This is a genomic window from Desulfovibrio desulfuricans, from assembly GCF_004801255.1.
Lineage (GTDB): Bacteria > Desulfobacterota > Desulfovibrionia > Desulfovibrionales > Desulfovibrionaceae > Desulfovibrio > Desulfovibrio desulfuricans_C.
In genome coordinates, this window is record NZ_CP036295.1 from 1121882 (window position 1) to 1178956 (window position 57075).

General features: G+C 58.8%; 49 protein-coding genes, 4 tRNA genes and 2 pseudogenes (2 of these 55 only partly in view). 22 read left to right on the plus strand and 33 right to left on the minus strand.

Going from position 1 to position 57075, the window contains the following annotated elements; translation table 11 throughout:
* The 5 genes from rpoB to DDIC_RS04705 all read right to left on the minus strand — a co-directional run.
* Window positions 1–1943: the 5' end (the start) of a DNA-directed RNA polymerase subunit beta gene (rpoB, locus tag DDIC_RS04685; RefSeq protein ID WP_136401020.1), read on the minus strand. It extends 2194 nt beyond the left edge of the window; the window shows 1943 of its 4137 coding nt (coding positions 1–1943); its start codon is at window positions 1941–1943; the stop codon falls past the left edge of the window.
* A 539-nt stretch (window positions 1944–2482) separates the two neighbouring features.
* On the minus strand, window positions 2483–3823 hold the full coding sequence (locus tag DDIC_RS04690; RefSeq protein WP_136399374.1) for a hypothetical protein: 1341 nt from the start codon (window positions 3821–3823) through the stop codon (window positions 2483–2485).
* A gap of 126 nt (window positions 3824–3949) precedes the next feature.
* Window positions 3950–6193, minus strand: coding sequence for a SpoIIE family protein phosphatase (locus tag DDIC_RS04695; RefSeq protein WP_136399375.1), 2244 nt, complete (start codon window positions 6191–6193; stop codon window positions 3950–3952).
* A gap of 75 nt (window positions 6194–6268) precedes the next feature.
* Window positions 6269–6565, minus strand: coding sequence for an STAS domain-containing protein (locus DDIC_RS04700; RefSeq protein ID WP_136399376.1), 297 nt, complete (start codon window positions 6563–6565; stop codon window positions 6269–6271).
* 197 nt (window positions 6566–6762) lie between these two features.
* Window positions 6763–7578: a MerR family transcriptional regulator gene (locus DDIC_RS04705; protein WP_136399377.1), complete on the minus strand. Its 816-nt coding sequence runs from the start codon at window positions 7576–7578 to the stop codon at window positions 6763–6765.
* A gap of 108 nt (window positions 7579–7686) precedes the next feature.
* Here DDIC_RS04705 and DDIC_RS04710 point away from each other — a divergent pair, with 108 nt between their 5' ends.
* Genes DDIC_RS04710 through DDIC_RS04720 form a run of 3 tightly spaced genes read left to right on the plus strand, consistent with a single transcriptional unit; the run spans window position 7687 to window position 12652 of the window.
* Window positions 7687–8931 carry an efflux RND transporter periplasmic adaptor subunit gene (locus DDIC_RS04710; RefSeq protein ID WP_136399378.1) on the plus strand — a complete coding sequence of 415 codons (1245 nt, stop codon included), beginning with the start codon at window positions 7687–7689 and terminating at the stop codon, window positions 8929–8931.
* Between the two features lie 3 nt (window positions 8932–8934).
* Window positions 8935–12072 (plus strand): efflux RND transporter permease subunit, encoded by a 3138-nt coding sequence (locus tag DDIC_RS04715; RefSeq protein ID WP_136399379.1) that lies wholly within the window; start codon window positions 8935–8937, stop codon window positions 12070–12072.
* 25 nt (window positions 12073–12097) lie between these two features.
* Entirely contained in the window at window positions 12098–12652 is a 555-nt protein-coding gene (locus DDIC_RS04720) for a GNAT family N-acetyltransferase (RefSeq protein WP_211088895.1), read from the plus strand.
* A 71-nt stretch (window positions 12653–12723) separates the two neighbouring features.
* Here the strand turns inward: DDIC_RS04720 and dpaL are convergent, their stop codons facing one another.
* The 3 genes from dpaL to DDIC_RS04735 all read right to left on the minus strand — a co-directional run bounded on the left by dpaL (window position 12724) and on the right by DDIC_RS04735 (window position 14414).
* Window positions 12724–13947, minus strand: a complete 1224-nt coding sequence (dpaL, locus tag DDIC_RS04725; RefSeq protein ID WP_136399380.1) for a diaminopropionate ammonia-lyase — start codon at window positions 13945–13947, stop codon at window positions 12724–12726.
* Between the two features lie 304 nt (window positions 13948–14251).
* Window positions 14252–14328: transfer RNA gene (locus DDIC_RS04730), tRNA-Glu, on the minus strand.
* An 11-nt stretch (window positions 14329–14339) separates the two neighbouring features.
* Window positions 14340–14414, minus strand: a tRNA-Gln gene (locus DDIC_RS04735).
* Between the two features lie 473 nt (window positions 14415–14887).
* Here DDIC_RS04735 and DDIC_RS04740 point away from each other — a divergent pair.
* From DDIC_RS04740 to DDIC_RS04755, 4 genes are all read left to right on the plus strand, one after another.
* Window positions 14888–16327: a putative sulfate exporter family transporter gene (locus DDIC_RS04740; RefSeq protein ID WP_136399381.1), complete on the plus strand. Its 1440-nt coding sequence runs from the start codon at window positions 14888–14890 to the stop codon at window positions 16325–16327.
* A gap of 17 nt (window positions 16328–16344) precedes the next feature.
* Complete coding sequence (locus DDIC_RS04745; protein WP_432612328.1) at window positions 16345–16512, plus strand: bacteriocin-type signal sequence; 168 nt, start codon at window positions 16345–16347, stop codon at window positions 16510–16512.
* A 226-nt stretch (window positions 16513–16738) separates the two neighbouring features.
* Window positions 16739–16969 (plus strand): hypothetical protein, encoded by a 231-nt coding sequence (locus tag DDIC_RS04750; RefSeq protein ID WP_136399383.1) that lies wholly within the window; start codon window positions 16739–16741, stop codon window positions 16967–16969.
* Complete coding sequence (locus tag DDIC_RS04755; protein WP_136399384.1) at window positions 16969–17403, plus strand: DUF523 domain-containing protein; 435 nt, start codon at window positions 16969–16971, stop codon at window positions 17401–17403. The genes DDIC_RS04750 and DDIC_RS04755 overlap by 1 nt, the downstream gene beginning before the upstream one ends.
* A 135-nt stretch (window positions 17404–17538) precedes the next feature.
* Here the strand turns inward: DDIC_RS04755 and DDIC_RS04760 are convergent, their stop codons facing one another.
* The 3 genes from DDIC_RS04760 to DDIC_RS04770 all read right to left on the minus strand — a co-directional run bounded on the left by DDIC_RS04760 (window position 17539) and on the right by DDIC_RS04770 (window position 20885).
* Window positions 17539–18006, minus strand: a complete 468-nt coding sequence (locus DDIC_RS04760; RefSeq protein WP_168732578.1) for a HyaD/HybD family hydrogenase maturation endopeptidase — start codon at window positions 18004–18006, stop codon at window positions 17539–17541.
* A 243-nt stretch (window positions 18007–18249) separates the two neighbouring features.
* A complete protein-coding gene (locus DDIC_RS04765) occupies window positions 18250–19929 on the minus strand; it encodes a nickel-dependent hydrogenase large subunit (RefSeq protein WP_136399386.1) in 1680 nt (559 codons plus the stop codon).
* Window positions 19930–19937: 8 nt separating this feature from the next.
* Window positions 19938–20885, minus strand: coding sequence for a hydrogenase small subunit (locus DDIC_RS04770; protein ID WP_136399387.1), 948 nt, complete (start codon window positions 20883–20885; stop codon window positions 19938–19940).
* A gap of 437 nt (window positions 20886–21322) precedes the next feature.
* Here DDIC_RS04770 and DDIC_RS04775 point away from each other — a divergent pair, with 437 nt between their 5' ends.
* A complete protein-coding gene (locus DDIC_RS04775) occupies window positions 21323–22585 on the plus strand; it encodes an O-acetylhomoserine aminocarboxypropyltransferase/cysteine synthase family protein (RefSeq protein WP_136399388.1) in 1263 nt (420 codons plus the stop codon).
* Between the two features lie 765 nt (window positions 22586–23350).
* On the opposite strand, the gene DDIC_RS04780 is transcribed toward DDIC_RS04775, so the two are convergent.
* The 3 genes from DDIC_RS04780 to greA form a co-directional block, all read right to left on the minus strand.
* Window positions 23351–24286: a D-alanyl-D-alanine carboxypeptidase family protein gene (locus tag DDIC_RS04780; protein WP_247647556.1), complete on the minus strand. Its 936-nt coding sequence runs from the start codon at window positions 24284–24286 to the stop codon at window positions 23351–23353.
* The gene (locus DDIC_RS04785) at window positions 24279–25385 is read right to left on the minus strand and encodes an AI-2E family transporter (RefSeq protein ID WP_136399389.1); all 1107 of its coding nucleotides are present in this window, start codon (window positions 25383–25385) and stop codon (window positions 24279–24281) included. Before DDIC_RS04785 ends, DDIC_RS04780 begins: the two co-directional genes overlap by 8 nt.
* Before the next feature lie 364 nt (window positions 25386–25749).
* A complete protein-coding gene (greA, locus tag DDIC_RS04790) occupies window positions 25750–26238 on the minus strand; it encodes a transcription elongation factor GreA (protein ID WP_136401023.1) in 489 nt (162 codons plus the stop codon).
* Between the two features lie 413 nt (window positions 26239–26651).
* Here greA and DDIC_RS04795 point away from each other — a divergent pair, with 413 nt between their 5' ends.
* Entirely contained in the window at window positions 26652–28211 is a 1560-nt protein-coding gene (locus DDIC_RS04795; protein ID WP_136399390.1) for a lysylphosphatidylglycerol synthase domain-containing protein, read from the plus strand.
* Between the two features lie 141 nt (window positions 28212–28352).
* On the opposite strand, the gene DDIC_RS04800 is transcribed toward DDIC_RS04795, so the two are convergent.
* The 5 genes from DDIC_RS04800 to pyrR all read right to left on the minus strand — a co-directional run bounded on the left by DDIC_RS04800 (window position 28353) and on the right by pyrR (window position 32200).
* Window positions 28353–29258, minus strand: coding sequence for an NAD(P)H-hydrate dehydratase (locus DDIC_RS04800; protein ID WP_136399391.1), 906 nt, complete (start codon window positions 29256–29258; stop codon window positions 28353–28355).
* Window positions 29246–29875, minus strand: coding sequence for a DUF3343 domain-containing protein (locus tag DDIC_RS04805; protein WP_136399392.1), 630 nt, complete (start codon window positions 29873–29875; stop codon window positions 29246–29248). Before DDIC_RS04805 ends, DDIC_RS04800 begins: the two co-directional genes overlap by 13 nt.
* Before the next feature lie 163 nt (window positions 29876–30038).
* Window positions 30039–30257 carry a sulfurtransferase TusA family protein gene (locus DDIC_RS04810; protein WP_136399393.1) on the minus strand — a complete coding sequence of 73 codons (219 nt, stop codon included), beginning with the start codon at window positions 30255–30257 and terminating at the stop codon, window positions 30039–30041.
* Window positions 30257–31351 (minus strand): YedE family putative selenium transporter, encoded by a 1095-nt coding sequence (yedE, locus tag DDIC_RS04815; RefSeq protein ID WP_136399394.1) that lies wholly within the window; start codon window positions 31349–31351, stop codon window positions 30257–30259. The genes DDIC_RS04810 and yedE overlap by 1 nt, the downstream gene beginning before the upstream one ends.
* A gap of 312 nt (window positions 31352–31663) precedes the next feature.
* Window positions 31664–32200, minus strand: a complete 537-nt coding sequence (gene pyrR / locus DDIC_RS04820; protein ID WP_136399395.1) for a bifunctional pyr operon transcriptional regulator/uracil phosphoribosyltransferase PyrR — start codon at window positions 32198–32200, stop codon at window positions 31664–31666.
* A gap of 125 nt (window positions 32201–32325) precedes the next feature.
* On the opposite strand from pyrR, the gene DDIC_RS13865 reads away from it, so the two are divergent.
* The 11 genes from DDIC_RS13865 (at window position 32326) to DDIC_RS04870 (ending at window position 44670) form a co-directional block, all read left to right on the plus strand.
* The gene (locus tag DDIC_RS13865; protein WP_211088896.1) at window positions 32326–32652 is read left to right on the plus strand and encodes an IscA/HesB family protein; all 327 of its coding nucleotides are present in this window, start codon (window positions 32326–32328) and stop codon (window positions 32650–32652) included.
* A 93-nt stretch (window positions 32653–32745) separates the two neighbouring features.
* The gene (locus tag DDIC_RS04825) at window positions 32746–33063 is read left to right on the plus strand and encodes an IscA/HesB family protein (protein WP_136399396.1); all 318 of its coding nucleotides are present in this window, start codon (window positions 32746–32748) and stop codon (window positions 33061–33063) included.
* A gap of 136 nt (window positions 33064–33199) precedes the next feature.
* Window positions 33200–36643: a transcription-repair coupling factor gene (mfd, locus tag DDIC_RS04830; protein ID WP_168732467.1), complete on the plus strand. Its 3444-nt coding sequence runs from the start codon at window positions 33200–33202 to the stop codon at window positions 36641–36643.
* 74 nt (window positions 36644–36717) lie between these two features.
* Entirely contained in the window at window positions 36718–37950 is a 1233-nt protein-coding gene (locus tag DDIC_RS04835) for a peptidylprolyl isomerase (protein WP_136399397.1), read from the plus strand.
* A 131-nt stretch (window positions 37951–38081) separates the two neighbouring features.
* Entirely contained in the window at window positions 38082–39017 is a 936-nt protein-coding gene (locus tag DDIC_RS04840; protein WP_136399398.1) for a SurA N-terminal domain-containing protein, read from the plus strand.
* A gap of 82 nt (window positions 39018–39099) precedes the next feature.
* Complete coding sequence (locus DDIC_RS04845; RefSeq protein WP_136399399.1) at window positions 39100–40140, plus strand: helix-turn-helix domain-containing protein; 1041 nt, start codon at window positions 39100–39102, stop codon at window positions 40138–40140.
* A complete protein-coding gene (recO, locus tag DDIC_RS04850; protein ID WP_136399400.1) occupies window positions 40137–40889 on the plus strand; it encodes a DNA repair protein RecO in 753 nt (250 codons plus the stop codon). The genes DDIC_RS04845 and recO overlap by 4 nt, the downstream gene beginning before the upstream one ends.
* 109 nt (window positions 40890–40998) lie before the next feature.
* Window positions 40999–41877, plus strand: coding sequence for a glycine--tRNA ligase subunit alpha (gene glyQ, locus DDIC_RS04855; RefSeq protein ID WP_136399401.1), 879 nt, complete (start codon window positions 40999–41001; stop codon window positions 41875–41877).
* A 3-nt stretch (window positions 41878–41880) separates the two neighbouring features.
* Window positions 41881–43965: a glycine--tRNA ligase subunit beta gene (gene glyS, locus DDIC_RS04860; RefSeq protein ID WP_136399402.1), complete on the plus strand. Its 2085-nt coding sequence runs from the start codon at window positions 41881–41883 to the stop codon at window positions 43963–43965.
* Window positions 43966–44162: 197 nt separating this feature from the next.
* A complete protein-coding gene (gene rpsT, locus DDIC_RS04865) occupies window positions 44163–44432 on the plus strand; it encodes a 30S ribosomal protein S20 (protein WP_136399403.1) in 270 nt (89 codons plus the stop codon).
* A 161-nt stretch (window positions 44433–44593) separates the two neighbouring features.
* Window positions 44594–44670: transfer RNA gene (locus DDIC_RS04870), tRNA-Arg, on the plus strand.
* 168 nt (window positions 44671–44838) lie between these two features.
* On the opposite strand, the gene DDIC_RS04875 is transcribed toward DDIC_RS04870, so the two are convergent.
* The 12 genes and pseudogenes from DDIC_RS04875 to DDIC_RS04925 form a co-directional block, all read right to left on the minus strand.
* Window positions 44839–46068, minus strand: coding sequence for an ISL3 family transposase (locus DDIC_RS04875; RefSeq protein ID WP_168732468.1), 1230 nt, complete (start codon window positions 46066–46068; stop codon window positions 44839–44841).
* Window positions 46069–46107: 39 nt separating this feature from the next.
* Window positions 46108–46890: pseudogene (locus DDIC_RS04880) on the minus strand (ISL3 family transposase); the annotation flags it as partial.
* Between the two features lie 194 nt (window positions 46891–47084).
* Window positions 47085–47378 (minus strand): annotated as a pseudogene (locus tag DDIC_RS14130) (hypothetical protein); the annotation flags it as partial.
* A gap of 164 nt (window positions 47379–47542) precedes the next feature.
* Window positions 47543–47618, minus strand: a tRNA-Thr gene (locus DDIC_RS04885).
* A 58-nt stretch (window positions 47619–47676) separates the two neighbouring features.
* The gene (locus tag DDIC_RS04890; RefSeq protein WP_348769737.1) at window positions 47677–48057 is read right to left on the minus strand and encodes a hypothetical protein; all 381 of its coding nucleotides are present in this window, start codon (window positions 48055–48057) and stop codon (window positions 47677–47679) included.
* Window positions 48058–48101: 44 nt separating this feature from the next.
* The gene (gene gluQRS / locus DDIC_RS04895) at window positions 48102–49091 is read right to left on the minus strand and encodes a tRNA glutamyl-Q(34) synthetase GluQRS (RefSeq protein ID WP_136399406.1); all 990 of its coding nucleotides are present in this window, start codon (window positions 49089–49091) and stop codon (window positions 48102–48104) included.
* Window positions 49092–49095: 4 nt separating this feature from the next.
* Window positions 49096–49608 carry a rhodanese family protein gene (locus tag DDIC_RS04900; RefSeq protein WP_136399407.1) on the minus strand — a complete coding sequence of 171 codons (513 nt, stop codon included), beginning with the start codon at window positions 49606–49608 and terminating at the stop codon, window positions 49096–49098.
* A gap of 9 nt (window positions 49609–49617) precedes the next feature.
* Complete coding sequence (locus DDIC_RS04905; protein ID WP_136399408.1) at window positions 49618–50787, minus strand: C40 family peptidase; 1170 nt, start codon at window positions 50785–50787, stop codon at window positions 49618–49620.
* Window positions 50788–50875: 88 nt separating this feature from the next.
* Window positions 50876–51274 (minus strand): flagellar basal body rod C-terminal domain-containing protein, encoded by a 399-nt coding sequence (locus tag DDIC_RS04910; protein WP_247647557.1) that lies wholly within the window; start codon window positions 51272–51274, stop codon window positions 50876–50878.
* Window positions 51275–51429: 155 nt separating this feature from the next.
* The gene (folE2, locus tag DDIC_RS04915; protein WP_136399410.1) at window positions 51430–52209 is read right to left on the minus strand and encodes a GTP cyclohydrolase FolE2; all 780 of its coding nucleotides are present in this window, start codon (window positions 52207–52209) and stop codon (window positions 51430–51432) included.
* On the minus strand, window positions 52209–52625 hold the full coding sequence (gene nikR / locus DDIC_RS04920; protein WP_136399411.1) for a nickel-responsive transcriptional regulator NikR: 417 nt from the start codon (window positions 52623–52625) through the stop codon (window positions 52209–52211). The genes folE2 and nikR overlap by 1 nt, the downstream gene beginning before the upstream one ends.
* A gap of 55 nt (window positions 52626–52680) precedes the next feature.
* The gene (locus DDIC_RS04925) at window positions 52681–53391 is read right to left on the minus strand and encodes a class I SAM-dependent methyltransferase (RefSeq protein WP_136399412.1); all 711 of its coding nucleotides are present in this window, start codon (window positions 53389–53391) and stop codon (window positions 52681–52683) included.
* A gap of 232 nt (window positions 53392–53623) precedes the next feature.
* Between DDIC_RS04925 and ilvA the strand changes: the two genes are divergently transcribed.
* A complete protein-coding gene (gene ilvA, locus DDIC_RS04930; RefSeq protein ID WP_136399413.1) occupies window positions 53624–55159 on the plus strand; it encodes a threonine ammonia-lyase, biosynthetic in 1536 nt (511 codons plus the stop codon).
* 125 nt (window positions 55160–55284) lie between these two features.
* On the opposite strand, the gene DDIC_RS04935 is transcribed toward ilvA, so the two are convergent.
* Entirely contained in the window at window positions 55285–55785 is a 501-nt protein-coding gene (locus DDIC_RS04935) for a protoporphyrinogen oxidase (protein ID WP_136399414.1), read from the minus strand.
* A gap of 76 nt (window positions 55786–55861) precedes the next feature.
* Window positions 55862–56812 (minus strand): spidroin-2, encoded by a 951-nt coding sequence (locus DDIC_RS04940; protein WP_136399415.1) that lies wholly within the window; start codon window positions 56810–56812, stop codon window positions 55862–55864.
* A 137-nt stretch (window positions 56813–56949) separates the two neighbouring features.
* Here DDIC_RS04940 and DDIC_RS04945 point away from each other — a divergent pair, with 137 nt between their 5' ends.
* On the plus strand, window positions 56950–57075 hold the 5' end (the start) of the coding sequence (locus tag DDIC_RS04945; RefSeq protein WP_136399416.1) for a manganese efflux pump MntP. 459 nt of this gene lie beyond the right edge of the window; only the first 126 of its 585 coding nucleotides appear in the window; its start codon is at window positions 56950–56952; its stop codon lies beyond the right edge, outside the window.

The following is a 57075-nucleotide window of genomic DNA, read 5'->3' on the forward strand; positions in this document are numbered from 1 at the left end:
GGGTTCATTTCCACTTCGCCCTTGACGCGCACGGTCACGTATTCGTCAAGCAGGTTGCCGTCGGCGTCCACGCGGGCGTTGGCCTGCGCCACCACCTGACCGCCTTCGCGCGAGGCGTCGAGATGCACCACGTCATTGGTAACGCGGCTATCGCGCACAACGCGGTAGGGCGTTTCAATAAAGCCGTAGTCGTTGACCTTGGCAAAGGTGGTCAGCGAAACGATAAGACCGATGTTCGGGCCTTCAGGCGTTTCGATGGGGCAGATGCGGCCATAGTGCGAGGTGTGCACGTCGCGCACTTCAAAGCCCGCGCGTTCGCGGGTCAGACCGCCGGGACCCAGGGCCGAAAGACGACGCTTGTGCGTCACTTCCGAGAGCGAGTTGGTCTGGTCCATGAACTGCGAGAGCTGCGAAGTGCCAAAGAATTCCTTGAGCACAGCCGCCACCGGCTTGGGATTGATCAGGTCGTGGGGCATGAGCGTGGAAATTTCCTGCAGGCTCATGCGCTCCTTGATGGCGCGCTCCATGCGCACAAGGCCGATGCGGTACTGGTTTTCAACCAGTTCGCCGACCAGGCGCACGCGGCGGTTGCCCAGGTGGTCGATGTCGTCGGCCGGGCCGTGGCTGTCCTTCAACTGCACCAGCACCTTGATGGCGGTGAGGATGTCGTTGTCGGTCAGGGTGCGCAGGTCGTCGGCCTCGTTCAGGCTGAGGCGCTGGTTGAGCTTGTAGCGGCCCACCGGCGAGAGGTCGTAGTAGTCGGCGTTGCGGAACAGGTTGTCAAAGAAGCTGGCCGCAATCTCGGGGGTAGGCGGAGACGACGGACGCAGACGACGGTAGATTTCTTCCTGCGCCTTCTGCTGGTCGGGGATGCGGTCCTGCACCAGGGTGTCGCGGATGGACGACGAGGTGTCGGTGCCCTTGGTGTGCAGCACGGCGATACGCACGATGCCCGCCTCGCGGATGCGGTCGAGCAGCCCGGCGGTGATTTCGTCGGCGGCTTCGGCCAGCACTTCGCCGGTCTTGGGATCGGCCACGTCTTCAGCCAAAAACATGGCGTCCAGCGTGTCGGGGCGAACTTCGATGGCTTCAATGCCCGACTCGCAGATCATGCGCCAGCTGCGCTTGGTGATTGGCTTGCCAGCCTTGACGAGGACATTGCCCTGGGGGTCGCAGATATCGGCGTAGGCGTTGTCCTTGCGGTACAGATCCTTGCGGATCTCCCAGAACAGGCTGCTGGCCGACTCGATGCGGTAGTGCTCCTGCGAGTAGAAGTACTCGAGGATCTGCTCCTTGCTCATGCCCATGGCCTTGAACAGGATGGTTGCGGGCATTTTGCGGCGACGGTCGATGCGGACGTACAGAATGTCCTTGTGGTCGAAGTCAAAGTCGAGCCACGAGCCGCGCATGGGAATGATGCGGCAGGAGTAAAGCACCTTGCGGCTGGTGTGGGTCTTGCCGCCGTCGTGCTCAAAAATGATGCCCGGCGAGCGCTGCAACTGGTTAACGATGACGCGCTCGGTGCCGTTGATGATAAACGTGCCCTTTTCCGTCATCAGGGGCAGGGTGCCAAAATAGATATCCTGCTCTTTGATGTCGCGGATGGTGCGGTTGCCCGAAGCTTCATCGGTGTCATAGACCACCAGGCGCACCTTGATGCGCATGGGAGCCTCGTAGGTCAGCCCCTTTGAAATGCACTCGGCCTGGTCGTATTTGGGTTCGCCGATTTCGTAGCTGACGAACTCAAGACTGGCGGTCTTATTGAAATCCTCAATGGGGAAGACGGTGTGGAACACACCTTCCAGCCCTTCCTCTGGGCTGCGGTCGGCATCTGAAACGCCTTCCTGAAGGAATTTCTGGTAAGAATCTATCTGCAGATTCAGCAGATGTGGGATAGGGAGGGAAACCTTGATTTTGCCGAACTGTTTGGTGAGCTGGCCCATGGGTACCTCAAGATAGGTAGCGGTTGCGCCCCGGCTGCGCGACAAATCAGCATGCCTAAGCCGGCGGGCAAAAAACTTGCTGTCACTGCACCCTGAAAGCGTAAGCTGGTGGAGAGGCTGAAAAAAACCTACTGCTGGCAAGGCGTAAAAAACCCATCCCTGTCTGGGTAAACAGGGCTGGGGATAGGGCTTTACCTTAAGTGTGTATGCTTGGTCAGTAAGTTATTGAAAAACAGAAAGGAGCCTCCCGCACCAATCGTTGAAAGAGGATGCATACTAGGAATCCGTGACGTTGGCAAGCAAAAAAGCGGGAGGAAAAAATAAAAACTTCTCTGTCGGCCAATTTACCTCAGCGAGAAGTTCATGACAAGACAAAAAAAAGGCTTGCAGGGCGGTTTTTACCGGTTGTGCGTCCAATCTGTGTCGTAGCGGCGCAAAAAACAGGCCTGCCGTCATCCCCTGCCGTCTCCGTCGGGCCCTGTTGTCAGGGGCGTTGCCTGTACTGTTGCGGCCTCATGGCTTACCCGCAGCTGGCACGGTCAGCCGATCTCAAACAGGGCCTGTCCGGCTTCGGCCCGGTTGCTCCAGGCGGTGATGTGCCCGTCGTTGGAAACCTTGATGCCGATGCCGTGTTCGGCAAGCGTCAGGGCCGCAGCCTTGCGCCCGCCGCTGGTGCTGCCCCCGGGAACCTTGAGGATGGCCCCGACGGCAAAGACGCTGCCGTCGTCAAAGATCAGCGTGGCTCCGTCGATGGAGAGCAGCTCGGCCCGCAGCTTGCGGGGAATTTGCGCAAAGTTCGTGCTGGGCAGGGCAGTGCGCAGCAGTGCTGTCTTGCTGCCGCCCGCGTTGGCCAGCATGTCCTTTTCGTTAACGATTTCTGCAAGGTGGCGCTGCAGGTGCTCTTGCGAGATGCGCACAAGCTCCGCCTGATCCATATTTTGCGCGATGCGCTGGTTGCGGCGTTCGTTGATCATCCAGGGCGTGACGGCGTTTTTTTTGAAAAAGCCGATGCAGGCTCCCTTGCGGCGGAAGGATACGTCGAGCAGGCTGAGGTACAGCGCCTCAATAGTGCCCCGGCTGCCGCCGTGCCCCTGATAGCCAAGCTCGGCAAGGTAGGCCTGGTGCGAAAAGTGCAGCCATTTGCCGCGCCGTTTGGCAAAAAAAAGCTGCCGGTTCTTGAAGATGAGTATGTCGCCGTTTTTGCTGAGGCAAAAAGCGCAGCGCTGCTGAGAGGTCCAGTAGGCCACCGGCAAAAAGGGCAGAGGCGCGTACACGTGGGCCGCCTCTTTCTCATCGGGCATGAGGGCCTCGCAGTAGGCTGTTATGCCGCCCTCGGCATTGCACACAAGCAGAGTGTCGCAGCCTGAGGTGAGAACCTTGGCGTAGTCCTCCTTGCAGACATCAAAAAAACTGACCTGCGCCGGGCGAGGGTCCGCCTCGTCAATGGCCACGGAAAAGGAAATCTTTTCACCCTCGTAGGTTTCGCTCGACCAGAAGGACAACAGGTTGAGTATGCCCAGCACTGTGACATGGCGCTTGGGTGAGAGTATCTTGGCAATGCCGATGAGCTGGGCCTGCCGTATGCACACTGCGGCGTAATCGTCTATGCGGGGGGTGCTGAAGATTTTTTTCCACTCGGCAAGGATGTTGCGGGCGATGTGCTGCTCGGTCTCCGTAAATGGAATGGCCCGGAATATATAAACGTCGTCCTCCGCGTGCCCGGTAAGGGCCACGCGCATCATGAAGCACCTGCCGTTCATCTCGGCGATGTCGTCAAAGTTTTCTCTCGTGTACTCATCATCAAGAATTTCCGTGGCAGGCCCAAAGAGCGGGGCGAGAAATTCTGTGACGGCCTGGATGACGGCCTTTTGGGTGCTCATGGCAAATGCTCCGTGCGGCGGCGACGGCATGCGTCGCAGATGTGTGGCCCGTTTGTCGTCCCCTTGCGCGCTGGCGGTTCAGGGGCGGCGTTGCGGGACGGCCTTTGGCTGCCTGTGGGATGCCGGTTACGCTTCTTCCTGTCGCCACAGGGTGAGAATGTTTTTTCCATCCGCAGTGCGCGAGTAGTCCATCCTGGTCATTATTCTGCGTACCATGGCAATGCCGAGCCCGCCCTCGTCGCGCTGCCCGGCGGGCAGGGTAGTATCCGGCCCCGGCTGCTGCAGCGGATTGAAGGGACGGCCGCTGTCCTGAAACTGCACAACAAGCTGAAACGGCCCGCTCCGCGCCCGGCAGCGCAGCAGTACCGTGCCCTGATCCGGCGCGTAGGCGTAGTGGGCTATGTTGGTGAACACTTCTTCTGCGGCCACCAGCAGCAAGGGTAGGGTTTTGGCGGGGCACTGGGCGGCCTTGAGCTTGGTTTCCAAAAAAGCCAGCACCGATTCAAGGTGGGCGTCGTCGGCTGTTACCAGCAGCTCATCCCAGGCCATGCCAGCAAATTCAAGCGCCAGAATGGTAATGTCGTCTGACTGCTCCACGCCGGAGGCAAAGTCTTCCACCTTTTGCAGCAGGGTCTGCACGGTTTTTTCGGCGCTCATGCCCTCAGTGCCGCTCACGGCGTTTTCTATGCCGCTGAGTCCCAGGCGGCCTCCCTGGCTGTTTTCCGCCTCGCTGACGCCGTCCGTGTAGAGCAGCAGGCGGTCGCCCGGCGACAGTTGAAACGTCTGCTCGCGGTAACTGGAGTTGCCCATGGCCCCAAGAGGCAGGCCGTGGCCCGCCTCAATCCACGAGTAGCGCGCCTCCTGCTGTCTGAAAAGCAGCGGATGCTCGTGCCCGGCATTGGCGCAGACCAGCCTGCCGGTGGTGAGATCCAGAACCCCCAGAAAGGCGGTGAGAAAAATATCCTGGTCATTCTGGGCAGAGATGCGCCTGTTTGCCTGCAAAAAAATTTCCGCCGGTGAAAGCCCCGACTCGGCAAGGCTCTTGATGAGGGTTTTGGCCGTCATCATAAACAGGGCCGCGCCGATGCCCTTGTCAGCCACGTCGGCCACCACGATCACAAGCTGGTTTTTATCCCTGAGATAAAAATCGTAAAAATCGCCGCCCACCACCTTGGCGGCCCGCATGACGGCAAAGATGTCAAAGTCCTCCCTCTCCGGATAGGCGGGAAACACGCTCGGCAGCGACGAGCACTGGATGGCGCGGGCAAATTCCAGCTCGGCGTCTATTCTGCCCGCTGCGGCGTCGATGGCCTGCTTGAGGCTTTGCACCGTTTTGTTGATGCCGTCCGAGAGCAGGCCAAATTCTGGCGTGGTGCGCTCGTTGAGCACCACATCAAGGTTGCCCGAGGTGATTTTTTGCAGGTCGGCGTTGACGCGGTACACGTCGTTGATGACCAGCCGCTTGACCAGATGTGAGACCATCCAGAAAATGAGGGCAAACAGCACGATATTGCAGGCCGCAATATACATGAGCATGCTGTCGCGTGAAAAAAACACCTCGCTGCGGGGTAGCAGGGCAAACAGCGTGTAACCGTCAGCTTCCATACTCTGGCAAAGGTACTGTTTGCCAAGAATGGTAACCATGCCGGACTGTTGCGCCTGTATCAGTCCAAGCGACCTCACGCTGGCCCCCACAGGCACGGCGGTTTCGCTGCCGCTGCTGATGACGGCCCCATAGATGGCAATGGCCATAAACCCCTGTGAGCCGATATGGTAGCGGGGGGCTATTTCATCCACAGCGGCGACGCGCAGGGCCTCAAGCAGGCGGCGGGGTGAATAGCCGATCTGCACGATGCCCGTGCAGTCGCGCCGCGCCACGCCCGCATACTGAAAGGGCTCGTTGTCCGCGCCCCGGGGGATGATATCCTGCACCAGGGTAAATTCCAGATCGCGCAGAGCGGGCAAAAACGCGGCGGACTGCGGCGAGGTGGCCATGTCGTAGCCCACGAACGAAGATGTGGAAGCTACGACGACGCCCTGCTCGTCCGTGACGTTCAGTTCTTCCACATCAAGCAGTTTGCGCAAAAAAAACATCAGGGTGGTGACATTGAGAATGCCGGGGTTCTGCGTGATTATGGCTGCAAAGGCCCGTGCCTTGGCCAGAGCGCCCGCGTCGGATATCTCCCGGATATGGGTGGCGTTGGTGACGACCATGCGCAGATACTTGGCCCCGTCGTCGAGATTGCTTGAAAGCATGTAGCGGGCGTTTTCTTCGGCCTGTCGGGTCTGCAAAAAATAGGACGCCGCCAGTGTGATGCAAAAAGCGGGAAAGATGCAGATAAAGAGCCACTTATGAAACATTTTGTGCATGGCGGCCCGCCTTTGCGGGCTTGCCCGCTCTGCGCAATAAGGCTCTGCACCGCGGCGGAGCTTTGTGGGGTGGGGTTATTCGATGGTAAACAGATCCACAAAGCCCGTGATGCTGAACACTTCTCTCACGGTTTCATTGGCATTGACGATGCGCATGCCCTGGCGCTCGACCATCCGTTTGTGCAGGCGCAGCAGTATGCGCAGACCGGCGCTCGAAATGTAGTCCACCTGGCTGAAATCAAGCACCAGCGAGTCCGCCGTGGCGCAGTCCTCCTGCAGCTCCCTGTCCAGCGCAGGGGCTGTGACCGTATCTATCTTGCCCGCTATGCTGACATGCAAAACGCCGTCAGCTGTTTTTTTGCAAACCTGCATGTGGGGCCTCTCTGTGGAGTTGATGAATGGGCGCTACTATCTCTTACATATTTTACGATTACAGCGCCCCGCCCGCAAGGGGAAAATCCCCGGACGCGGCCCGGCCCATCTGCCCGCACCTACAGCGCCCCGCCCGCAAGGGGAAAATGCCGGTTGGCCGGCCCTGTGCGCAAGGCTTGGTGCTGGGCAACGCGCCTCTATTCTACCAGAATGGCATATTTTAGCGCATAGTAGTCGCCGTTATCCTGCATAATATAGCTCATCATGTCGTAGGCGTAGGCATCGCTTTTTATGGTCAAGCCCGCAGCGCGGATTTTTTGCACCATGCTGGCAAGGGTCTGCCTGTGCGAGTCATCCGTGCCAATGTGGGCTAGAACTGCGTATTTTCCTTCATGTTTTGTGTGCACGCGTTCTGGCAATGTGGAATTACGCATCCGGGTGAAATAGTAGCGGTCGACGTAGTCTCCCTGCTGTATGTCATCCATGCAGTAAACAATGCCAAAGGGGTATCGCGGCTTCACCTCCATTTGGGCATTGGTCCTGTTAAATTCCGCAAAGCGTTGCACCAGTTCCCATTGCGTCTCTGAAGGGCTGGCGCCCGATGGTGTCATTTCCAGCTGCTCGGCCTTGTGTTGCTGGATGGAAAGGGTGTCGTACTCGATACTGAGGGCTTCGCGCAGGCAGGTGGTCATGTCTTTCAGCATCAGCTTGCGCTGCGCAACCCTGTGCAGTTCCTCGTCTGCTGCAAGCTGTTTTTCCTGAAGAAACGACAAAAAATTTTCGCCGTTCATGTTGTGCAGGTGCGCCTTGATTTCCTTCAGCGAGCTGCCAACATCCTTAAGCATGGTAAGCATATCAAATTCAAAAAACTGTTCGATTCCGTAGCGGCGGTACCTGTTTTCTGAAACATATTTTGGTTTCAGCAGCCCTTCCTTTTCATAAAACAGCAGGGTGCTTTTTTGTGTGCGGCACAGGCTGGCAAATTCACCTGTGGTGAGCAGGTTTTTTTTCATTACAATTTTTCCTTGACTATAAAGTAACTTTATACTTTACGCTGGCAAATTACAGACAAATGCGCAAGCCGAATTTTGTTTGCCAATATATGAATTGAGGTGTTTGTAATGCGTTGCCTTACCAAAATTTCCCGCCTGCTGCGGCTTATGGTCATATGTTGCCTGCCCCTGGCGGTGTTCGGCTGCAGTGATGCAGAAAAGCCAGAGAACACCCTTGTGGAGGTCCTGTATCTTGTGCTGGGCGAAGAAAAGGTGACGCTGAGCAGCACGCTGCCGGGCAGGGTTACAGCCCTGGTGACGGCAGAAGTGCGGCCCCAGGTAGACGGCATTGTTCTTGAGCGTCTTTTTGAAGAAGGCACAGATGTAAAAGAGGGGCAGGTTTTATACCGGTTAGACCCGGCCAGCTATCAGGCGGCGTATGCCACGGCTAGTGCATCGCTTGCAGAGGCAAAAGCCGCAGTAACGTCCATAGCGCTGCTGGAAAAACGCCAGAAGCTGCTGATCAAACAGTATGCCGTAAGCCAGCAGGAGCTGGACAATTCCATATCGCTGCACGGGCAGGCCCGCGCCCGCGTTGCCAGAGCCGAGGCCGAGCTGCAATCTGCCGCCATCAACCTTGCGCATACCGAAATAAAGGCCCCGGTTTCTGGGCGTATAGGAGCCTCTGCCTTTACGGTGGGTGCTCTTGTTACGGCAAACCAGCCATCGGCACTGGCCGTGATACAGCAGATTGACCGTGTGTTTGTGGACATAACCCAGCCCAGCGCCGACAGCGTTCGCCTGCGCCGGGCCATAGCCCAGGGGCGGGTGTCTGCCAACGGCAATAGCACCAAGGTGCGCCTGATCCTTGAAGACGGCTCGCCCTACACGCCTGTTGCGGCGGCGCAACAGGCTGGTGAACCGGCATGGATACGGGGAGACCTGCTGTTTTCTGAAATATCTGTGGGGCAAAGCACGGGAAGCCTCATGCTGCGGGCTGTGATTAGCAATCCGGATGGGCTGCTTCTTCCCGGCATGTATGTAAAGGCCGTTATTGAAGAAGGCTCGATAGACAGGGCCGTGCTGATTCCGCAGGGGGCAGCCTTTGCGAACAGTGCCGGGGGACACGCTGTTTATACTTTGCACAAAGAGGGCGCAAAGGAGGGTCTTTATGGTGTGGCGCGGCGCGATGTGCGCCTTGAGCGCACCATTGGCAACCGCTGGCTTGTGGGTGCTGGACTGAGTGCAGGCGACATGCTGGTGGTTGAGGGTTTCCAGAAAGCCGTGCCGGGTGAAACCGTTATTGGCGTACCAGCCCCGGCAGCAAACGCAAACGTCACCCCCGCCCCGGCAGCAGCCAAAGGGGTGCGGTAACGTATGGCGGATTTTTTTATCAATCGCCCCATTTTTGCATGGGTTATTGCCATCATTATCATGCTGGCCGGGGGGCTTGCCATCGTTCGGCTTCCTGTTGCCCATTACCCGGATATCGCCCTGCCGCAGATATCCATTTCGGCGCAGTATCCGGGAGCGTCCGCATCCATAATTGACCGCAGCGTAACGCAAATTATTGAGCAGCAGATAAAAGGACTGGACAATCTGCTGCACATGAAATCCTCCAGCAGTTCTTCTGGCGGTACGGAAATCATCCTTACCTTTGCTGCGGGCACAGATGCAAATACGGCGCAGGTGCAGGTGCAAAACAAGTTGCAGCAGGCCCTTTCGCTGTTGCCCGATGCCGTGCAGCGGCAAGGGGTTCAGGCTTTAAAGGCTGTGGACAACTCGTTTATGACCGTCGCCTTTTATGACGCCAGAGACACCATGCGGCCCAACAACATCAGCGATTATGTGGCCAGCTCTCTGGTTGATCCGCTAAGCCGCATTGCCGGTGTTGGGTCCATTACCCTGTACGGTTTTCAGAATGCCATGCGCATTTGGTGCGACCCGGACAAAATGCGGCAATACAAGCTAAACCCGCAGGATGTCATTGCTGCCGTTCGTTCACAGAATGCCCAGGTGGCCGGTGGTCAGGTGGGGGCGGCCCCCGCCATGCCCGGTCAGGAAATCAATATCGCCATCAACGCATCATCAAGTCTGGAAACTGTGGAGGAATTTGAGCAGATACAGTTGAAAGTTGAAGAAAACGGTTCTGTATTGCTGCTCAAGGACGTTGCCCGCATAGAATTGAATGAAGAAAGTTCCATGGGCAGTACATTTTTTAACGGTCATGCGGGTACTGGTTTGGCTTTTAAACTTGCATCCGGTGCAAATGTTCTGGAAACAGCCAGGGGCATCAAGGCAGAATTGCAGTCGCTGGCCGGTTTTTTTCCGCCTGGGCTCAAATATGCATATGCCGACGACCGCGCCCCCATTGTTGAAAAATCCATACGGTCGGTAGTGCGCACGCTGTTTGAGGCCATTGCGCTTGTTGTGGCGGTGATGTTCGTTTTTATGCAAAGTTATCGCGCCACGCTTATTCCGGCCATTGCAGTGCCTGTCGTGCTGCTTGGAGTTTTTGCCGTGTTTGCGGCAATGGGGTTTTCCATCAATACCCTCACCATGTTTGGCATGGTTCTGGCCATCGGCCTTTTGGTGGATGACGCCATTGTTGTGGTGGAAAATGTAGAACGCCTTATGCGCGACGAGGGGCTTGCCCCAAAAGAGGCCGCCCTCAAATCCATGCGGCAGATAACCGGGGCACTGGTGGGCGTTGCCGTGGTTATTTCTGCGGTATTTGTTCCCATGGCCTTTATGCCCGGTTCTACCGGGGCCATATTCAGGCAGTTTTCCGTCACCATTGTGGCATCCATGATATTATCTGTGGTGGTAGCCATTGTGCTTACGCCAGCCCTGTGCGCCACAATGCTGCAGGCGCATGTTCACGAAACGGGTCAGGGGCTGTTTGGGCATTTCAACCGAGGGGTTGCGGCATTTACACAACGGTATGTGCATGGGGTGGGCGTGATGCTGCGCAAACCCCTGCCATGGAGCGTGGTATTTGCGGCAATAACCGCCGCAGGCCTTGTTTTGTTTCTGCTTTTGCCCTCAGCATTTTTGCCTGACGAAGACCAGGGCTTTTTGTCTGTTGATGTGCTGCTGCCGCCGGGCGCGTCGCTAGAGCGCACAGAAAAAATCGTCAGAGAGATTGATGCCTACTTTCGCAATGAAGAAAAGGATTCCATAGAAAGCGTTATGTGCGTTGTTGGCTGGGGGTTCAGCGGCTCTGGCCAGAATTCGGCCATGGTGCTTCCCCTGCTTAAAGACTGGAGCAAGCGGGGGGCAGGGCAAAGCGCGTTTGATATTATGGAACGCACCACGGCACGGTTTTCATCCATATCAGGGGCAGAAATATTTGTAATGGCCCCCCCGGCCGTCATGGAACTTGGCAGTTCGTCTGGCTTTGAGATGGAACTGATGGACCGTGGCGGCAGGGGGCATGCTGAGCTGCTCAATGCCAAGAATACGCTGCTGGAAAATGCGACCAAATCGCCCGCCGTTGCCTATGCGCGCTATAGCGGCATGGCTGATACCGAACAGTACGATCTGGTTATCGACAATGGCAAAGCCGGATCATACGGCCTGACCAGAGGCGAAATAAACAGCGCCCTCAGTGCCTACTGGGGGGGCGAATATATCAACGACTTTTCGGATAAGGGCAGAACAAAAAAGGTCTATTTTCAGGCAGAGCCGGCAGTGCGCGCTGGTATAGACGGCCTTGGCCGGTTCTATCTGCGAAACGCCAAAAACGAAATGGTGCCCTTTAGCAGTTTTATCGGTGTGAAGTCTGTTTTGGCCCCGCCAAGTCTCACCCGTTATCAGGGGATACCCTCTGTAAGAATCGAAGGCGCGGCCGCGCCGGGGCAAAGCAACGGAAGCGCCATGGCGGCAATGGAAAAAAGTGCGGCAAATTTGCCCCAGGGCTTTGATTATGCCTGGACCGGTCTTTCCTATCAGCAGGTGGTTGCCTCAAGTCAGGCCCCCTTGCTCTACGCTATTTCGATTGTTGCGGTCTTTCTTTGTCTGGCGGCCCTGTATGAAAGCTGGACCATACCGCTGGCGGTGTTGCTGGCTGTGCCCGCAGGCGTTGTGGGCGCGCTGGGCGCTGTGTATCTGCGGGGCATGAACAACGATATATATCTGCAGGTTGCGTTGCTGACCATCATTGGCCTGTCGGCAAAAAATTCTATCTTGATTGTCGGGTTCGCCAGAGCATTGCACAAGGGCGGCAAGGATCTGGTCGCAGCCACGCTGGAAGCCTCGCGGATTCGCCTGCGACCAATCATAATGACATCTCTATGTTTTATTCTTGGCGTGCTGCCGCTGGCGTTCAGCAGTGGGGCAGGAGCAGGTGCGCAAAACGCACTGGGTACAGCCGTGCTGGTGGGTATGATTACCGCAACCGGCTTGGGCATTTACTATACGCCGCTGTTTTTCATTATGGTTACGCGTCTGTTCAGCCGGGGCGCAAAACAGACACCTGCTGCAGAGCCCGTGGCTTCTTTAGAAAAGCAGTGAGCATGGCCTGAACAGTTGCGACTTTTTGAAAAAAAAGGAGATTGCCGTGGCTAGGTTTGATACAGCTAGGCTTGTCTTGCGGCCCTTTGAATCCAAGGATGCGACTGGGCTGCTTGAAATTTTGTCCCATCCACGAGCCACATGCTTTGCTGATGACCGACTGGATACCATTGAAGAGGCTGCTGCCGATGTAGAACGGCGGAGTGCAAATATGCTGGAATTTGCCGTTTGCCTCAAGGAACAGGACGCTATTATCGGTGTGATGTTTGCGGCCAAGGAAGAGCCGGATAATTACAGCGTTGGCTGGCAGCTGAATGCCAGATATGAAGGAATGGGCTACGCATATGAGGCCGCAACGGCGTTTTTTGATGTCCTTTTTGCCCAGAGGGGGGCAAGGCGCGTGTATGCCTATGTGGACAATAACAATATTCGTTCGCAAAAATTGTGCGAGCGGCTATGCATGCGCAAGGAAGGACTTTTTATGGAGTACATTTCATTTGTCAACAATGCAGACGGCACTCCAAGATACGAAAATACATGCATTTATGCCGTGCTTAAAAAGGAATGGGATGCAGCCTGATTGCGTGGCTTGATGTCAGATTGCAGCACGCGCTCCACCTGGGTGACAAAATGGCCGGGGTGCGTACTGTCTTAAATGCAGTCTACATCCGCATACGCTCCCTGCCAGACAACACTTCTATAGATGTTGGGCACGGTGTCGCCCTCGGTGCTTACGAGCAGTACCTGAGCCTCGGCATCGAGGCCCAGGGCCTCGCGTTGCGCGGCTGCCGCCGGGTTGCACATGAGCCAGTGCAGCGCGCCCGCGCCTGCCGCGCCCGACTCGCCCGAAACAATGGGCTGGTCGCCCGCGACCGGGGCTGCCAGCATGCGCATGCCGTTGGCGGCCAGGTAATCGGGGCAGGTCATAAAGGCCGTGCTGTAATCTTTAAGTATATTCCATGCCAGGGTGCTTGGCTCGCCGCAGGCAAGGCCGGCCATGAGGGTTTGCAGGCTGCCGCCCACGGCGTGGGCCTTGCCGTCGCCAGCAAGGGCGGAGCGGTAAAAGCAGTCGGCGGCGTGCGGCTCTACTATAATGATGCGCGGAGCCTCCGCCCCCAGCGCGGCCACCAAAAAGGCCGCCACCGCCGCTGCAAACGAGCCCACGCCCGCCTGCAAAAAACAGTGGGTGGCCCGTATGCCGGCTGCCTGCATCTGTTCGAGTATTTCGGCGGCAAGGGTCAGGTATCCCTGCATGATCCAGCCGGGGATCTGCTCATAGCCGTCCCAGGCGGTGTCCTGCACCATCACATAGCCTTTTTCGCGGGCGAGGTCCCAGCTCATGCGCACAGTGTCGTCATAATTGAGATCGGTGACGGTGCACTGGGCGTCCAGCGCCAGAATGTTGTTCTGGCGGGTCTTGTCCGAGCCTTTGGGCATATAGATGATGCAGGGGTAGCCCAGCTCGCGGGCTGTCCAGGCCAGCCCCCTGCCGTGGTTGCCGTCCGTGGTGCTGATAAACGTGACTTTGCCCGCCTGCGCTCTGGCTGCGGAGTTTTCAAGCAGGCCCTTTACCAGCCCGGCTTCGGGCAGGTGCATGCGCTCGGCCAGACAGCGGGCCACAGCGTACGAACCGCCCAAAACCTTAAAGGCGTTGAGGCCAAATCGTTTGGACTCATCCTTGACGCACACGTGCTTAATACCCAGCCTTGCAGCCAGCCCGGGCAGGCTTGTCAGCGGCGTGGGCTGATACTGGCTGAACGAGGCATGGAACGCGCGGACGCGCTGCGCCGCCAGAGGGGAAAAATCGGTCACGTCGGAAGCACCGGCATGCTTGGGGGCCTTGCGAAAGGGGTTGAGCAGCAGCGAGGCGGACATGGGCGTATCCTTGCTAGAAGGGGACGGGAGGCTTGCGTGGCCTGCCGGGCGGACTGCATCAGGGTAAAACCCGGCGGCATACGTGGCTCAGAGGTGGGAGCATTGCGTAAGGCTGCATTGTAAGGGGACGCCGCCCCAGAGGGCAAGGGCAAAAACATTGAGATTGCAGGGCAATGTCGACGCCGGGTTTTGGGGCTGGGCCGACAGGCCGAAGTTAGGCGGGTTGGCGCCCGGAGGGCCTGCAGCCTGTAGCGCGGGCGCGAAAAAAGGGTTACATCTTTCGACGTAACCCTTTTTTCTCAATTGGCGTCCCCAAGGGGATTTGAACCCCTGTCGACGGCGTGAAAGGCCGTTGTCCTGGGCCGGCTAGACGATGGGGACGCGAGTTTGGTTGGCTGGGCTGCAAGGACTCGAACCTTGATTAACGGAGTCAGAATCCGTCGTCCTGCCAATTGAACGACAGCCCAACGCGAGAAACGTGTATATGTGAAACAGCGGGGTAGTGTCAATAAAAAATCCGAGAAAAATGTTTTTATTGCACTTTTTTCAACAAGGCGACAAAAAGCGTGGTATGCTTATAAGAGCAGGTGTGCAAACCAATATGTCAGCATGTGAAGCAATGCGCAGGTCTGCTGACTGAGATTCAGGGAAAAAACTCGATTTCTGGCTTTTATCGCCGCAGAAACAGCTTCAAAAGCCCATTACTGGCTGTTATTGTTTGGACTTGAGCTTGACAATATCTTGCATACAGGTATGTTTTTTACAGGCATCAACGACCAAGTGGTCATAAATTGGTGCTGCAAGTATCGGTTTCCAGCTGTTTCCGCGGCAAGACGCGTTGTATGGACTGCCCTGTTCTTTATGGTACAAGGCAGGCTTTGATGCGTAGGTGCGGCTGGAGTTTGTTTTTTTAGCTAAACCTGTACGGAGGAGTTTGGGTATGGCATCAACAAAAGCCTTTAATGAAGACAAGGTAGCACTGCTTATCGGCTGCTTTATCTTCTTGATGGCCCTGGGCAAATTTGCAGGTCTGGACCTGCTGGGCTGGGGCCTCAAGATGGGCATGTGGGTCAAAAGCCCGCTTGACTGCTGGGCTTCGGCATCCAAGGGGTTTATGCCCGGCGTGGGGGCGCTGCTCGCCAGCTATGCGTTTATCGCGGCGGTGATGTCTGTGGGCATCAAGCTCATGAAGGGCGATATTGGTAAATTCCTTTACGGGTTTACCTGCATTTTCTTTATTGCCATCGCCTGCTACACTCTTGGCGCAAATGCCTTCATTGCCGCCAACCCCACCGAAATCACCAAATTGGGCATAACCTGGTCGCTGGGTTTGAGCACCGAGGCCGGACTTATTGTGGCCCTGGTGGTCGGTATTCTGCTGGGCAACCTTACGCCCGGCTTTGCTGAATCCCTGCGCGAGGCCTGCCGCCCCGAACTTTTCGTCAAAATCGCCATCGTTATTCTTGGTGCGGAACTTGGCGTCAAGGCCGCAGACGCTGCCGGTTTTGCCGGTCACGTTATTTTCCGAGGCCTGTGCGCCATTGTTGAAGCCTACCTGCTGTACTGGTCCGTTGTTTACTACGTGGCCCGTAAGTATTTCAAGTTCAACAAGGAATGGGCTGCTCCTCTTGCTTCGGGCATTTCCATCTGCGGCGTCTCGGCAGCTATCGCCACCGGCGGCGCCATTCGCGCCCGGCCTGTGGTGCCGATCATGGTTTCCTCGCTGGTCGTGGTCTTTACCTGCATTGAAATGCTCATTCTGCCCTTTATAGCCCAGTACTTCCTGTACACCGAGCCCATGGTGGCCGGCGGCTGGATGGGCCTTGCCGTCAAGTCTGACGGCGGCGCCATCGCCAGCGGCGCCATCACGGAATCGCTGATTCTTTCCAAGATGGCTGGCCTTGGCACCAAGTGGGAGCCAGGCTGGATCGTGATGGTGACCACCACGGTCAAGATCTTCATCGACATGTTCATCGGCGTGTGGGCCCTCGTCCTCGCCTACATCTGGACTGCCAAGTTTGACAAAACCCGTGGCGAACGCACCATGACCTGGAGCGACGTTATGGATCGCTTCCCCCGCTTTGTGCTGGGGTACCTTGGCACGTTCCTTATCCTTCTGTTTGCCTGCCTGTCTTCGCCCGAACTGCACAAGCTCGGCAAGTCCATGTCCGGCGCCATCAACAGCTTCCGCGTCATGTTCTTCCTGCTGACCTTCTTCAGCATCGGTCTGGTTTCCAACTTCCGCAAGCTGAAGGAAGAAGGCATCGGTCGCCTGGCCGTTGTGTACATTGTGTGCCTGTTCGGCTTCATCATCTGGGTGGGCCTGTTCATCTCCTACGCCTTCTTCCACGGCATGACCCCGCCTGTGATGGCCGGCTAGTTTACTATACGGAGTAAATTATGGAAACGAAAACTGAAGTTAAGCTCCACGAAGAAATTGAAAAGATGGAATATGAACCGTTGGATCCCGTTGAACTCAAGCTCGTACACTGGAGCTGGGGCCTCGGCGTGGTCCTGCTGGTGGTGCTCTTTGTCATCAGCAAGTTTGTCATGACCACGCACTAGACGTGTCTGACAGCCGTTGATATGTACGCCGGGGAGGGTTTTCCTCCCCGGCGTTTTTGTCTCAACGACAGGTGCGACAACAACAGCCGCGCGATGTGCCGCAGTTGCAAACCAGCATCTGCATCGCAGTCTGCTTTTGTCCATACGGCACGCAGAACTGCCGTATGGGTGGACTGATAAATTTTTGCCCGGCAGCCGCGGGCGAAACCCAGTTAAGGATAAGGCCATGCCGCGTTATCATCTGCGTTTTATGAAAGGCCCCAACTATACGCTGAATCTGGAATATGAAGCGACTGTGGAGGCCCCGTCATTTGAAGAAGCCCTGAAGCCTCACACCGACTGGCCCATAACCGAAAGTTACGACCACGCCACGGCAACGGCCTGGAACCCCGGAACCTCCATGTACTATCAGGAAATGTGGGAGGCGGCTCTGCTGCCTGACAACGAGGGCAAGTAATGGCCGCGCGCTACATTGTCAGTGCGTGCCTTGCAGGCGAGCACTGCCGTTACGACGGCGGCGACAATACCTGTGCGCGTGTGACGCGGCTTGTGGAGGAGGGCAGAGCCATCCCTGCCTGTCCTGAACAGCTGGGCGGCCTTGATACGCCCCGCAGCCCCTGCGAGCGTGTGGGCGATCGCGTCATGAACCGTGACGGGCACGACGTTACCCTTGCCTTTGAACAGGGCGCAGCCCGCGCCGTGGAGCTGGCCCGCCAAGGTGGCTGCACGGCGGCCATCCTGAAAAGCCGGTCGCCCTCCTGCGGCTTTGACCGCATCTATGACGGTACTTTCAGCCACGCGCTTTGCGCTGGCGACGGAGTGTGGGCAGCCATGTTGCGGGCAGAGGGGTTTGTTCTTTATAGTGAGGAGCAATTGCCCCCCGAGGCCTGATTTTTCAAGCTGTTTGCATGGCAATACGATACAGGGCCGGGCGCTCCCAAACGGGAGTGTCCGGCCCTGCTGCTTGCCTGACTTGTGCTCGAAAATAAATGGATATGCGCCCAGCAGGCCGGGCGTCAGGCGCGCTTAGACTTTGGGAGCTGCAAGGGCTATGCCTCGCTGTTCGAGAGCGGCGACCACCTTGGTGCAAAATTCCGGCAGCAGGGCCTGCGCCTGCGGGGTCAGCCCCACCTGCATGGTGTGGTAGTCAAACGGCTGTAGCCCAAAAACAACAGCCTGAACCTCGTGACCCGCCATGCTGCACGTTACCAGGGTGTCCAGCAGGTCTGTCTGGTGCATGGAATCCCTGAAACTCAGACTTTTACGCAGGTCTTCGCCCTCAAGCATGTAGACTGTTCCGGGTTTTTCCGGCCCAAGCACAACGTCAAGAACAACCAGCGTGTCGCAGTCCATCAGCTCGGTCATAAGCATGAGGCCCTGGGTGCCGCCGTCTTCAAGGCGAACATTTTCAGGCCACGTGTAGTTGGCCTGCAGGTATTCCACTGCGCGCACGCCAAAACCCTCGTCAGTCAGCAGGATATTGCCGACGCCCATAATCAGTACTTTTTTTTGTTCCACGGTGTGCTCTCATGTGGGATTGCTGCGTTGGTGCCCGGCGTCTGTCAGTATGCGTGTGCGGCACGTCTGTGCAGTATGTCAGAATAAGTGGTCGCGGTCTATTGCGTTTGCACTGCGGCATAGTTGCGCGCCATGTGGGACGATGCGGATGTTGCGGCGGTGCGGCCAAAAAAAGGGCGGGGTAAACCCCGCCCTTTGTCAATGCTTGTTCAGTGCGTATTACAGCACCTTGAACTTGTGCACTTCGTTGGTTTCTCCATCGATAACGTGCACGGCGCAAGCAATGCAGGGGTCGAAAGAGTGGATAGTGCGCAGGATTTCCACCGGGCGCTTGGGATCGGCCACAGGGGTGCCGATGAGGGCTTCTTCGGCCGCACCCATAACGCCCTTGGCGTCGCGAGGTCCGAGGTTCCAGGTGGTGGGCACGACCAGCTGGAAGTTGCCGATCTTGCCGTTTTCAATGCGGAGCCAGTGCGAAAGACCGCCGCGGGGGGCATCAAGGATGCCCACGCCCTTAGCATTGGCAGGTACGGCGTAGTTTTCGACGATCTGCTTGTCTTTGGCAATGTTGTTTTCGTATTCGTTGAGCCAGTTTTCGGTCTGCTGGGCGATAACCAGGGTCTGGATACCGCGGGCGGCCGTACGGCCCAGGGTGGAGAACAGCGCTTCGGGACCCACGTTAAGGGCCTTCAGCACGCCGTCCACAGCGGGCTTGATGGTTTTGTGGTTCTGGCCGTAGGCCACCAGCACCTGAGCGAGGGGGCCGGTTTCCATCGACTGTCCGGCGTAGCGGGGCGCCTTGAGCCAGGAATAACGGTCGGTATCGCCCATCTTGGTGAAGGCAGGTTTGGTCTCGCCTTCGTAGGGGGTGAGGGCCTTGTCTCCCTCGTACCAGCTGTGGCGCACGTGTTCTTCAATCTTGGTGGGATCAAAGGGCTGCACCGAGCCGATCTTGCGGTCATAAATGACGCCGGGCTTGTACCAGCGGCTGTTGAGGTCGCGTTCGCCGCCAGCAGCGGGAAACTCGCCAAAGGCCATGAAGTTGTGCGTGCCGCCAAGGGCGGCCCAGTCTTTGTACTGGCCAGCCACCATGAGCAGGTCGGGAATGTAGACCTGTTCAATGAAGGTGCGGGCCTTCTTGTACAGCTCGCGGAATTCCTTGATGCGCTGGGGGGTCAGGGCTTCGTAGCAGGTCACGCCGCCGGCGACCGTAAACTGGGTGTGCGGGTTTTTGGCGCCAAACACGGCCATGCCCTTGGCAATGTCCACCTGGGCGCGCAGGGCTTCCAGATAGTGGGTGGTGGCAACCAGGTTGGCTTCGGGCTCAAGGTAGTAGCTCGGGTGGCCGCCCAGGAAGTAGGCGTTGGTGAAGGGGCCAAGCTGGCCGCTTTCAATAAAGGTCTTCAGTTTTGCCTGCACGGCGGCAAAGTCTTCTGCCTTGGCCGGGCGGGGTGAAATGGACTGGGCAAGCTTGGCGGCCTTGGCCGGGTCGGCCTGCAGGGCATTGGCCACGTCCACAAAGTCAAGCGCGTGCAGATGATAAAAATGCACCAAGTGGTCATGCATGAACTGCATGGCCATGACAAGGTTGCGGATGTAGGTGGCGTTGGCCGGGATGGGCTTGTTGATGGCGTCTTCAAGCGCGCGGGTGGAGGCCAGGGCGTGCGTGTATGTGCATACGCCGCAGGTGCGCTGGGTGAAGTGCTGCGCATCGCGGGGATCGCGGCCCTTCAGGATGACTTCAAGGCCGCGGAAAAGCGTACCGCAGCTGCGGGCGTCTTTGATTTTGCCGCCTTCAACTTCCACTTCAATACGCAGATGCCCTTCGATGCGGGTCAGCGGGTCCACCACAATGGGCCCGGAGTAACTGCTCTGGGGCGTTTGTTTGATCTGGCTCATGATTCCCCCTAGTTCTGGTAGAACGGCGACATTTCGTCCCAGAAACCGGGTTCACTGCAACCAATGCAGGGATGCCCGGCAGCCACCGGCCAGTTGGTCTCGTTAAAGAGAACCTTGGGACAGTTGTTGTACGTCTGCGGGCCCTTGCAGCCCACTTCGTAGAGGCACCAGCCCTTGCGCGCTTCTTCGGAATTGAAGGAAGGCGCAAACTCGCCGGCGTCGAAGTGCTTGCGGCGTTCGCAAAGGTCGTGGACGCTCTGGCCGAAGAACATGAGCGGGCGGCCCAGTTCGTCGAGTTCGATCTTCTGGCCCTGCAAAAAGGCCACAAGTGCGCCGACCATGTTGAGGGGGTTGGGGGGACAGCCGGGGATGTTGATGCCCTTTACGCCCAGGCTGGCGAAGCATTCGTTGACGCCCTTGGCGCCGGTGGGGTTGGGCTTGGCAGCCTGAACGCCGCCGTAGCAGGCACAGGTGCCGATGTTTACCACGGCCTTGGCCTTGGGCAGAATTTCCTTGCAGATGTCATACATGGTGTGCCCGGCGATGTAGCCGTACTTGTTGTCCATGCCCGTAGGAATGGCGCCTTCGACCATGCAGACAAAGCCATTGGGATTTTCCACGGCGGCATGCAGGGCTTGTTCGGCGGCTTCACCGGCGGCGGCCATGATGGTTTCGTGGTAGTCAAGGGAGATGGTGTCAAGAATGACGGCATCAATGAAGGGTTTGTAGGTACGCAGCAGCGCTTCGGAGCAGCCCGTGCATTCAGCAGCGTGCAGATACACCACTGAAGGACGGCGTCCGGTCAGCGCAGCGGCTACCTCGGAGGCGAATGAAGGGCCGAAGCCCATGGTCACCGCCACCGCCGTGCAGAATTTCATGAAATCACGGCGGCTTATGCCCTGGCGCTCTAAACGCTCTTCTCCGCCTTTTTTGCCCAGACCCACGGCAATACGCATAATAGCCTCCTGGCAAAAGTGAGTGAAAGGCTTTGGGACCCTGCCACAGGGCCCGTGTGCGGCGCAACAAAATCGCGCCAACTCCGCGTCAAGACAGCGGCGCAACGAGGTACGAGGCCGCGCTATCAGCGGCGCTGTCAGCAAACGAAAATCAGCAACGCTGGCGGTGCGTTGCTGCGTAATTTTTAACGGCAATCCCCAAGAGTGCCACACGCCGCAAGGCGACCACCTGCTTCATCGAAGCCTATACTTCTCGCTGCAAACGGTCAATAGGAAGGAACTTTTTTTGTTTTCTCTTCATCGGCCGCACAGGGGGCCGACCCCCCCACGTGTCTGGTGGTTGCCTAGGCTTGTCGCATGGGCTACGGTGCGAGAATCGCGTGGCATTATTGCAAAAAAACGCGGCAATTTCCAACACCAGCACAGCAGAGGACGGCATGAAAACGGAATCTCTTTGTCTGCACGCCGGGTACGAACCGGGCAACGGCGAACCCCGCGTTCTGCCTATAGTGCAGAGCACCACCTTCAAATACTCCACCACCGCCGAAGTGGCGAAACTTTTTGATCTTGCCGAAGCAGGCTTTTTTTATTCCCGCCTGGGCAACCCCACGGTAGACGCCGTGGAGCAAAAGATTGCGGCCCTCGAGGGCGGCGTGGGCGCGCTGTGCACCTCGTCGGGCCAGGCAGCGAGCATGCTGTCGCTGCTCAACGTTGCCCAGAGCGGCGACCACGTGGTCAGCGCCGCCAGCATCTACGGCGGCACGTTCAATCTTTTTGCCGTTACCCTCAAAAAGCTGGGTATTGAAGTAACCTTTGTGGATCAAAACGCCTCAGAGGCTGAGCTTGAAAAGGCATTTCGCCCCAATACCCGCGCCGTGTTTGGCGAAACGCTCTCCAACCCCTCCATGGATGTGCTGGACATCGAGCGCTTTGCCAACCTTGCCCACAGGCACAGGCTGCCCTTCATTATAGACAATACCTTTGCCACGCCCGTGCTCTGCCGCCCCTTTGAGTATGGGGCCGACATTGTTGTGCACTCCACCACCAAATACATGGATGGTCATGCCCTGCAGGTTGGCGGCGTTGTCGTGGACAGCGGCAACTTTGACTGGACTTCGGGCAAGTTTCCCGAATTTACCGAGCCCGATCCTTCCTACCATGGCCTGGTCTACGCCGAGGCCTTTGGCAAGGCGGCCTATATCGTCAAGGCCCGCGTACAGCTCATGCGCGACATGGGTTGCTGCCAGAGCCCCCAGGGCGCGTTTTACATCAACCAGGGCCTTGAAACCCTGCCCCTGCGCATGGAGCGCCACTGCCGCAATGCCGAGGCCGTAGCCGCCTACCTTGAAAAGCACCCTGCAGTGGAATTCGTCAACTATCCGCGCCTTCCCGGCCACCCGCAAAAAGCCCTGGCCGACAAATATCTGCCCAAGGGATGCAGCGGCGTCATCTCTCTCTCCCTCAAGGGCGGGCGCGAAGCTGGCGCGAACTTTATCGACAACCTCAAGATGATTTCGCTCCAGGTGCACGTGGCCGACATCCGCACCTGCGTGCTTCACCCTGCCAGTTCCACCCACCGTCAGCTGACCGACGAGCAGCTGCACGAGGCGGGCATCACCCCCGGCATGGTGCGCCTCTCTGTTGGCGTTGAACATGTTGATGATATTATAGCCGATCTCGACCAAGCTCTTACGCGCTAAGGTCTTTTTGGCCGCTGACGGCGTCAGGCGGATCTTTTACTCGGTCATGCACGTCTGTGTGCACTCCCTGTGCAAAAGATCCGCCTTTCTTGTCAGCGGCCAAAAATCCTCTTAGCGCGAAACGCCCAGCGTCATAGCGCGGGGCGTGGTGGAACGGCTGTTGGACGGCGTCAGGCGGATTTTTTGCCCGGTCATGCACGTCTGTGTGCACTCCCGCGCAAAAGATCCGCCTTTCTTGTCAGCGGCCAAAAATCCTCTTGGCGCGAAACGCCCAGCGTCATAGAGCGGGGCGTGGTGGAACGGCTGTTGGACGGCGTCAGGCGGATTTTTTGCCCGGTCATGCACGTCTGTGTGCACTCCCGCGCAAAAGATCCGCCTTTCTTGTCAGCGGCCAAAAATCCTCTTGGCGCGAAACGCCCAGCGTCATAGAGCGGGGCGTGGTGGAACGGCTGTTGGACGGCGTCAGGCGGATTTTTTGCTCGGTCATGCACGTCTGTGCGCACTCCCTGCGCAAAAGATCCGCCTTTCTTGTCAGCGGCCAAAAATCCTCTTGGCCCCTCCCCCCGTCGCGCCAGCTTTTTCGCCGCGCGGCTCCTTTGCCGCGTGCATTCAGGCCGTGACAAGCCCGTCCCAGAAACAGGGATTTTGGTTTGTCGGTCACCTCTGCCTGCTCCAGTACGGCAAATGCAAAAAGGTTGTGAAAACCGGCCAGTAACTGGCCTGTCTCCACAACCTTTTTATTGGGCACATTTTCTGCGGTAATTGCTAGCGTCTATAGCCCATGCTTCTGCGAATTTTTTTGGGATTGCCGTCGCCGTCAAATCCCGCTTCGATCAGGCGCTCTGCCATGGCGTCGCGCGCGTTGCGGCTCGTGCCGCCCATGACAACGGCAATCAGGCGCGTGCCGCCGCGCTGGGCAGTAACAATCAGATTATATCCAGAAGCCACAGTCCAGCCGGTTTTGAGGCCGTTGACGCCCCGTACCGAGCCCAGCAGGGCGTTGGTGTTGGCCATCTGCCTGTTGCGGTGCGTGAACACGCGGGTGTTGTGAAACGTCTGCGCGCCGGGGTGCGCGTGCAGGTAGGCCCGCGTGAGGTTTGCCATGTCGCGGGGGGTTGTGCGCTGCCCTGCGGCGGGCAGGCCAGTGGGGTTTTTGAATTCGGTGCGGTTCAGCCCCAGGCTGTTGGCTTTTTGGTTCATGGCGCGCACAAACTGTCTTTCGTTACCGCCCACACGCAACGCAAGCGCTGTGATTGCGTCATTGCCCGAGGCCACGGCCGCGCCGGTAAGCAGTTGCCGCACCGCCACACGCTCGCCGTTGCGCAGGTGCATGGACGACCCGCCAACAGTCGAAGCCGCAGGCGTGATGCGAATTTTTTCATCAAGGCTCACACGCTTGCCGCTTACCGCGTCCATGGTCAGAAACATGGACATGACCTTGGTCAGTGAAGCCGGGGGGATGGACATGTCGGCGTTTTTTTCAAAAAGCACCTTGCCTGTGTCCATGTTGATCAATATGGCGGCCCTTGCGCCTCTGGCAGCCTCAGCCTCTGGCGTTGCCGCAAGCAGCGCTGCAAAAGCGGCGCATAAAAAAACACCGACAACCGCCAGACGCCTGAGGGCGTCTGCGGCCATGAATGAAAGAGGCTTGCCGAGAGCGTGCCTGCCTGCGCCGGGGTGTATTATGTCTAGCTTATCCATTGTGCCTGTAGGTACGGTTGCCTTCTTCCACAGCTTGAATGGCAAAGGCCAGCAGTACGGGGCCAGCGATAAGGCCCACCGGTCCAAAGCTGGCCATGCCGCAAAGAATGGCGATTATCAGAACAAAAAAAGGAGCCTTGATGCCCTGCTGCAAAAAGAGCGGGCGCAGTACGTTGTCAACGCCCGCCACAACAATCACGCCCCACAGGGCAAGGCCGATGGCCGCCATGCTGTTGCCCGTAAACCAGAGCGAGAGGCAGAGCGGCAGCCATACAATGGCTGTGCCGATCGCGGGGATGGGAGCCACAAGCGTGGCCAGCAAACCCCAAAATGCCGGCTGTCTCACGCCCGCAACCGCAAAGGCTATGCCGCACAACACGCCCTGAGCCGCCGCCACCAGCACTATGCCCAGCAAAATGCCGCGCAGGGCCCGGTGAATGGCCGACGTAAACCGCACGAGCATGGACTGCGAAATGTGGAAGATCCGCCCGGAAATTTTGCGGATATGTCGCGCGTAGGTTGTAAAGATAACGGTAAGCGTAAAAAACAAAAAACTCGTCCACAGCACGGTCATCGTGCCGCCCAAAAAGTCCATGCTCCTGCTCAGCAGCAGGCTCATGGCGTCGCCAAAGAAGGCGTCCAGCTTTTGCAGAAAGTCGCTGACCATCTTTTCTATGCGGGGGTACTCGGCCAGGCTCATCCGCCACTGCTGGATGTTCGCCACCCAGTCGGGAGGCAGCTGAAAGTTGTTGGCCTGCAATTCGCGCAGGCGCTCAAAGCCTGCGGCGGCCTGCGGCGTAACCAGGAGGGCCAGCATGGCAATGGGAACAAGAATGGCGCAAAGAAGCGTGGTAATATAGGCGTAGAGAGGCAGGCTGCTTGAAAGGGCAAGACGAAATTTGCGCCAGCGCGCGCCGCCGGTGGCTCTTTCAATCCGTTTGCGCCATGTCCGGCCTTTCATCTGCAGGCCCCGGTAGAGCGGCAGCGAGAGGCACGACAGGCAGGCGGCCATAAAGATGGTCACGGGGTTGCGCCACAGCAGCAGATACAAGGCGAGCGCGGCCAGAATATAGAGCAGACGCGGCAGCGGTAGTGTCATGGCAGACCTTGGGTTGTGTCGGCGCGGGCATTCTGCTGACGCCGGAACATGTAAACGCGCAAGAGTAGCAAAAGCTGGCAGGTTCTGCCAAGAGGCGCAAGGGCACAAATACGCCCGGCAGAAAAATTGCAACCCGTACCTGCGGCTGATTGCGCCAGCGTCGGGGATGCCCCTGCGGCATTGGGATCAAGCATTTGGTCGGCGCGCCCCGTACCCTGCAATTGTGCAGAGCAGCCGGAGCGCGCCGCGTGGTGCACTGCGGAATGGTTTGCGCGTTGCCGCGCTACGGGAAAATATGGAGATAGACCGCATCCGCGAAACCCAAAAGGCGCGGAACCGGCAGCGGCGGGCAGAAGCCCCGGCCTTAGTTCAGTACTTTGCTGCCCTTGAAACTGATATTGATCACTTCATAGGTGACGCGGCCGCGCGGAATGTCCACCGTAACCTCGTCGCCCACCTCTCGGCTAAGCAGGGCCTGACCCACAGGCGAAAGAAACGAGATGGAACCCTTGGCGGGGTCCGCCTCATCAGGGCCAAGAATGGTAAAGGAGCGGGCTTCGCCGCTGTCAACGTCTTCCACTTCGACAGTGGAGCCAAAGATGACCTTGTCGCCGCTCAGGGCGTCGAGATCAACCACCTGGTAGAGCGCCATGCGCGATTCAATGTACTTGATGCGGGCTTCTGCCATGCCCTGGCGCTCGCGCGCGGCATCGTACCCGGCGTTTTCACGCAGGTCGCCTTCTTCACGGGCTTCTTTGATGGCCTGGATGATGACGGGCCGTTCGCTCTTGAGGCGGGCCAGTTCGTCTTCCAGCTTTTTGTAGCCTTGCACGGAAATGGGGATGCTTGTCATGGTTGCCATAATCTGACCTCACAAACGAAAAAAAAGCGCCGCTGCCCAGGCAGCGGAGCAAGCAAAGGGGGGGTATTTTTCCGAAAAAAACGGCTGTACGAGCCGCTGTGAACTGAATGCGGATCTTCGTGATAAATCCGCTATACTTCGTAACAACAATTTCACCCTAACCACTGCGCTCAAAACGGTCAAGCCCCGAAATACGCGGGCTGGAGAAGACTTGCGCCCTGGCTGCGCCTGTGCAGTTAATTGTCATGAGCTTGAGGCTTGCGCGGTGGTGGACCTACGTATATGTTGGAGTTGCGACCTGCACCGAGACCGCCTGTGAAGTACCGTAAGGGCAGGCTGGGCCGTGCGGCTGGAGCGTGCGGCTGGAGCTTCATAAAACTCACCTGCATGAACAACGGCAGACTATGAAAAAATATTTGCGTTATCTTGGAACCGTGCTGATCACGGCAGTGTTTCTTTTGGCCGTATATCTTTTGTACCACAAGCTCAAAAGTTACAGCATTGCCCAAATCCGCGAGAGCATAAACCAGATTTCGCACGGGCGCATTCTTTTCTCCATGCTGCTCATGGTGATCAATTACATTATCCTTGTGGGCTACGACTGGCTGGCGCTCAAGGCCATTCACAAAGATCTGCCTTTGCCCCGAGTGGGGCTTGTTTCGTTTGTGGGTCAGGCGGTCAGTTACAATTTTGGCGCCCTGCTGGGCGGAACCAGCGTGCGCTACCGGTTTTATTCGGCCTGGGGTTTTTCGCTGGTAGAAATAGTGCGCCTCGTGCTGATGCTGGCCGTTACCTTTTGGGTCGGCGCGCTGGGGTTGTGCGGGCTTATCTTTATTGTCAGCCCTCCGGCTATTCCTGACGACCTGCTGGCCAGGATGCCCGTGACCGACGTGCGCATTCTGGGCGTGGTGCTGCTGCTTATCGCCTGCTCGTACCTTATCCTGTGCTGTACGGTACGCAAGCCCGTGCACATTTTTGGCAGGGAATTTGTCTTTCCCGCGCCGCACATTGCCTTTGCCCAGGCCCTGGTAGCCGGGGTGGACATTATTGCCGCTGCGGGCTGCATGTACGTGCTGCTGCCGTGTAACATGGGTATTACCTTTCTTGATTTTCTGCCCAGTTACCTCATGGCTCAGGTGGCCGTGGTGCTTACGCACATACCCGGCGGGGTGGGCGTTTTTGAGCTTGTCATCCTGCACCTGACCCACACGACCCAGGCGCAGGCCGTTTTTGCGGCGGTGCTGCTGTTTCGCATTATTTACTTTATCATTCCTCTGCTGGCAGCCGCTGTGCTGCTGGCCGTCTACGAGGTGCGCCAGCGCAGCGACATGCTGCGCGAAACGGGGCGCTGGCTGTCGGTGCTTTCGCACTCCATTTCCGCCTACATGGTTTTTGCCGCCGGGGTCATACTGCTCGTATGCGCCATGCTGCCGCCAGGCAAGCACATGCTGCACGCACTGCGCAGCATGATTCCCTACGAGGCGCTGGCCGTGGGGCATTTTCTTACGGCTATCTCTGGCGCGACGCTGCTGTTTGTCTCCTACGGGCTGGAGCGTCGTCAGTCGCGTGCTTTTGTGCTGGCCGTGGCCTGCCTCGTGCTGGGCGTTGCGGGGGCGCTGCTCAACGGTTTTTCGTGGATCACCGCCTCCATGGTCGGCATTGTGCTGCTGACCGTATGCCTGGCGCGGCGGCGGTTTTATCGCTCGTCATTTTTCTGGGAGGAGCCTATCCCCGCCTACTGGCTGTTTGGCGCGATGGGCGTGCTTGCGCTGGCGGGCTTTCTTGCCTGGGCGCTGTACCATCCATCGTGGAACAGGGCCGCGGCATGGGGATTTGACCGTCCGCACATGGCCGCGCAGACCCTGTTTGACTTTTTGGGTATTGCCGTGGGGCTGGCGCTCTCGTGGATATGGCGCGTAACCCTGCGCCTGAGGGCCCGCAGGCAAAAGGCGGCGCATCACTGACTGACGTCGCCCTCAAATGCCGCGCGAGTTGCCTGCTTGCGGCAGCAGTAGCTTTGCACTGCGGTCTTCCATCTCGCGAGGAAGGTCGCAGTGTTGTTTTGTCTGGGGCAACCGGGGGCGTTCAGGCTGGTAGCGGGAGGGTTATCTGGCGGGGATGGAGGCGAGGCCGTCCCGCCATTTGGCCCGTGCCTCGTGCAAGGCTTCGGGCAGCTTGCCTATGAGTTCGCCTATCTGCGTGCCGGGGTTGGGGGCGCAGTGCTGGGCCAGCAGACGGGCCATGCGGGCGGCCGCCGTGCAGGCCTCGTTCATGCAGGCTCCGGCGCACAAAAAGGCCGTCGCCAGCCCGGTCACCAGATCGCCCGTGCCGCCGATGCACTCCATGGCGGCGACAGCGGGGGCCTCCACCGTAGCTGTGATGCTGCCATCCGTGACGATATAGTCTTTTGTGCCCTTGATAATCATATTTTTAGGGCAGTTGCCGTGCTCAATGGCGCGCTGCAGCAGGGGAGTCACGTCGTCCTCGCACGCAAGCAAAAAGCCCCTGGTGTAGAATGGATGCGGGGCTTTTTCGTCCGCCAGAAAGGCCAGCTCGCCCAGATCGGGGGTAAAAAGGTCGTAGGCGTCGGCGTAGCCGCTCATCTTGGCCACGTACATAAAGCCCGCGTCCGCCACCATGCGGGGCGGCACGGCGATAGCCTGCACGGCCATCAACACCCGGTTGTGCCAATCCAGATCAGGAAAAAGATAATGGAAGGTCAACCCCGCCGGAGCGATGCTGCCGAGGTTCTGTTCCAGCCATGCGTAAATGGCCCGGCTGCCAGCGCCGGAACCGGAGTCGCCTGCCAGCAGCAGACGCGGCGGGGCAACGCCCAGCGCGCCGCAGGCAAGTATGGCTGTGGCTGCCAGAGCCGCCGTGCCGCGCTGCACCGGCACACGCTGGCCGTCGGGCAGGCGCAGCAGACCGTCGGCAACAGTGCTGTCGCCCTCTAGCCCCGCAGGGCACAAGGCAAAATCCTGATCGGGCAGAGTTCCCACTATGCACCACATGCGCGTTGCCTCCGCAGTTCCTCAAAGGCCTTTTGCAGGCTGTAGCAGCAGAGCGTCTGACCCAGGCTCAGCGGTTCCGGGGCTTCGGCAAGGCGCAGGCCGCAGAGTTTGCTTGCTACCCATGGCACATCGGGGCAGCCGCCGCCCGAAATGTTAACGATGCGGTCGTCGGCGGTATCCAGGGTAATTTTCATGTTGGCGGCGCGTACCATGATCCAGCGGTCATCGACGCACCTGGTCTGAAACAGCGAAACCGGCTCCAGCAGCACATCGTTGGCGCTGACCACCTGCGAGGGAACAAGCCCGTCCTGTTCAAGAACTTCCAGCACGCGAACCTGACGCACCAGCTCAAAAACCACCACCATATCACAGCCGGTACGCATCTGCGGCGGCGGCCCTTTTACCTCCACATCCAGCCCGGCGGCACGCAACAGGCGCTCGGCCCTGATCACTTCGCCCGTGTGGTCAAAGACCAGCAGCCCCCTGTCGTTGCAGGCGCGCCGGTGCTTGTCCGGCTGGCTATGGGCGTTGCTCCTGCCGCGAGGGGGCAAAAAAAGCTCGTGCAGTTTTTGCGCAATACCGTGCAGCAGTCCGCTTCGGGGTTGGTCCTGTGTCATTGATTCTCCTGCAAATGCGGCCCACCCGCGCGAAGTGGACGGGGCGGGGCGAAAATAGGGCGTACAGGTTATGAAAACAGGCTGGCTTTGGCCTTTTGACTGCGGTGCGCGGACGCGGTCTGCCGCATCCGCGCGCCTGTCTTCAGACGTGTTGCGCCCCGCTTCAGGATTTGCTGATGTCTATGCGGGTTGCGCCGTCGCTTTCGTCCGTGGCGGTCACGGCAAACCCTCGGTTGCGGGCGGCGCGGCTGACGTTTTCGAGGCTCGCGTCATTGTCTACCAGTACGCTGAAGGGCCCCTGCGCGTCAGTCTTGACTGCGGTAAGAAACATGAGCACGGGCTGCGGGCAGGAAAGGCCTCGGGTATCAATGGTTGTGGACATTACGCGCCTCGCTTGCAGTTGAAAAATCCGATGCAGATGCAGACGCCAAGGCCGGCGAGGGTCGCCGCCATGCCATGCGGGCCAACCCCGGCGGGGCTGGAAGCCAGACCAAAGTTGTGCGCCACGGCTGTTCCTACAATAAGGCCCACGGCAAACACGGCGGCGTCGTTGTCGCCCTCGCCGGCCATAAACAGCTGACGCCCGGGGCAGCCGCCCGCAAGGGCAAAGGCCAGCCCGGCCGTAACCATGCCAAGGAAGTTCCAGAGGTTGTCGGGCTGGGCGATGGGCTGGTTTTCAAAGCCGGGCTTGAACGCGCCAAAGTACAGGTTGAGCAGCAGGGCCGCGCACAGCATGGCCACAAAGCCCAGGGCCAGGTGCCATTGTTTGAACAGCAGCACATCGCGCAGCGCGCCCATGGTGCAAAAGCGGCTGCGCTGGGCCAGAAAGCCCACAATCAGCCCCACGCCGATGGAAAGGATAAAGGGCGCATGCTGCGCGCCTGGGCCTTTGACGGAGTAGAAAAGCACGCCGCTTTGCGGTTGCTCGGCCACTTGCGGGTTGAGGAGATACAGCGCTACAAAGGAGAGCATGATGCCGGGCAGCACCAGACCGGAAATCTTGCTCTGGCCCTGACTGCGCCCCAGCGAAAAGCCCATGCGAAAAAAGACCGTGCCGATGCCCACGCCGCAGACCAGGCCCGCAAGGCCAAACAGGGCAAAGGCGTCGCCGCCGGCCAGGCGCAGGATGACGCGCCACGGGCAGCCCAAAAAGACCAGCGCGCCGATGCCGGCAATGCCGCCAAGCAAAAAGCGGGTAATGGGGGCCGAGCCGCCGCGCGGTTTGAATTCGCCAAACGCCAGTGCCGCCCCAAATGCGCCAAGCACCATGCCCATGATCTCTGGCCGCAGATACTGCACAATCGCCGCGCGGTGAAGGCCCAGCGCCCCGGCGATATCGCGGTTAAAGCAGACCACGCAAATACCCATGTTGCCGGGGTTGCCCGTCTGTTGCAGCAGTACGGCGAGCACGCCGAAAACAAGGCCGGTGGCAATTATGCCCGTTGTTGTGGAAAAAACATTGAAGCCTGGTTTCATGAAATCCTCCTTTTAAGGGCCAGGGGGCCCGTGGCGAAGCCGATGGGGATACCGGCAGCGCGAACGGAGGATTTGCCTTATCAGCGGCGCAGTGAACAACCATGCGCCAGCGTCAATCCGGACCGCCGTTCGCGTAAGCTCCACAACGTGAAGCCTTTTGCAGTGCGTCAGGTTTTGCGCTTGGGCATGGTTTCCTCTGCTATGGCATGGCGCCGCAGTGCGGCGGCAGTGGTATTTGTCTGTAGGGCTGTATCTTGGCAGCCGGAACCGGGCCGTACGGCCGCGCAGGCTGCAAAGCCGGGCTCAGCCTGTTTATGAGGCCGTGGTCAGGTTTACACTGTCCTGGCCGTCGCGCTCTGTCAGCATGACGTCCACATGTTCCTGCTTGCTGGTGTTGACGATGCGTCCCACATAGTCCGCGTGGATGGGCAGCTCGCGGTGGCCGCGGTCGATGAGCGTCAGCAGCTCCACGCAGCGCGGGCGGCCGTAGTCGAGCAGGGCCTCAAGGGCGGCCCGTATTGTGCGCCCGGTGTAGAGCACGTCGTCCACCAGAATGATGACCTTTTCGTCAACGCTTTCGGTAATGCGCGACTGGCCGATGCTGGGTTTGCCCACAAGGCTTGTCCAGTCGTCGCGGTACAGGTTGATATCCAGGGTTCCCAGCGGCACGGCGTGCCCGAGGCGCGACTGCAGCAGGGCGGCAAGGCGGCGGGCAAGGTCTGCGCCGCGCCGTTCAATGCCCACCAGCATTACGTCATCGCACGCCGCGTGGCGTTCAAGTATCTGCGAGGCGAGGCGTTCGAGCACGCGCGCCATTTCGTCTTTTTCCAGCAACCGGGTCGTGGACATGGTTCCTCCAAAGGTGGATATGGTCAGCATTCTAGCCGTTTTCCCCTTCAAAGAAAAGCCCTGCGGTAATTGACAAGCCCCACGCATGACCTTAGTTAGTAAAACACCCGAATCATGGAGGACGTATGATCGAATTGACCGACAGCGCCCGTAAGGAACTGGATTCGTTCTTTACCGGCAAGCAAAAGGAACCCATCCGGGTCTACATGACCGCAGGTTGAGGCGGACCGCGCCTTGCACTGGCTCTGGATGAGCCTAACGACCAGGATCAAACCGAGGAACAGGCCGGCTACACCTTCTGCATCAACAAAGATCTTTTGACTGAAGTGCAGGGTGTAAAAATTGATTTAACCTACATGGGCTTTGCGGTTGACCCCGTAGTGCCCTTTGCTTCAGACGGCAACAGCGGTGGTTGCGGCAGCTGCTCAAGCGGCTGCGGCAGCAACGCGTAAGGCGGGGTGGTTTCCCGCTGGCCGGAAGAAGCTGGCCAGCCTGTTTTTCGTTACTCTACAATATATAGCGTGTCGAAAAACATCGGAGGAACCATGCTTGAACTGACCGAAAGCGCCCAGAAGGAACTGGCGGCCTTTTTTGAAGGTAAGGAAAAAAGCACCATTCGTGTTTATCTCGCTCCCGGCGGGTGCAGCGGGCCGCATCTGGCCCTGGCGCTTGACGCCGCCACGGAAGAGGATATGAGCGAAGATCAGGGCGGATTCACCTTCTGCATCAACAAGGAGCTTCTTGCTCAGGTTGAAGGCGTGAAGATTGACCTGTCCTACATGGGCTTTACTGTTGAGCCCACGGTGCCCCTGCCCCAGACGGGCGGCGGTTGCAGCGGCTGCTCCGGCGGCTGCGGACACTAGAAGCAAATGACTTGCAAACCGGGCGGCGGCCTTCTGCTGCCGCCCGGTTTGCCGTTTTATGGCCGCAATTGCGCGGCCGTGCCGGGGGCGGCGCAGGCTGCCCCCGGCCTTGTTTGCATAACCCCCCCACAGGTTCATGGACACTTTCGGCGTACTGTTTTCAAGCAACGACAGGCAGATATATCTTGAACGTAGCGGCATGGTCACGCGTTGCCGCCTTGCCTGCGAGGCGCTGGACAAGGGGCGCAGCGTGGCCCTCTTGGCCCGTACCCGCGAAGAATTCAGCGCGGCCCGAGCCCTCGCGGCGCTTTTTTCTCCCGAAATTTCGCTGGCCGATCCAGCTCTTGTGCGCCCCGCGTGGCAACAGCCCTGTCTGGGACTGCCCCCTCTGAGCCAGTGGCAGGACAAAGCATCGTGGGCCGCCCGTATGGCCGCCCTGTACGCCTTGAGCCTGAATCGTCCCCGTGTGCTGGTGGTCAGCGTCGAAAGCCTGCTGCTGCGCTACATGCCGGTCAATTTTTTTCACAGCCGCACGCTCGAGATCGGCAAGGGCAGCGATTACGCCCCAGAGCTGCTGCTTGAACAGGCGGTGGAGTGGGGTTACGAGCGGGTCGCCATGGTCACGCGCCCCGGCGAAATGGCCCGGCGCGGCGACATCCTCGATCTCTTCCCCTCAGGTTATGCGCGTCCTGTACGGCTGGAATTTTTTGGCGACACGCTGGACGAAATGCGGTTTTTTGATGCAGAAACCCAGCGTTCGCTGCAGGGTTGCGACGAGCTGACCTTGCTGCCAGTGAGTCCGCTTTCCATGGACGCTCGCGAGGCCGAGGCCACGCGCATGCGGTTTGACCGCATGTTTGCCGAGGGCCGCATTGGCGAGAACGACTGCTACTCTTTTAAAAAAGCCCTGGATGCCGGTGGCGCCGGCCTGTTGCCGGGCTGCGCCGTTGACGCTCCCAGCCTGCTTGAAGAATGGTTGCCGCAAGACTGTCTGTGGCTGCTGCCCGGCGAGGCCGACAGCGCCGAGGCTCTGCGCGACGGACGCCTTGCCCTCAAGGAAAAACTGGAGGACGAGGACGCGCCCCTGCCGCAACCGGCCTCGCTGGCCTTGCGCAAAAGCTCGCAGCCCGCACCGTGGAACGCCTTTCAAAGGGTGTACGCCGAACCTCTTGTCATGGGGGTAGAGGAACGCGGTCTGGATTTTGCGGAGAGAACCCTGCATTCGTTCAGCGATCTTTTTCCGCTTTCCGGTGCGCAGGATCGCCCCTGGCAGCACCTTGCCGCAGCTCTCAAAGATTGGCAGGGCTCGCGCCGACAGGTGGTGCTGAGTTTTTCGTCGGCCAGAAGCCGGGCCAAGTTTCTCAAGCTGGCCGAGCAGGACGGCATTGCGCCAGCCCTGCGCTACGCCCCCGACCAGCACGGCCTTTTTGCCCTTGTGTCGCCCTATCGTCAGGGCGCGGATCTGGCCTGGGACAACGCCCTGGTGCTGGGCGAGGACATTCTGTACCCCAAGGCCGAAAAAACGCCCCGCGTGTCGTCCCGCGTATTCAAGGGGCTGGATTCCTTTGACGATCTCAATCCCGGCGACCTGCTGGTGCACCGCGATTACGGCATTGGCCGTTTTGCCGGTCTGCACCACATGGATGTGAACGCCGTTGCCAACGACTTTTTGCTCATCGAGTACTCCGGGCGCGACAAGCTCTATGTGCCTGCCGACCGCATGGGGCTTATCCAGCGGTTCAAGGGTTCGGAGGGCGTGGAACCGGCGCTGGACCGCCTTGGCGGCGCAGGCTGGGCCTCGGGCAAGGAAAAAGCCCGCAAGGCCATTGAAAAAATCGCCGCCGACCTGGTGGAGATGTACGCCTACCGCAAGGTGACAAAGGGTTTTCGCTACGATCCCCCCGGCGAGCTGTACCACGAATTTGAAGCCACATTCGGTTTTGAGGAAACGCCCGACCAGGCCAAGGCCATTCAGGACGTGCTGGACGACATGGACAAGTCGCAGCCCATGGACCGCCTGGTGTGCGGCGACGTGGGCTTTGGCAAGACCGAGGTGGCGCTGCGGGCGGCCTTTCGCGCAGCCTCCGAGGGGCGGCAGGTTGTTTTGCTCTGCCCAACAACTGTGCTGGCCGAGCAGCATTACCAGACCTTTCGCGCGCGTCTGGCGGGCTTTCCCGTCAATGTGGGGCTGCTCAGCCGCTTTGTGCCGCGCCCCCGCCAAAAGGACGTGCTCAAGGCTGCGGCCTCCGGTCAGGTGGATATCCTCATCGGCACGCATCGCGTGCTCTCAAGCGACGTCAAGCTGCCCAATCTGGCCCTGCTGATACTGGACGAAGAGCAGCGCTTTGGCGTGCGGCACAAGGAAAAGCTCAAGGCGCTGAAAAAAAATGTGGACGTGCTGACCCTCACGGCCACGCCCATTCCGCGTACCCTGCAACTTTCCATGTCGGGCATCCGCGAGCTTTCCATCATTGAAACCGCCCCGCAGGACCGCAAGCCTGTGGCCTCGGCTGTGCTGCGGCGCGACGATTCCGTGCTGCGCAAGGTGCTGGAACGCGAAATCGAGCGCGAGGGACAGGCATTCTGGGTGTACAACCGCGTGCAGGGGCTTGAGCGGGTGGCCGAATACGTGCGCGCCCTTGTGCCCACGGCGCGTGTGGGCATGGCTCACGGGCAGATGTCCGAGACGGAGCTTGAGGACACCATGCACAATTTCTGGCACGGCGAGCTTGACGTGCTGGTGTGCACCTCCATTGTAGAATCTGGGCTGGACTTTCCCCGCGCCAATACCCTGGTAGTGGATCAGGCCCAGATGTTTGGCCTAGGGCAGCTCTATCAGCTGCGGGGGCGCGTGGGGCGCAGCGACAGGCAGGCCTACGCCTTTTTTGTCGTGCCCGACGCGGAGCGCCTGACCCCTATTGCCGAGGAGCGCCTGCGCATCATCATGGATATGGACTATCTGGGCGCGGGCTTTCAGGTCGCCATGGAAGACCTGCGCCTGCGGGGAGCGGGCAATATTCTTGGCGAGGTGCAGTCGGGGCACATGTGCCGCGTGGGGCTTGATCTGTACCTCGAAATGCTTGAGGAGGCGGTGGGTCGCCTCAAGGGCACGCCCGAGGCGCATACCGTGGAAACGGAACTTACTTTGGGCTTGCCTGCGCATATTCCCGCATCGTACATTGAGGACGGCCGGGAACGTCTGCGTTGTTACAAAACGCTCACCTCCGCGGCGGGCGGGGCTGCGAGGGAAGAGGCTGCCCTTGGCATCCGCGACAGGTTTGGGCCTTTTCCTGAAGAGTTGCGCAATTTTCTCGCCGTGCTCGATTTCAAGCAGTTCCTCACCGAACTGCAGGTGCAAAAGGCCGACGTGCACATCAACCATGTGCGGCTTGTGTGGCCCGACGGGCAAAATGCCGTGCAGCCCGAGCGCATCGTGGCTCTTACGGCCAGCATGAAGGATGCCCGCATGCTGCCCCCCGCAGGCCTGCACCTGCCGCTGCCCACCGATGTGCCCTTTGCCGAGGGACTCGACAGGCTGCGGACTGCGCTTGAAGGTATTCGGACTCAGGCTGGAGCATAGGCGGCCTCCCCGCCAGCGTTTTTGTCTGGCCGTGAAGCTGCCGCTAATATATGAAAATTATGGTGGACGGATTCATGCAGTCTCTCGTTGTCCGCGTGCGTCAGGGCAGGGCCGCAGCGCCGCTTGCGCGTGTAACGCGTCAGCTGTGCCTGGCGCTGTCCTGCTGCGTTTGCCTGCTGCTGGCGGGCTGCTTTGAAGCCCGTTTGCCCGACGGCGTGGTGGCCACGGTCAATGGCGAGCCCATCACCCTGCGCAGGCTGCAGACGCTGCTCGACAGCCGTTCGCCTTCTCTGGGGGCCATGCGCACGCCGTCGCTGGAGAATATGCGGCGCGAGTACGGCGAGGGCCTGGGGACCCTGATTATCTACGCTCTCGTGCGCCAGGATTTGCAGCGGCTGCAGATGCCTGTAAGCGACGCCGCACTCGAAAACGCCGTTGCCGAAGTAAAAAACGACTACGGCGGCGGCGAAGGGCTGGACAAATATCTGGCCGAGGAGTCGCTGGACCCGGCGGAATGGCGGGCGCTACTGCTCGACCATCTTTCCATGCTTACCTTTGAAAAGAGGGTTCTCGCGTCGGGTATCCGTATTTCGCTGGCCGAGATGCGCGACTATTACCAGACCCACGAGGATGATTTTCAGATGCCTGAAACCCTGCGCGTGTGCCTGATCTCCGCCGAGTCGCGCAAGGATGTGGAAGGATTCTGCGCGGTTTTTCCCGGCGGAATGGGCGATGCACGCACAAAAGTGCAGCTGCAGTGCCTGAACGTGCGGGCAACCGACCTGCCCCAGAGCTGGCGCAAGGCCGCAACCGCCCTCAAGCCCGGTCAGTGCGCCCCGGCGCGGCAGGAGGAAGGCCTGTGGCGCGGTATAGCGCTGCTGGAAAAACGCCCCCCCGCTCAGATGAACCTGGCTGAGACCTACCCGCTGGTTGAGACCATCCTGCGCGAGCAAAAAATGTCCGAGGCTTTTGAGAGCTGGCTTGAAAAAGCGCTGGCCGGGTCCACAGTCAGGGTGTCCAGGGACATCGCCCCCGACCTGCTTGCGCAACCCCCTGCGCGCCCTGCCGAGGCGGGCGGCGACGCGTCTGCCGCCGAGAGCATGCCCGGCGGGCTGGAAGACGGAAAAGTTCCGCCAATGCCGCGCGACGACGTGTACGAAGGGGACATCCCTGACGGCACAACACCCGGAGGTCTGGAAAACCAGGGGCGCGGCGCGGACAACGGCGCAACCCCAAAACCGGGCGTTAAGTCTGGCGACGACCAGCCCCGCAAACGCGACAACGGCGGCTCGGGCAAGAGGCGTTGACGGCGGGGCGGCAGGCCCGCAGCAGGCGGCATTTGCCGGGGTTGCAGCGCTTACATTGCATATTGCTCTTGTTTGGGATATAATTTTACAGATAAAGCGCGGATTTTTTGTGCGCAATCAGGGAGTATAACGTGAGAAAAACGCTTGTTTTGGCGCTGGTTATCTGTTTTATGACCGCCTTTGGCGCTCAGGCCGCCCAGATCAACAAGGTGGCCGCCGTGGTCAATGGCCAGGTCATCACCATGTTTGACCTGCAGAAAAACGCCGTGCCCGATCTTATGCGGGCGCGCATCAATCCCAATGATCCTGCCCAGGCCAAAGCCGTGGATGCCGTGCTGCGCAAGTCGCTCGACGGCATGATTATGGATATTCTCGTCGCGCAGGAAGCCAAGCGGCTCAAGGTTACCATCTCTCCCTCCGATGTGGACGCCGAAATAACCAAGATCATGAAGGCGAACAACCTGACCAAGCCGCAGTTTGAAGAAAAGCTGGCCCAGCAAAGGACCAGCATCGGCGAGCTGCGTGGGAATATCGAAAAAGGCTTGATCCGTCAGCGCGTTATGGCCATGGAAGTGGGCCGCCGCGTACTGGTTACCCCTGAGGAAATCAAGACCTATTACGATGCGCACAAAGATACCATGTACGACCGTTCGGGGCTGCACATGGGGCTGCTGGTGTATCCGCCCAACGTCAATGCGGCGGCCATGGCCGCGCAGATCAAGTCTGGCGCGACAACCTTTGAAGAAGTGACGCGCAAGTATTCCATCGCTCCCAACAAGGAAAACGGCGGCGACATGGGCGCTGTGGAGTGGGACAAACTTAATCCGGAATGGGAGGCCCGCCTCTCCAAAATGAAGCCCGGCGATGTTACCGATCTTTTTGACCTGCAGGGTCGCAAGGCGCAGGTGCACCTTTATCGTCCTGGCGGCGGCGAAGTCAAAATGCTCACCTTTGAGCAGGCCAAGCCCATGATTGACGGCATCCTGCGTCAGCCCAAGGCCATGGAGCGTTTTGAAGACTACACCAACCAGCTGCGCAGCCGGGCGGTTATCGACATCAGAATGTAGCGGTGCCGCCCCCTGGCGGTTGCGGTTTTTTGCTGGCAACAGCTGCCCCTCCGGGTGGCAAGACCATTATCGAGGCTTTAACATGACCTTAGTGGAATTGGGCGCTGCCTTACGCGTAGAACGCGAAAAGCGGGGCCTGGACATGGAAGACGCGGCAAACAAGCTGAAAATCAGCGCCCGTCTTCTGCGCGCTTTGGAGGAAGGGGACGAGCAGTCCTTGCCCCCTCTGGCGTACACCAAGGGGTTTATTCGCTCATACGCGGCGTACGTGGGTCTTTCTGCCGAAGAAGTCAGCGAGGCGATCGGGGCGCTTGAGGGCGCGGCAGAGCCTGTCGCACCGCAAAATGTTTATGAGCCCGAGATGGTTCTTACCTCGCGTCGCAACCTCAAGCCCATTTTGGCCGGGGTTGTGATGGTGGGTATTGTTGTGGCGGCGCTCATAGCCTGGCAGCAGGGCGCGTTGGACTTTTTGGGTCGCCAGACGCGCCGTCTGGCCCAGCCCGCGCCCATGCAAAGCGCGGAATCGGTGGACCCCGGCAATCTTGCGGTTCGTCCTTCCGCGCCTGCCGCACCTGCAGGTCTGGCACAGGGGGCAAATGCTCCCGTTGCCGCTCAGGCCCCTGCGGCATCCGCCCCGGCCTCGGCTGCCAGCCAGGCTCAGGGTGCGGCTGCAGTCAAACCTGCTGCTCCCGCCGCCGGTCAGCTGGCTGCGGCAGCTGGTCAGGCTTCGGGTTTGCCTTCTGCTTTGCCTGCGGGGGCTGCGCCCGCGCGTGGTACGGCTGCTCCCTCGGCGGTTGCGCCGACGGCCCCGGCTGCTCCGGCGACGGCCGCATCGTCCACCGCACCTGCGGCGCAGGCTGGCGAAACCCCGGCGGGCGTGCACAAGCTTATTATTACAGCTACCGAAGAATGCTGGGTCCATTCCAGCGCTGATAAAACGGACACGCGCCAGTTTTCGCTGCACAAGGGCGATACGTTTGCCCTTACCTTCAGCAAAAGTCTGGAGCTTAAGCTTGGCAATGCCGGCGGCGTGCGCCTGCGGTATGACGGTGAAGATCTGCCCCCGGCGGGGCAGAGCGGTCAGGTGCGCAATCTGGCGTTTCCCCCTTCGGACCGGCAATGACCGAATGGGCAGATCACGCGCTTGTGCTGCGCATCGGGCACTTTCGCGAGTCAGATCTGTGGCTGAAAATGCTTTGTCGCAAACACGGCCTGCTGACGTTGTTCGCCTTTGGCGGCAGCCGCAGCAGGCGTCGTTTTTGCGGCTGCCTGGATGTGCTCAACAGCCTGCATTGCCGGGTCAAGACATCTGGGCGCGGCAGCTTTCTTAATCTGGAAGAAGCCGTGTTGCTCTGCGGCCCGCAGAGTTTGCGGCGCAACTGGCAGCGTATGGGGCTGGCGGCCAACTGCCTGCGCTTTGTTGAAGCTCTGGGCGTCAACGACGAGGGCGCGGACGAGGCCTTTTTGCTGGTGGAAGACCTGCGCAAAACACTGGAAGAAGCGGACAACATACCTTCATTGCTGCCACTTTTTTTCAGACTGCGCTTTGCCGGCGTGCTGGGGTTTGCCCCTGACCTTGGCCGGTGCGGCACCTGCGGCGCAAGCATTACGGGCCCTGCGCAATTTGTGGTCGACGAGGCCCAGCTGCGCTGTCCCTCATGCCGCGCTGCGGCGGGGCCAGCGCGTTACGGGGTGGAATTGGGCGCGGGCGGGCTTGACCTTTTGCGCCATGTACAGCAAGAATTTCCCTCCGGCTGGCATGCGGAAGACCTGCCAGCGGCTGACCGGCGCTCTTGCGCCAAAGTTATTGACGGATTTGTGCAATATCACCTGGGCCTGGCGTGGGAAGGGGGATACTTTCGCCACGTATAGCGCTGGTGCGACAGGGTTTTGGCTCAGAATCAGGGATGGTTTTGGGGCGGCGGTGTACGCAGCCGCCGCGTGTATGGGTCTGAAAAAGGCTACGAACAAAGGACAGCGCATGTATTTTCAGGATGTCATTTTAACTTTGCAGAACTACTGGGCCAACCAGGGTTGCGTTATCGAACAGCCTTCGGGTGTGGAATGCGGGGCCGGTACGTTCAACCCCAACACGTTTTTGAGGGTTATCGGGCCGGAACCGTGGAGCGTTGCCTACGTGGAGCCATCCCGTCGCCCCACGGATGGCCGCTACGGCGAAAATCCCAACCGCCTGCAACGGTACTTCCAGTTTCAGGTCATCATGAAACCCTCGCCGGACAACGTGCAGGACCTGTATCTGCAAAGTCTCAATGCGCTGGGCATCAACCCCGCGCAGCACGACATCCGTTTTGTGGAAGACGACTGGGAATCACCCACCCTCGGCGCCTGGGGGCTTGGCTGGGAGGTTTGGCTCAACGGTATGGAAGTGAGCCAGTTTACTTATTTTCAGCAGGTAGGCGGCATTGACCTTTCGCCCATCAGCGTGGAGCTGACCTACGGCCTCGAGCGCCTCACCATGTATCTGCAGGGCGTTGAATCTGTTTACGATCTGGCCTGGAACAAAAACGTCACTTACGGCCACATCTATCATCAGAACGAAGTGGAGCAGTCGCGCCATAATTTTGAGGTCAGCAATCCCGAGATGCTTTTGCGGCACTTCAGCGATTTTGAGGGGCAGTGCAAGGCCCTGCTTGAGATGGGGCTGCCCTGGCCCGCCTATGATTACTGCCTCAAGTGCTCCCATACCTTCAACCTTCTGGACGCCCGCGGAGCGATCTCCATCACCGAGCGCACCGGCTACATCGGCAGGGTGCGCGCCCTGGCGGCTGGAGTGGCGCGACTGTATGCGGCCCAGCGTGAAGAACTGGGCTATCCCATGCTCAAAAAGGATGCGAGGTAAGCCGTGGCGACCTTTGTGCTTGAAATTGGCAGCGAGGAATTGCCTTCGCGTTTTCTGGCTCCGGAAGAAGGGGAACTGGCCTCCCGTTTTAGCGGCGCTCTGGACGAGGCCGGGCTTGAGCATGGCGCTTTGCGCGTGATGAGCACGCCGCGCCGCGCCGTGGTGATAGTTGAAAACCTCAACCCCGTGCAGGTGGAGAGGGAAGAAGTGGTCTCCGGCCCGCCCGTGCGCGTGGCTTATGACGCCCAAGGCAAACCCACCAAGGCGCTTGAGGGCTTTGCCCGCACCAACGCCTGCTCGCTGGACGACATTTTTCGCGTCGAGACGGACAAGGGCGAGTATGTGGCCGTGCGCAAGCGCACCGGCGGCGCTGCCGCTGTTGATCTGTTGGCGCAGATCTGCCCGTCGATCATAACGGCCCTCTCGTTCCAAAAGCGCATGCACTGGGGCGCGTACTCTCTGGCGTATGCCCGCCCACTGCGCTGGGTGCTGGCCCTGCTGGACGATGCCGTCGTGCCCTTTACCGTTGGCCCCATGACCTCAGGGCGTGAAACCTGCGGCCATCGCATCCACGGCCCCGGCCCCTTTGCCGTGCCCCATGCCGACGAATTTCTGGCAACCCTCGCCGGGCCTTGCGCCATCACCATCGACCCGGCCCAGCGCCGCAGTGCTATTATTGATGGCGGCAACGCCCAGGCCGCTGCAGCTGGCGGCAAGGTGCTTTGGAAAGACAGCCTGCTGGACGAGGTGCAGGGGCTGGCAGAACATCCCGTGCCGCTTCTGGCCGACTTTGACCCCGCCTATCTTGAGGTGCCGCGCGAAGTTCTGCTTACCAGCATGGAGAGCCACCAGAAGAGTTTTGGCATTGAAGGGGCCAACGGCGAACTGCTGCCGCATTTTCTCACTGTGCTCAATATCACGCCCGAAGACATGGGCGTGGTCAAGCGCGGCTGGGAGCGCGTGCTGCGCGCCCGTCTTGAGGACGCCCGCTTTTTCTGGCAGGCCGACTTGCGCGATACCTTTGACCACTGGCTGCAAAAGCTTGATTCGGTCATCTTTATCGGCAATCTTGGCAGCATGGGCGACAAAACCCGCAGGCTTGAGTCTCTGTGCCGCTGGCTTGCCGAAAGCTGCGCTCCCAAACTTGCCGACGACGCAGCGCGTGCCGGTCGCCTCTCAAAGGCTGATCTGGTGAGCGGACTTGTGGGCGAGTTTGATACCCTTCAGGGCATTATGGGCGGCATCTATGCTGGCCGCAAAGGCGAGAGCGCCGTTGTGGCCGACGCCCTTGGCGAGCAGTATCTGCCCGCCGGGCCGGATTCTCCGCTGCCCAAAAGCCTTGCGGGCGCGTTGCTCTCCATGGCCGACAAGGCAGATACGCTTGCGGGCTGCTTCGGGCTGGGCATGATTCCTACCGGAGCGGCTGATCCCAATGGTCTGCGCCGCTGCGCGCTGGGCATTATACGCATCATGCTTGAATTTGGCCTTAACGTGGATGTGCGGCAATTCTTTGCCATGGCGCAGCAGCTGTACGGCGACCGCCAGTGGAAGCTTGCTCCGCAGGATGCGCTGGACAAGCTCATGGAGTTTTTTGCCGCGCGTTTGCGCAACTACTTCATGAGTCAGGGGCAGGATACACTGCTGGTGGACGCGGCCCTTGGCGCTGGCGCGGAAGATGTTAAAGACTGCGGCGCACGCCTTGCCGCCCTGGCGGCCTTTAGTCAGCATGCGGATTACGAGGCTGCGGTACAAACCTTCAAGCGAGTGGCCAATATCCTGCGCAAGCAGGGGCAGACAGAAGATCTGGCCGACCATTGGGATCCGGCCCTGCTGCGCGAAGATGCCGAAAAGGCCCTTGCCGCCACGCTTGAAGAAATGCTGCCCCGGCTTGACGCCCTGTGGGCCGCGCACGACCATGCTGCGGCTTTGGCCTGCCTGAGCGACGTGCGGCCTGCGGTGGATGCCTTTTTTGCCGGGGTAATGGTTATGTGCGACGAGGCTGACCTGCGCCGCAACAGGCTGAGCATGCTGCACTGCCTGGGAGCAAGGTTTGCGCGTCTGGCCGATTTTTCGGCCCTGCAGATGTAATTCTGGCAACGGTTTGCGAGGGGGCAGGGCGCGTAACCATGCGTCCCAACCCCCGAATTTGAAAAAAGATTTGATAAAATGGCACGAATGCTTGACAGGTAGGCGTGCTGGTGGTAGTTACCCTTCTTCGCGACAACGCGCTAACTTCTGTTTTCATGGCTTGCGCGGGCAAGCCCAACATATGTGGAGGATTCACAGTGGCCAACCATAAGTCAGCCCTCAAGCGTCACAAGCAGAGCTTGCAGCGGGCAGGCCGCAATCGCGCCGCCCGTACCCGTGTGAAGAATGCCATCAAGCAGGTTCGCGCCGCCATTCAGAGCAACGAACAGAGTCAGGCCAGCGAAGCTCTTTCCAGCGCCGCCTCTGTACTCGCCAAGGCCGCCGGCAAGGGCGCCATGCACTGGAAGAAGGCCGCGCGTAAAATCTCGCGTCTGGCTCATGCCGTCAACGGCATCAGCGCCCAGTAGTTTTTTCTGTCGGTTTGAGGCGTGCTTGCCCAAGGGCAAGTACATTCCCTTACAGAAAGTTTTGAAAAATATTTTTAAACAAGTTCACAGACTTTTCAAAAATAATTTTGAAAAAAAGGTTGACGGCCACTGTGACTTGAGTTAATTTCCCCTTCGTCAACGCGCTCGTAGCTCAGCTGGATAGAGCAACAGGCTACGAACCTGTAGGTCGGGAGTTCGAATCTCTCCGGGCGCACCATAAAAATCAAGCCCTTACGGTTAATCACCGTAAGGGCTTTTTTGCGTCTTTGTCACTTTTAGCCACATTTTAGGGCTCTACACCAAAGAGGGTCTACACCAAAGACGGGGGCAAGCCCCTTCAGCGAGCAGTTTTTCCGACAGGTTTCTGATCTATTCCCCAGCCATTTCAGCAGCACAAAACACGCACACGCAGGCGGTAGTTTTCGAAGTTACGAAAGCCATACGCACGCCGCTGAATCAACTTCATTTCTCGGTGAAAACCTTCTGTGATGCCGTTATTCCGGGTAAAGCGGAACATTCGGGCCACTTCTTCCCGCCAATTATGCAACGTCTTGCCCAGGGTACGCAACGGCGCGAAGCTAGTTTTTCGAAGTTGATCAATTTTTTTCAATAATTCAGCAACATACTTGCGGCACGAATCGACACTTTGCGCTCGCACACGCAATAAATCGGCTGTGTCATGCAAAAATTCGTACAGTGATTCAATGTCCGGCCTGTCAGCAAAGTATGTTCGTAATCGCTCTTTCTGTGAGTCTGTTAACCGATCACGGCGAGTCAGCAAAAGACGCATCATACCGCCGCGCCCATGGGCAAGTGGTTTTTCATCAATTGCTTTACACAGCTCTGAAAAGTGTTGATTCACCAGCCTGATAACATGAAACCTGTCCGCAACAATGCGCGCATTGGGAAACCATTCCCGCACCAGACGCCGATACGCAGAATTCATATCAATACAGACCACTTTTACTTTGTGGCGGCCTTGCAGTGATTGCAAAAAATCACGCATATCGGCGGCACTGCGCCCTTTAACCACATCAAATACCCTGCGGCGGGCCAAGTCGCAAAATGTGGTTGCAAAGCCCTGCCTGCGCGTAAATCTATGCTCATCAATGCCCAGAATGCGCGGGCATGTACGGTTTGCCCAGTGGCTGCTCTTGTGCTGCATCATCTGGTGGTAGTACCGCTCCACGCTGGCAACGCCAATCCGGTGCTCATCGGCGATTTCCTTACAGGTAACACCTTTGTTGTAAGCCTGAAATATGTTGTGCTTAAGCAGCTCTGTTGTCCTGCTCCACACCTTTATTCCTGCAAGTCTGGTATTAAAATATCTGCCGCAGCTCTCGCATCGGTATTTATGGCAGCGAACTAACAGACGTGACGCCCTTCCATGAATGGAAATATTACGGATCGTCCGCCAAAATGAGTCCTTGACGCGTAAATTATCGCACGCGCAATGAGGACAAGCGTTCTTGCCAGTCCATCTGACCTCAAAAACCGGGGGCGTACGACTCACCACTTTTTCGATTGCAAAATCCCGCAAGCCAATTAACAATCTTTCCACAGGGCCTTCTCTTCTTTTCTTTGGTCGGAAAATAAAGGTTGCCCTGGTGGGCATACCGGCTTTGCTTGGTATGCCCATTTTTTCTTGGAGACGCTATGCCCCCGTCTTTGAGGTAGAGCCCAAAACACGCACACGCAGGCGGTAGTTTTCGAAGTTACGAAAGCCATACGCACGCCGCTGAATCAACTTTATTTTTCGGTGAAAACCTTCTGTGATGCCGTTATTCCGGGTAAAGCGGAACATTCGGGCCACTTCTTCCCGCCAATTATGCAACGTCTTGCCCAGGGTACGCAACGGCGCGAAGCTAGTTTTTCGAAGTTGATCAATTTTTTTCAATAATTCAGCAACATACTTGCGGCAAGAATCGATACTTTGCGCTCGCACACGCAATAAATCGGCTGTGTCATGCAAAAATTCGTACAGTGATTCAATGTCCGGCCTGTCAGCAAAGTATGTTCGTAATCGCTCTTTCTGTGAGTCTGTTAACTGATCACGGCGAGTCAGCAAAAGACGCATCATACCGCCGCGCCCATGGGCAAGTTGTTTTTCATCAATTGCTTTACACAGCTCTGAAAAGTGTTGATTCACCAGCCTGATAACATGAAACCTGTCCGCAACAATGCGCGCATTGGGAAACCACTCCCGCACAAGTCGCCGATACGCAGAGTTCATATCAATACAGACCATTTTGACTTTATGGCGGCCTTGCAGTGATTGCAAAAAATCGCGCATATCGGCGGCACTGCGCCCTTTTACCACGTCAAATACCCTGCGGCGGGCCAAGTCGCAAAAGGTGGTCGCAAAGCCCTGTCTGCGCGTAAATCTATGCTCATCAATGCCCAGAATGCGCGGGCTGTGCGGTTTGCCCAGTGGCTGCTCTTGTGCTGCATCATCTGGTGGTAGTACCGCTCCACGCTGGCAACGCCAATCCGGTGCTCATCGGCGATTTCCTTACAGGTAACACCTTTGTTGTAAGCCTGAAATATGTTGCGCTTAAGCAGCTCTGTTGTCCTGCTCCACACCTTTATTCCTGCAAGTCTGGTATTAAAATATCTGCCGCAGCTCTCGCATCGGTATTTATGGCAGCGAACTAACAGACGTGACGCCCTTCCATGAATGGAAATATTACGGATCGTCCGCCAAAATGAGTCCTTGACGCGTAAATTATCGCACGCGCAATGAGGACAAGCGTTCTTGCCAGTCCATCTGACCTCAAAAACCGGGGGCGTACGACTCACCACTTTTTCGATTGCAAAATCCCGCAAGCCAATTAACAATCTTTCCACAGGGCCTTCTCTTCTTTTCTTTGGTCGGAAAATAAAGGTTGCCCTGGTGGGCATACCGGCTTTGCTTGGTATGCCCATTTTTTCTTGGAGACGCTATGCCCCCGTCTTTGAGGTAGAGCCGATATGCTTGATGCTGCAGGTTTTTTTGATCCAGTTGCCCCCAGTTTTATTTGCGGTGGTAGCCCCGTGGTAGCCCAACAAAAAAGCCCTTGCGGTTATTCACCGTAAGGGCTTGATTTCTGTGGAGCCAGCTAAGAGACTTGAACTCTTGACCTGCTGATTACGAATCAGCTGCTCTACCAACTGAGCTAAGCTGGCAACCGAAATCAATTGCCTGAAAAATAGGCAGTTGTCAAGCAAGCAGGCTCAGATAGGGCTAAACGCACTCCACCACAAGGGGGATGACGTGCAGCTCGCGGCTGACCTCCTCCGTATGGCCGAGTTTCCACTTGGTGGATTCGGCAGGCCAGCCGAGGTGGGCGGCCACATCTCGGGCCACGCCAGCCACGTTCAGGATGGGGTGGCGCTGAAAAACCTGGGGAAGCCCGTAGGTGAGGTTGCAGGCCAGGCACTTGCCGGGGCGCTGGCGCAGTTCAAAGGCGAGTTTGGCTTTTTGCGGTTCCACGCCGTGGCAGACAAGGCCTATGTCGTAGGCTCCTTCTTCCGCGCCGCCGAAAAGCGCGTCAAAAAAGGCGTCGGCGCGTCCGGCGGGAAAAATTTCGTCCAGAAAGGTCTGATCCAGGTCTTGCATGGTCATAAACATCCTCTGTCTGCATGAGCGGTGTTTGCATCAAATGGCCGTCAGGCCACCAGTGTCCGCAAGGCTTCGCCCGCAACGCGTATGTCCTCGGCAGGAAGGCGCGCAAGCGAAAAGTGCGGCAAAAGTTCTGCGGGGCTGGCAGCGCCGCCGTCAGGATTGCACCCTGCCAATGTTCCCAAAAAGCCGGTTATACTGCGTGGATCAACGCCAGCTTGCTTCAGGTTGCGCACCGCCAGGCTTTGATGCCGCTTGGCAAGGCGCTGTCCGTCGGCATCCCGCAGCAGGGGCACATGGGCATAAGCGGGAGCACCATAGCCCAGGAGCTTGAGAAGAGCAATCTGCCTGGGTGTAGAAATGAGGATGTCGCGCCCGCGAACAACCTGATTTATGCCCATAAGAGCATCATCAACAGCTACCGCCAGCTGATAGGCCACCACGCCGTCCGAGCGGCGCAGGGCAAAGTCGCCGCCGCAGTCGACAAGCGTGTGCGACTGCTCTCCAAGTACGGCGTCGGTAAACGTGATGGGCTCGGCAGGGCAGCGCAGGCGCAGGCAGGGGCGGCGTCCTGCAGCAAGCATGGCCTCTTGTTGCGCTGGGCTCAGGTCGCGGCAGGTTCCGGGGTAGGGCGCTCCCGCATCATCCACATGCGGCGCGCCTGCCAGGCTGCGCAGCTCTTTGCGGGTGCAAAAGCAGGGGTAGGCCAGACCAGCGCTCTCTAGCCGGGTAATGGCCGCAGTATAGCAGGCGGTTCGCTGGCTTTGTTCAAAGGGACCCAGTTGCAGGCCCGCTGAAGCTGGTTTGTCCGGGCCAAAGTCCCAGTCCAGCCCCAGCCACTTGAGGTCTTCAATCAGGGCTGCAGTGTAGTGGGGCTTCGAGCGCTGCGGGTCGATATCTTCTATCCGCAGCACAACCTGCCCGGCCACGCTGCGTGCAGCGAGCCATGCCAGCAAAAAAGCCCAGGCATTGCCAAGATGGATGAAGCCGGTTGGGCTGGGAGCCAGCCTGCCGCGAATAATCGACGCGGCGGACATGCAACTATTTTTTGTTCCAGGGCATGGCCGAAAGCAGCAGACCCAGACCGCAAAAGCCGGTAACGCCCGCAAATATCAACCCTGCGCCCACAAAGGCCGAAAGCCAGAGCATGGAGGGCCACACAAGGGAGCCAAGCACCCCGGCGAGAACCAACCCGCCCGCGCCAATCTGTATCTGCCGAAAGATGGGCAGCGGCTGTTTTGATAGCTCAACCGGCAGGCTTTGCTTGGCCCAGGCGCTGACGCCGCCCTCCATCTGCCATGCGGGGCCTGCGGCCAGCTTTTGCAGCAGGTCGCTGTTCTTGGTGGTGCGGTTGCCGGAATTGCAGGTAAAGATGATGGGCATATCCGCGTTTGCGGGGGCAAGGCTCATCCATGAAATAACGGAAAGCGGGGCGGCCTCTGCGCCAGCAATGCGCATGGACGCAATTTCGTCGGCCTCACGTATGTCAACAATGCGCGCCTTGTTGCCCTGCAGCAGCTTTTGCGCTTCCGCAGGTGTGATGTTGGGAAGCATTATTCGATCCTATGAATTGTTGTCCCGGTTTTTGGCGGGAGTTTTTTTGCTTTTGCCGCTGTCGGACTTTGAGGCGACCTTGTCGGAGTCGCTTTTTTCCTTCTTGGAAGGTTCGCTCTTGGCTGCGCTGGATTTTGAAGCGCCAGACTTGCTGTCGCTCTTGGTCGCCTCGGATTTGCGCCCTTCGCTCTTGTGCGTGTCCGACTTGGCGGATTCCTGTTTACGGTTTTCGCTCTTGTGCTCGGATTTTGCGGTTTCGGGCTTGGAAGAGCCCGACTTGGAAACGCCGGAGCTGCTCTTTTTGTCCGACTTGTCTTCCTTGACCGACGACTTATCTGACGATTTTTCAGACTTGCCCGCCGATTTTGCGGACGACTTGTCAGAAGATTTGCTTGCCTTTTCCACTTCGATCTTGCGGCTTGCGCCGTTCTTTTTGTCCAGGCTGGCAACTTCCACAAATTTGTCGCGCGATTTTGAGGGGCTTTTGTCCTTGGAGCGATCTTTGTCTTTGTCCTTGCCCCGGCTTTTGCCTCGGTCATCGCTGGCTACCGCATTGTGCGAAGGTTTGTGGCTGCGATAGATATCGCGCACGGCTTTTTCTTCGGCGTAGTCGTTCAGGCGGCTTTCGGCCTCGGCGACGACATTTTCCGACCCGTCCATCTTGATGCGTCGTGCACCAAGAAACGTGCCTTTAAAATAGGGGTCGTCCAGAGAATTGACGCGTACGGTGGTTCGGCGGTGGGGGCTGTGGATGAACTTGCCGTCACCCACATATATGCCGGTGTGGTAGCCCCGGCGGGGGTGGCGAAAAGCTACGATATCGCCGACCTGCATGTCTTCAACGTTATTGACGCGCTTGCCGATAACCGATTGCTCGCGGGCCGTGCGGGGCAGATTTACGCCAACGCTTTTGTAGGCCCAGCAGACAAACCCAGAGCAGTCAAACCCGCCGGGAGACATACCCCCCGGCACATATGGGGTGCCGATTGCAGACCTGGCCTTGCGCAAAAGCTGCTGGCTGCCCTTCTGCTCGTTGTTGTCAAAAGCTGCCTCGTATGAGCGGCGAAATCGTTGTTCCGCCTGCGAACTGTAGTCATAACGCTGGTTGTTTTTTGCTGAGCAGCCAAAGGCCATGGCGCATGCCAGAGCCAGGACGCACAGTTTTAGACATTTACCCATCGGCGCTCCGTGTGGGTTGCGCCGCAGCACAAAAGACTACGGCGGGTCACGCAAAAAAACGGGAGAAACCCCGCTTGTCTGTAGTTGGTCAGGCCTTGATGTCCAATAGTGTTCCCAGCATGGAATCACTGGCGCGTACAACCTGCGCGTTTGCCTCATAGGCGTGCTGGGCAGAGATCATCGTGGTGAATTCTCGGGAAAGATCCGTGCCGCTTGGGGCGGATGCTTCCAGAGGAAGGCCTGAAGTGACATCATAAACCGCTTTGGCGGCAGTCCAGTCAGGGTTTTGGGCGGCGGCTGATCCGGCGTCCTTCAGTACGGCGTCGAAACTGACGCCCTGATTGTGCGAATTATTGGCGTAAACAGCGCGCTGCGGCTCAAAGCCAGCCGTATTCACGTTGGCTACATTGTGCGCCGTCACAGCCATGCCCCATGAATAGGCGTTCATGGCTGATGCGCCAAGCTGCATGCTGCTGCTAGTACTCATCATTCACACCTTACGGCATAACTAGCATAAGTATTACCCGAATGCAAAAAACTTTTTTTTGGCCCGGTTGTCGGGGAAATACAGCGCATTACAATAGTTGCCAAACATCATTTGTGTCGCGCCGCAGGTTTATCTGGCAGGTGGGGGGGGGCGGTTCAGCGCACGCTGAGGTCGCGCTCAATGCGGGCAAAGGCATTGTGGTTGTGGATGGATTCCATGCTCTCGACTTCAACGCTGAACCATTCAACCTGACCGTGCTCAGTCAGCCGCTGCGCCACATTGCGCACCACGTCTTCCACAAAGGTGGGGTGGGCAAAGGCGTTTTCGGTAACAAATTTTTCGTCTTCGCGTTTCAGCAGGGTGTACACGGCGGACGAACCGGATTGTTCGGCGATGTCGATGAAGTCCTCAAGCCACGAAAACGTGCGCATCCGCAGGCGCATGCGCACCATGGCCCGCTGGCTGTGCGCGCCCTCGCGGCTGATGGCCTTGGAACAGGGGCAGACGGTCATGACGGGCACGTCTGTTTCAAGTACAAACGACTGTCCCTTGTCGTCAAGCTCGCCGGTGAGGCGGCAGTCGTAGGCCACAGTGGCGGGGCTGGCCGAAGCCGGGGCTTTTTTGACGATAAAATAGGGAAAGCCAAACCGTGCATAGGCCCGGCGCGCGCCCAGCCGTTCCTTGATATTGACCAGCAGCCGCCGCACGGACTGATAGCTTATTTCATCATTCCACTGTTCGAGCGCTTCAACAAAGCGGCTCATGTGCGTGCCCTTGAAGGAAGACGGCAAATCTACCCCCAGGTCTACGGTAGCCACGGTCTGTTGCGTGCCCTGGCTGCGATCGCGCACCAGCAGGGGCAGCTTCAGATCGCGAACGCCCACGCGATCAATGTTCAGTGCAACCTGCGGGGCGTGGCTCTGTACGTCTTCCATTATGCCAGATCCTGTCCTGTGGTGGTGGCGGTGAATGTGCCGTGCTTTACGCCCCGGCACGAGATCAGTTTGTTGGCCAGCGCGCGCAAGCGCACGGGTTCGCCCTTGAGCACCAGCACTTCCAGGCAGTTGTAGTGGTCAAGGTGTACGTGCAGCGTGGTGATGATAAGGTCGTGGTCGTCGTGCTGAATGTTCATGAGGCGGCGGGCCAGATCATTTTTGTGATGGTCGTAAACCAGCGTGAGCGTGCCCGCTCCGGAGGGATCGTTGCTCCAGCGTTCTTCGACCAGCGCCTTGCGGATAAGGTCGCGTATGGCTTCCGAGCGGTTGGGGTAACTTTTGCGTTTGCACAGTTCGTCAAACGGCTCCAGCAGGTCTTCGTCCAGTGAAACGCCAAAGCGTGCCAGATTTCCCATGGTAGTATCCGTTTTGCGCAGGGGGCGCAGTGCTGTAGTTGTAGAATGCCGCCAATCAGGCCCGGCGGCAGATTTCCCAGACGTGTACGGTAACCGGCACTGGCTGGGCGTACAGCGGCTCAACCGTTTCGCGGTACACCCGGCGGCCTTGCCAGCCGCCGCTTTGCAACGCATGCAAAAAAGCATCGTACACGGTGCGTCCCGGCTCCGCTACCCATGCCGCGCCGTCCGGGGCGAGAGCATGGTCAAGAAAGCGTAGTACAGGGGCCACAAAGCGCTTTTCATACATGATGTCGCCGCCCCAGATGCGCTGCATGCTCCGCGCACGCACGGCAGGCCGCCGCCAGTCCATGACTGTCCAGAGCGGCTGGGGCACCCCGTTGAGGGCTGCGTTACGGGCCGCAAAGCGCAATGCGTCTTCCTCATAATCCATGGCCGTCATGTTTGCGCCGAGCCACTGGCCCACCATGGCGGTAAGCCCCAGGCCGCAGCCCATATCAAGACAGGGCCGCCCGGCAATGGCGCTCTGTTGCTGCGCCAGCCAGCCAGCCAGCGCTATGCTTGAGGGCCACAGCTCCGTCCAGTAGGGCAGGCGTTCGTCTTCAAAATCGTCGGGCTCGGCTGTCATGGCGTCCCATAGCTGCTCAAGGTCGGCTGCTCTGGTCAGCCGCCACAGCCGCCCGGCAGCGCGCACTGATATGTGCGGCGTATATTCGGTCAGGCCGTGCGTTTCAGACGGGGAAAACTCGTAAGTCGGTTCGGTCATTCGGTACGTATAGCGCAACGGGGTTTAGCTGTACAGACGCGGCAAAGGCCGCGCAGCCTGGGCAGCGGGCGCGTAAACCGTGGGGCATACCCCGCGCGGCGGCAAAACCGGGATTTTTTGAAAGGTAAGGGGTTGAGAAGCGTTTATTGCAGGTATATGAATACAGGTCTTACAAAAATGCGTTTTTAGACCGCAAGGGCGGCCATGCGCGAAGCCCCGCAAGGACATTCTCATGGACAAGCACAGCGAATATCTGAATCGTATCCTCTTGAGCCGCGTGTACGACGTGGCGGTAGAAACCCCCCTGGACGAAGCGGTCAGTCTTTCGCGCCGCACGGGCAACAACATCCTGCTCAAGCGCGAAGATCTGCAGCCTGTTTTTTCTTTTAAAATTCGCGGTGCTTACAACAAGATGGCGCACCTGTCCAAGGAAGAACTGCGCCGTGGCGTCATTACCGCCTCGGCCGGCAACCACGCTCAGGGCGTAGCCCTTGGCGCGCGCAGGCTGGGGTGCGAGGCCACCATCGTCATGCCCGTGACCACGCCCGCCATCAAGGTGGATGCGGTGAAGCGCCTCGGCGGTCAGGTGGTGCTTTCGGGCGAATCTTTTAGCGACGCCTGGCAGCACACCATTGATCTTATTCAGGAAACAGGCTGCGTGTACATCCCCCCCTTTGACGACCCCGATGTCATCGCCGGGCAGGGAACCATAGCCATGGAAATTTTGCGCCAGCATCCCGGCGACATCCATGCCGTATTTGTGCCCATTGGCGGCGGCGGCATGGCAGCGGGCATTGCCGCGTATATCAAAAACCTGCGGCCAGAGATACGTGTAATCGGCGTGGAGCCGGTGGATTCCGACGCCATGCGGCGGTCGGTCATGGCTGGCCACCGGGTGGAAATGCACGACGTGGGCCTGTTTGCCGACGGCGTGGCCGTCAAGCTGGTGGGAGAGGAAACTTTTGCCCTGTGCCGCGACCTGCTCGACGACATCATCACCGTTGAGACCGACGCCATCTGCGGAGCCATCAAGGATATTTTTGAAGACACCCGCGTGGTGGCCGAGCCTGCCGGTGCGCTTTCGCTGGCGGGGCTCAGGGCCTACGCCAAGGCTGGCGGTCTGCAGGACGCCACGCTTGTGGCCGTGGTCAGCGGCGCAAACATGAATTTTGACCGCCTGAGCCACGTGGTGGACCGTGCAGAAATCGGCGCGCAGCGCGAGGCTCTGCTGGCTGTGACCATTCCCGAAGCAGTGGGCAGTTTCCGGCAGCTGTGCGCCTCGTTTGGCAGCCGCAACATCACCGAGCTGTGCACGCGTTTTTCCGACCCGGTCAAGGCCAGGGTTCTGGTGGGCATCAAGATCAATGGCCGCGCCGATGTGGCGCAGGTGCTCGGCGAGCTGCGCAACAAGGGTTTTGAAGCCATTGACCTTACGGACAACGAGCTGGCCAAGGTACATGTGCGGCATCTGGTGGGCGGCAACGCGCCTCAGGTTTCGCACGAGCGGCTGCTGCGTTTTACCTTTCCCGAGCGGCCTGGCGCCCTGCTGGACTTTATGGATGCCATGCGGGTGGATTTCAGCATCACGCTGTTCCAGTACCGTTACCATGGTGCGGATTTTGGCCGCGTGCTGGTGGGGTTTGAAGCGCCGGAGGAAAAAAAGGACGCTTTTGAGGACTTTCTCAAGCGCGTCGAGGCCATGGGCTACCCGCATGTGGAAGAATCCAACAACGACGCCTACAAGATGTTTCTTGGCTGGCACGAATAGGCTTTTGCCGGTTATGGGGCCGCGCCTGCTGGGCGCGTGGCCCTTGGCGCATAAAAAAACGGCTGTCCTTGCGGGGCAGCCGTTTTTTTATGCAGCCGTGTGTCGGCTGCATCAGAATTTTGGGGTTACTGGCTCAGCAGTTTGCTCGCTTCGGGCGTCAGGCCCTTGAGGCTGGCAAAAACAGCTTCGGCGCCGCGCTGCTGGGGATCCTGCACAATGGCGATAAAAACCTTGTCGGACGTGGTGTTGACCTTGGTCACGCCAGGTGCGGGAAAGGTCTGGCTGCGCGGCTCGCCGTTAAACGTCCAGAAGGGCCCCTGCGGGCGCGGAGTGGAGGCGTTTGCCTGCAGCGGAGCCAGCTTGTTGGCCAGAGCGGCGCTGTCGTCCTTTTGCTCGTTGGGCAGCACAAAGATGCTGATGAGGGCGTCGTAGCCGTCGTGCTTTTCGTTTGAAAGCCCGAGTATCAGCATGCATTCGTCAGGGTTGCCGGATTTGAAGCCCATATTTTCCTCGCCGTCCCAGCCTTGGGGCAGGTCAGCGCTGAAAAGCGTAAATGAGCGCGGCTCGGCCTGAGCTGTAACGGCCAGGCAAAGAATAAAGAGGGTTAGTAACGTCAAACGCCGCATAGGTTCCTCCTGGTTGCGGAAAAAGCGCGTCCGCTTGTTCTGTCTTTATACGCTCTGCCTGCTGGGGGGGCAAGCGTCAGCGCCATAGCGCCGCAAGGTAAGGGAAACTGGCGCCCAACACCAGCAGCAGGACGCCGAGCACGTTGAGCCAGTATAGTTTGCGCGGGGCGCGCAGGGTAAACAGCACAACCCAGCAAGCGATGGCCAGCGTCATGGGTACAAGGCCCATGGCCTGGTCGGCCGTGCCTTGCGGCAACGGCCCCTGACGTAAGGAAAACCCGATTATCAGGCCCCAGCGGTCAATGCAGCGGGGGATAAGCCCCACCATGGCCCATAGAGAGCACCAGCGGGCGGCGCGTTGCTCGTCGGCTTGCGTAAACCCGGCCTTGGCGGCTGCGCGTTTTTTGCAGACAAGCGCCATCAGCGCAAGACTGCCTGCCGGGGCAAGCGCGGTAAAGTATTCGTGCAGCGTGCCCGAAAGCACGGCAAGGGCCACATCCGTCAGGTTCAGGCCCTGCGGCATGCCCGAAAAAGGCCAGTTGGGCAAAGTCTGAGCGGCAAAAAAGCATAGCGCCGCCGCCAGCGCCAGACCCACGCGCGTGCCTATCTGCCCCGGCTGCCAGCACTCTTGCGTGGCCGGAGGCCGCATGCCTGCCGCTGCTTTGTCAACGGCAAGGTAGAGCAGCAGGCAGGCTATGCCCGCAAGCCAAGCGCCAACGCTTGCGGTGTAGGGCAACATGGCGGGCATCCATGGGGATACGCCGTCAAACATATGTTCCGCGCCGCGCAGGCTGAGCAGCAAGGCAAGCACCTCGCCCGCCGCCAGCAGGGGACCAAGAACAGCCAGGGCGGCGGCAAAGCCCGCAAGGGCGCGTGCGCCATAGGCGCTGAGGCCAGCGTGCCCGCGCCTGCCCGAGGCCAGTGTCAGGGCGATGATGACGGGCATGGCCGAGGCGGCCATGGCGCCCAGATGCAGAATGGCGGCAATCCATTGCCAGCAAAAAAGCCATGAGGGAATAGTTTGCATGACCAGTCTTGTATCCTGAGGCAGCCCCGGTCGCAAGCGAAAGACCTCGCTTGCCCCTGTGCCTCGCTTGCCATATAGTTCTGACCGTTCTGCAGGCATTGCCGACGGCAGTTTTGCGCTGTTACATGAGGGATTTTATGTCGTTTTATGCTGTTTTGCTGCTGGCCGTGGCCCTTTCCATGGATGCCTTTGCCGTGGCCCTGGCTTCTGGCTGTGCGTTGCGCGCCCCCAAGGCGCGTCACTATTTCAGACTCTCCGCCGCA

Excerpts from the sequence above, each read along its gene's own strand:
- DDIC_RS04715 (WP_136399379.1), top strand. The coding sequence starts at position 8,935 with ATGGCGGATTTTTTTATCAATCGCCCCATTTTTGCATGGGTTATTGCC.
- DDIC_RS04835 (WP_136399397.1), top strand. The coding sequence starts at position 36,718 with ATGCAGTCTCTCGTTGTCCGCGTGCGTCAGGGCAGGGCCGCAGCGCCG.
- DDIC_RS04875 (WP_168732468.1), bottom strand. The coding sequence starts at position 46,068 with ATGCCCACCAGGGCAACCTTTATTTTCCGACCAAAGAAAAGAAGAGAA.
- nikR (WP_136399411.1), bottom strand. The coding sequence starts at position 52,625 with ATGGGAAATCTGGCACGCTTTGGCGTTTCACTGGACGAAGACCTGCTG.
- DDIC_RS04705 (WP_136399377.1), bottom strand. The coding sequence starts at position 7,578 with ATGAAAAAAAACCTGCTCACCACAGGTGAATTTGCCAGCCTGTGCCGC.
- DDIC_RS04780 (WP_247647556.1), bottom strand. The coding sequence starts at position 24,286 with ATGGATAAGCTAGACATAATACACCCCGGCGCAGGCAGGCACGCTCTC.
- glyQ (WP_136399401.1), top strand. The coding sequence starts at position 40,999 with ATGTATTTTCAGGATGTCATTTTAACTTTGCAGAACTACTGGGCCAAC.
- DDIC_RS04785 (WP_136399389.1), bottom strand. The coding sequence starts at position 25,385 with ATGACACTACCGCTGCCGCGTCTGCTCTATATTCTGGCCGCGCTCGCC.
- DDIC_RS04710 (WP_136399378.1), top strand. The coding sequence starts at position 7,687 with ATGCGTTGCCTTACCAAAATTTCCCGCCTGCTGCGGCTTATGGTCATA.
- DDIC_RS04750 (WP_136399383.1), top strand. The coding sequence starts at position 16,739 with ATGCCGCGTTATCATCTGCGTTTTATGAAAGGCCCCAACTATACGCTG.
- recO (WP_136399400.1), top strand. The coding sequence starts at position 40,137 with ATGACCGAATGGGCAGATCACGCGCTTGTGCTGCGCATCGGGCACTTT.
- DDIC_RS04700 (WP_136399376.1), bottom strand. The coding sequence starts at position 6,565 with ATGCAGGTTTGCAAAAAAACAGCTGACGGCGTTTTGCATGTCAGCATA.
- DDIC_RS04770 (WP_136399387.1), bottom strand. The coding sequence starts at position 20,885 with ATGCGTATTGCCGTGGGTCTGGGCAAAAAAGGCGGAGAAGAGCGTTTA.
- DDIC_RS04910 (WP_247647557.1), bottom strand. The coding sequence starts at position 51,274 with ATGAGTACTAGCAGCAGCATGCAGCTTGGCGCATCAGCCATGAACGCC.
- gluQRS (WP_136399406.1), bottom strand. The coding sequence starts at position 49,091 with ATGTCCGCCGCGTCGATTATTCGCGGCAGGCTGGCTCCCAGCCCAACC.
- DDIC_RS04760 (WP_168732578.1), bottom strand. The coding sequence starts at position 18,006 with ATGGGCGTCGGCAATATCCTGCTGACTGACGAGGGTTTTGGCGTGCGC.
- DDIC_RS04825 (WP_136399396.1), top strand. The coding sequence starts at position 32,746 with ATGCTTGAACTGACCGAAAGCGCCCAGAAGGAACTGGCGGCCTTTTTT.
- ilvA (WP_136399413.1), top strand. The coding sequence starts at position 53,624 with ATGGACAAGCACAGCGAATATCTGAATCGTATCCTCTTGAGCCGCGTG.
- DDIC_RS04795 (WP_136399390.1), top strand. The coding sequence starts at position 26,652 with ATGAAAAAATATTTGCGTTATCTTGGAACCGTGCTGATCACGGCAGTG.
- DDIC_RS04765 (WP_136399386.1), bottom strand. The coding sequence starts at position 19,929 with ATGAGCCAGATCAAACAAACGCCCCAGAGCAGTTACTCCGGGCCCATT.
- DDIC_RS04925 (WP_136399412.1), bottom strand. The coding sequence starts at position 53,391 with ATGACCGAACCGACTTACGAGTTTTCCCCGTCTGAAACGCACGGCCTG.
- pyrR (WP_136399395.1), bottom strand. The coding sequence starts at position 32,200 with ATGTCCACGACCCGGTTGCTGGAAAAAGACGAAATGGCGCGCGTGCTC.
- DDIC_RS04845 (WP_136399399.1), top strand. The coding sequence starts at position 39,100 with ATGACCTTAGTGGAATTGGGCGCTGCCTTACGCGTAGAACGCGAAAAG.
- dpaL (WP_136399380.1), bottom strand. The coding sequence starts at position 13,947 with ATGTCCGCCTCGCTGCTGCTCAACCCCTTTCGCAAGGCCCCCAAGCAT.
- DDIC_RS04900 (WP_136399407.1), bottom strand. The coding sequence starts at position 49,608 with ATGCTTCCCAACATCACACCTGCGGAAGCGCAAAAGCTGCTGCAGGGC.
- yedE (WP_136399394.1), bottom strand. The coding sequence starts at position 31,351 with ATGAAACCAGGCTTCAATGTTTTTTCCACAACAACGGGCATAATTGCC.
- DDIC_RS04940 (WP_136399415.1), bottom strand. The coding sequence starts at position 56,812 with ATGCAAACTATTCCCTCATGGCTTTTTTGCTGGCAATGGATTGCCGCC.
- DDIC_RS04740 (WP_136399381.1), top strand. The coding sequence starts at position 14,888 with ATGGCATCAACAAAAGCCTTTAATGAAGACAAGGTAGCACTGCTTATC.
- DDIC_RS04755 (WP_136399384.1), top strand. The coding sequence starts at position 16,969 with ATGGCCGCGCGCTACATTGTCAGTGCGTGCCTTGCAGGCGAGCACTGC.
- folE2 (WP_136399410.1), bottom strand. The coding sequence starts at position 52,209 with ATGGAAGACGTACAGAGCCACGCCCCGCAGGTTGCACTGAACATTGAT.
- DDIC_RS04690 (WP_136399374.1), bottom strand. The coding sequence starts at position 3,823 with ATGAGCACCCAAAAGGCCGTCATCCAGGCCGTCACAGAATTTCTCGCC.
- DDIC_RS04805 (WP_136399392.1), bottom strand. The coding sequence starts at position 29,875 with ATGACACAGGACCAACCCCGAAGCGGACTGCTGCACGGTATTGCGCAA.
- DDIC_RS04775 (WP_136399388.1), top strand. The coding sequence starts at position 21,323 with ATGAAAACGGAATCTCTTTGTCTGCACGCCGGGTACGAACCGGGCAAC.
- DDIC_RS04800 (WP_136399391.1), bottom strand. The coding sequence starts at position 29,258 with ATGTGGTGCATAGTGGGAACTCTGCCCGATCAGGATTTTGCCTTGTGC.
- DDIC_RS04935 (WP_136399414.1), bottom strand. The coding sequence starts at position 55,785 with ATGCGGCGTTTGACGTTACTAACCCTCTTTATTCTTTGCCTGGCCGTT.
- DDIC_RS04890 (WP_348769737.1), bottom strand. The coding sequence starts at position 48,057 with ATGACCATGCAAGACCTGGATCAGACCTTTCTGGACGAAATTTTTCCC.
- DDIC_RS04810 (WP_136399393.1), bottom strand. The coding sequence starts at position 30,257 with ATGTCCACAACCATTGATACCCGAGGCCTTTCCTGCCCGCAGCCCGTG.
- DDIC_RS04905 (WP_136399408.1), bottom strand. The coding sequence starts at position 50,787 with ATGGGTAAATGTCTAAAACTGTGCGTCCTGGCTCTGGCATGCGCCATG.
- greA (WP_136401023.1), bottom strand. The coding sequence starts at position 26,238 with ATGACAAGCATCCCCATTTCCGTGCAAGGCTACAAAAAGCTGGAAGAC.
- DDIC_RS04695 (WP_136399375.1), bottom strand. The coding sequence starts at position 6,193 with ATGCACAAAATGTTTCATAAGTGGCTCTTTATCTGCATCTTTCCCGCT.
- mfd (WP_168732467.1), top strand. The coding sequence starts at position 33,200 with ATGGACACTTTCGGCGTACTGTTTTCAAGCAACGACAGGCAGATATAT.